This window comes from Staphylococcus pettenkoferi (assembly GCF_002902685.1).
GTDB lineage: Bacteria > Bacillota > Bacilli > Staphylococcales > Staphylococcaceae > Staphylococcus > Staphylococcus pettenkoferi.
This window is the reverse complement of sequence record NZ_PPRN01000021.1, coordinates 1-57,671: the sequence shown is the minus strand read 5'-3', so window position 1 is coordinate 57,671 and position 57,671 is coordinate 1. Positions and strand designations below refer to the sequence as shown.

The window sequence follows — 57,671 nt, the reverse complement described above, 5'->3', positions numbered from 1 at the left end:
TATATCGCAATTTAAGTTTAGTTCGTTTACTTGTTCAGTTCATGATTATGGCTAAGACGATGTAATATTAGGTCTTTTAAAAAATATTGTAGATACCGCAACTATTGAAGGACCTCTCATCGCATTTCTCATATCACATTGTCATTTACATAATAAGAAAGGGGGTGACTACTGTGTCTCACCCCCTAGCAGGCATCGATTAACGACGGATACCTAATGATTTAATTAAGTTACGGTAACGTTGGATGTCTTTTCTACGTAAGTAGTTTAATAAATGTCTACGACGACCTACCATTTTTAATAAACCACGACGTGAATGGTGGTCTTTGTGGTGTTCGCGTAAATGTTCGTTAAGTGCAGTGATTTCTGCAGTTAATACCGCTACTTGAACTTCTGGAGAACCAGTGTCTTTATCGTGTGTACGGTATTCTTGAATAATTTCGTTCTTGCGTTCTTGTGAAATTGCCATAATCAATTTCCTCCTATCAATATTATGTTATGCGCCTTAATCTGAGCAAGATGTCGGAGTATCAATCTGCCAAGAATAAGGTGCTTGATTCGCCTCTTAATTCACGATTAAAAGTCACTTAAATATTATATGATACATCATCATTAAAATCAACCGACAGTAAATATTTCGCTTGTTCGGTGTCTTTGTTCATTTGCTCAACTAATGGATCGATACCATCAAATTTAATTTCAGGTCGTAAGAAATGGTGCCAATACACTTCTACACGTTCGCCATAAATATTTTCATTAAAATCAAACAAGTTCACTTCGATGACTACTTGTGCTTGTGATGGATCATGGAAAGTCGGTTTCACGCCGACATTCGCTACACCGCGGTATAATTTATTGCTTGAACCTAAAAGCATGCTCACCGCATAGACACCTTTCTTAGGAAAGACATAGTCATCACTTGGTTGCACATTTGCAGTCGGGAATCCAATCGTACGACCACGTTTCTCACCTTGAACGACCGTACCTTTAATGCGATAGCGGTAACCGAGTTGTTCATTTGCTTTTTGTAAATCGCCATCTTTCAACGCCTGACGAATCGCAGTTGTAGAAATTTTCTCTGAGTCCATTTCTTGTTTACCAACAATCGTTGTATTAAAATCTTCCATTTCTTGTAGAATCATCATGTTGCCTTTGCCGTATTTACCGAAAGTGAAATCAAATCCGGCAACGACTTCTTTCACATGATTTTTAATAATATAATCTTGAATGAAAGTTTCAGCGCTTACACTTGCAAACTTAGATGAAAAATTAATCACGATGCAGTAATCAATATCATAGCGTTGAAGTATATCAATTTTATCACTAATTGGAGTTAAATAGTCTGTGCGCTTACGCTCAGGATTAAGTACAACAGACGGATGAGGGTCGAAGGTCATGACTGCTTTCTTCAACTGTCCAGCACGCGCTCTCTCGTCTAATGCTTGAAAGACTTGGTCATGGCCACGATGCATTCCATCGAAGAAACCGAATGCCATCGCTACGTCTTCTTGAATAAACTGATCTTCTCTAATCGGATGTGTAACTTCGATAACCTTCATAATGATACTCCTTTAATTAAATACTTTCTTCGGTTTAATTTCAGCCGGTAAATCAGGATGAGGCATATAAATCGCCAGTGCGCGGTCTGTGGAAGCATCCATCATCACTGCAAGACTGTCATTTGGAAAGTTCAACTGCTGCTTATTGAGCTTCTGTCCATTTAAGATGCGTTGTTTAAGCTGTTCATCTTGAATTTGAATTTGCGGCAAACCTTTCAATCCATATTCTATCGGATATAAGGAAGATTGTAATGAGTCTTGCTCAACTTGAGTTTGAATTTCATCTAGAGATAATGCTTCTTCCAACTTGAATCCGCCACTCATTTCTCGCGTCAGTCGAGACATATGGGCAGGAAGTTGCATAGCTCGCCCTATATCTGTTGCTAACGTGCGTATGTATGTACCCTTACCACAAGTAACCGTGATATCAAATTCACAGACACCCTCATTAAAACGAAGATCTGATGTGCGTTCTATCCGGTCAATGCGCACTTGACGTGAAGGTCGTTCAACAGTCAAACCTTCTCGAGCGTATTCGTAAAGCTTATGTCCTTTGACTTTCACAGATGAATACATGGGCGGAATTTGAGTGATTAATCCTTGAAATTGTTGTAGGGTGGCGTCCACTTCATCGGCTGTTAACTCGCCTTTCTTAATATGTTCACGTTCAAGGACGTCGCCTGTTTGATCCTCAGTGGTCGTTGAATAGCCCAAAGTTACCGTAGCGACGTAAGTTTTACCCATTTCCATAATATAATCACTTACTTTTGTTGCACTACCTAAACAAATCGGCAACACACCATCAACTTCTGGGTCCAACGTCCCTGTATGACCAATTTTTTTCATCTTTAATATCTTTCTTAATTTAAAAACAACATCGTGACTTGTCAGTCCACGGGGTTTATTGACAGGTAAGATGCCTTGATACACTCTGCTCATCTCCTTCAACTCTTAGTTACATAAAAAACTGGAACAAGACTACGTCGTGCTCCTGTTCCAGTTGGTTTGTACTTTACTCTTTATTGTGTAAATCTTGGATTAAGCGTTCAATCTTATTACCGTATTCAATAGATTCATCATACTCAAATTCAAGTTCAGGAATAGTGCGTAAACGCATTCTTGAACCTAATTCAGATTTAATAAAGCCAGTCGCTTTCTCTAACCCTTTAAACGTATTCTCGACTTCTTTCTTACTTCCTAAGACCGTCAAATATACTTTCGCTTGTGACAAATCGTTTGTCAGGTGAACATCTGTAATCGTTAGAAAACCAATACGAGGATCTTTCACTTTATTATTGACGATATCCATAATCTCTTGTTTCATTTGTTCGCCTACACGTTCTGCGCGTAAATTCATTCTTTATCACCTCGTTTGCATAACCAAATGATTGATTTAATCAAATTATAAGCGAATTGAATTTCTCTCGTCAAATACGATACGGGAGAGGGACGAGCCTCTCAATCCACTCGTCAACCTACTCCCTAGTATTTCAATTGAACTTAGCGCTCAACTTCTACCATTTCGTATGCTTCGATGATGTCGCCTTCTTTAATATCGTTATAGTTTTTAATTGTGATACCACATTCGTAACCTTGAGCGACTTCTTTCGCATCATCTTTATAACGTTTCAACGTATCTAATTCACCTTCGAATTGAACGACATTGTCACGAATCACACGTACACCTGCATGACGTTTAATTACACCGTCAGTTACGTAACTACCTGCGATTGTTCCAACTTTAGAAACTTTGAATGTTTGACGAACTTCTGCTTGACCAATAACTTTTTCTTCATATTCAGGATCAAGTAGACCTTTCATCGCTGATTCAATTTCTTCAATAACGTTATAGATGACACGGTGTAAACGCATATCTACATTCTCAGCTTCAGCAGCACGTTTCGCACCCGCATCTGGACGCACGTTAAAGCCGATGATGATACCATTTGAAGCATTCGCGAGTGTTACGTCTGATTCATTGATCGCACCTACAGCTGTGTGAATGATGCGGACGTTAACACCTTCAACATCAATCTTCATAAGTGAAGCAGCAAGCGCTTCAACTGAACCTTGAACGTCACCTTTAATAATCACGTTAAGGTCTTTCATCTCACCTTGTTTCATTTGTTCGAATAAGTTATCTAATGAGACATTCTTACTTTCTTGGCGATGTTGGATGACACTTTCTTCACGACGTGCTTCACCGATACGACGTGCTTGTTTTTCATCTTTAAAGACTACGAAACGGTCGCCAGCTTGAGGCACATCGTTAATACCTGTGATTTCAACCGGTGTTGATGGACCTGCTTCTTTGATGCGTTGACCTAAGTCGTTGACCATTGCACGAATACGGCCGTACGTATTGCCGACTACAAGTGAATCTCCGACATGGAGTGTACCATTTTGTACTAAAAGTGAAGCAGAAGGACCACGTGATTTATCAAGTTCAGCTTCAATCACTGTACCTACAGCTTGTTTATCGGCATTCGCTTTCAACTCAGAAACTTCTGCGACAAGACCGATCATTTCAAGTAAGTCTTCGATACCATCACCGCTAAGTGCTGAAAGTGGTACGAAGATAGTGTCGCCGCCCCAGTCTTCTGGGATAAGACCATATTCAGTTAACTCTTGCATCACACGGTCTGGGTTAGCTGTCGGTTTATCAATCTTGTTTACTGCCACAATTGTTGGAACATCTGCTTCTTTCGCGTGATTGATCGCTTCGATTGTTTGTGGCATCACACCATCATCTGCTGCTACAACGAGAATAGTAATGTCAGTAACTTGAGCACCACGTGCACGCATAGTTGTAAATGCTGCGTGTCCAGGTGTATCTAAGAAAGTGATGTCTTTACCGTTATTTTGAATTTGGTACGCACCAATGTGTTGTGTGATACCGCCTGCTTCACCTGCAGTTACTTTCGTATGACGGATAGAGTCAAGTAATGTTGTCTTACCATGGTCGACGTGACCCATGATTGTTACAACTGCTGGACGTTCTGAAGCATCTGGGTCTTCTGATTCGTCATCGAAGTAGATAGATAGATCTTGTTCGTCGATCACTTCTTCTTTTTCCACTTCTACTTCATAATCTTCCGCAATTAACTCTACTGTTTCGTCATCGAGCGCTTGGTTGATGTTCGCCATGATACCAAGTAAGAATAATTTTTTAACGATTTCTGATGACTCAACGTTTAGTTTAGATGCTAATTCGCCAACTGTAATGCCTTCTTCGTAAGTGATATGTGAAGGCTTTTCTTTTTTCGGTTGTTCTGGTTGTTTTTGAGATTGTTGTTGTTTGTTTTTATTATTTTTGTTGTTCTTTTGGTTCTTGTTGTTTTTGTTATTTTTGAAGTTCTTATTATTGTTTTTATTGTTTTTATTGTTTTTGTTATTGCGGTCTTGTTGTTTGCCTTTATTGTTATTGTGTTTACCTTGTTGTTGGTCTTGCTTACCTTTATTATTGTTACGGCGTTGTTGACCGTTATTGTTTTTAGATTTATCTTGGTTAGATTGTTTATTTTGACGTTGTTGACCTTTATTATTTTGTCCTTTTGATTGTTTGTTGCCTTGATTATTCTTTTGGGCGTGATTATTGTGAGCAGATTTTTTATTACCGGATTGTTGATTATACACTTTGTTCAACGCTTGGATTTGATCATCTTCAAGCGCTTGCATGTGGTTAGAAACCTCTACATTCATTTTCTTTAATTCGTCGATCACGTCTTTACTCTTAATATTTTGTTCTTTCGCATACTCGTAAATTCTTTTTTTACTCATATAATCACTCCTTACGTTATTCATCGATCATTGACAATAACTTTGACGCAAAGCCTTTATCAGTTATTCCCACATTTACTCTTTCTGCTTTTCCTAAAGCTTGACCTAGTTCAGCTCTAGTTCCAAATATACGTAATGGTATATGGTAACTGTCGCACTTATTACGCATGACCTTCGTTGTATTCGCTGAAGCATCTGTTGCGACGATGACGAGCTTGATCTTGTTCTTCTTTAAATCGTTTAATATGACTGATTCCCCAGTCTTGACCTGTCCTGCTCGCATAGCTAAACCGAGAAACTGTTGTATAGGTTCATTCATCATGTTGGTATGTCTTCACGGTAAATGAGACGGATAATTTCTTTGTAGACAGGGTCGAGTGTTTCACTATCTGTTTTGAAAAAGCCTTCAAGCACACCTTGTTTCTGTGCGTCTTCTATTAGTTGCACATCTTTAGAAACATAAGCGCCACGCCCTTGCTTCTTACCTGTCGCATCCGCGAAGATTTCTCCTTCTTTATTTCTGACTACGCGAATCATGTCTTTCTTAGGTTTCATTTCATTGGTTATCACACATTTACGCATTGGAATCTTTTTCTTCTTCGTCATTCCCGTTCACTCCAATTTATTGTTCTGTGCTTGATGATTCTTCGTCATCTGTTTGAGTTGAGTCATGTTCAACTTCATCTTCCTCAGCCATTAACGCTTCACCTGTTGAATCTTCGTCAATAGCTTCGTCCTCTTCAACCGGACCTTCTTCAATCACTTCTTCAATAGGTGCATCTTCTTCAGTTAACGGTTCAGGATCTTCAAGTAAGACATCATCTGACTCTTCTACATCCTCTTCAGGTACAGGATATATACCTTCTTCACGCGCATCAGATTCAGATTTGATATCAATCTTCCAACCTGTCAATTTAGCTGCTAAACGTGCGTTCTGACCACGTTTACCAATCGCTAATGACAATTGATAATCTGGCACGACCACAATTGTCGCTTGTTCTTCCTCGTCTACAATCACTTCGAGCACTTGGGAAGGACTCAAAGCATTTTTCACAAAGACTTTAGGATCTTCATCCCATTGAACGATATCAATTTTCTCTCCGCCAAGTTCGTCAACTACCGCTTCTACACGAGCGCCTTTAGAACCTACGCAAGAACCAACTGCATCGATATCTGGATTATCTGAATAAACGCTGATCTTAGAACGGTCACCTGCTTCACGCGCAACTGATTTCACAATAACTGTACCATCAAAGATTTCTGGTACTTCTTGTTCGAATAAGCGTTTAAGTAGACCAGGATGACTACGAGATACGTAAATTTGAGGTCCTTTCGTCGTCTGTTCTACTTTGTTGACATACACTTTAATACGTTCATTTGGAATATATTTTTCATTTGGACTGCGTTCTGCTTCAGATAATACTGCTTCAGTACGTCCAAGGTTTACGTAGACATAGCGATGATCGACACGGTCGATTAAACCTGTCATAATATCATCTTCTTTGTCGATAAATTCATCGTAAAGAATTTCTCTTTCTGCATCGCGTAAACGTTGCATTACAGCTTGTTTCGCTGCTTGTGCGCCAACACGTCCAAAGTCTTGTGGTGTCACATCTTCTTCATAAATATCTCCGACCTCATACGCAGGGTTCTTCACTAGTGCTGTGCTTAACTCCACTTCATCTCGATGATCGTTAACTTCTTCAACGACATTTTTACGAGCGATGACTTTAAAAGTCCCTTCGTCCATATTTAATTCAACGCGTACATTACGCGCACTATCGTAATTCTTCTTGTAAGCCGTAATTAATGCGGCTTCAATCGCATCGATTAATACTTCTCTTGGAATCTTCTTTTCCTTCTCTAAATATTCTGTTGCTAATAGTAATTCGTTACTTGACACGACTGTCCCTCCTATTCTCGTTATAGCATTACTGCATGACGTGCTTTAGCAATCTTATCTCTTGGAATTTCAATAGATCTTTTCTTAGATTTTTCCTTAACTTGCATAGTAATTGTATCTTTTTCTACTGCTTCTAAAATGCCCAACCATTCTTTCTCTCCTTCAATTGGAGCGTAGAGTGAGACGTAAATAGGTTGATTTACAGCATTCTGGAAATCTTGTTCTTTCTTAATTGGTCTTTCTGCACCAGGCGAAGACACATCTAAGTAATATGCTTGTGCAATTGGATCTTCTTCGTCCATCACTTCACTGATTTTCTCAGATGCTACAGTACAATCATTTAAGTCGACGCCACCTGGTTTATCAATAGACACTCTTAGGAAATGATCCTTTCCTTCTTTAGTAAATTCGATATCTACTAATTCGAAATTGAGTTCTTCAAGGACTGGCTGAATTAGCGGTTCTACTTTCTCTGCTATCTTACTCATGCGAGCCTCCTTTTTGACAAATAGAAAAGAGCGGGGAGTGCCCACTCTTTGTTCCTGAGTCTAATCTTTTAAGCATCTTTATTATATCACAACCCTATGAGCCTTACAAATTTAGAAGTATTCATAGGGTGACGCTTGAAACTTCTACATATCGAAAATAGAGAGTTGCGCTTTGTCTGGAAGTCCAGATAAAGAGCCGAGTTCATCTAAATAGTCGATAACTTTTTGTGAAACGCCGGCTTTTTTATTCAACTCTTCTTTAGATAAAAATGGACCTTCGTCACGTGCTTCAACAATACGTCGTGCAACGTTCTCTCCTAGTCCAGGTACAGCGACAAATGGTGGGATAAGTGTATCGTCTTCAATGATAAATTCGAAAGCTTGACTCTTCTCTAAACTAATCGGTTGAATGCGATAACCACGCTGCGCCATTTCATTAACGATTTCGAGTACCGTGAGCGTATCTTTTTCCTTTTTACCTAAATCCATATAACGAGAATACATATCTTTCACAGTTGTACGAATACCATCTTTATCTTTAATCATCGTGAAGAGATCAAAGTCTGAGGCACGTACTGTGAAATAGCTCGCGTAATAGTATAGAGGATAATGTACTTTGAAATAAGCAATACGCACAGCCATCAAAACGTATGCAGCCGCATGGGCTTTAGGGAACATGTATTTAATCTTACGACAAGAATCCATGTACCAATCTGGGATATCGTTCTCAACCATGGCATCTACCATGTCGTCTGTTAAGCCACGACCTTTACGAACGAACTCCATCGTCTTAAAGGCAAGTGGTGGTTCCATGCCGTTGTACATCAAGTAAACCATGATATCGTCACGACAACAAATAACGCTGGATAAATCACATGTACCAGAGCGGATTAAATCTTGCGCGTTACCTAACCACACATCGGTACCGTGTGAAAGTCCTGAAATACGTACCAGCTCTGAGAAGGAGTCAGGTTTCGTATCCTCTAACATTTGGCGAACGAAGCCTGTCCCAAATTCAGGTACACCAAAGGTTCCTGTCTTACATAGAATATCTTCTTCTGTCACGCCGAGAGGTTCTGGTGAGCTGAAAATACCCATCGTCTCTTTGTCATCCACTGGTACTTTCTTCGGATCAATACCGGACAAGTCTTGCAACATACGAATCATCGTAGGATCATCGTGTCCGAGAATATCGAGTTTCAAGACATTATCGTGTATAGAGTGGAAGTCGAAGTGCGTTGTCATCCAAGCGGCACTTTGATCGTCTGCAGGGAACTGAACCGGTGTGAAATCGTAAATATCCATATCATCTGGCACAACGATAATACCACCTGGGTGTTGACCTGTTGTTCTCTTAACGCCAGTACAACCTTTCACGAGACGATCGATTTCAGCGCCACGTTTATGGATACCTTGGTCATTCAAATAACCTTTGACGAAACCGAATGCTGTTTTTTCAGCAACTGTACCTATCGTTCCTGCACGGAATACTTTATCTTCACCGAACAAGACTTTCGTATAATTGTGTGCTTCAGGTTGATATTCCCCACTAAAGTTTAAGTCGATATCGGGAACTTTGTCCCCTTTGAAACCTAAGAATGTTTCGAATGGAATATCTTGTCCTTCTTTGATGAGGTCGCAACCGCACTTGTCACATTTTTTATCCGGTAAATCGAAACCAGAACCGACAGAGCCGTCATTAAAAAATTCACTTTCACGACATTCTGGACAAATGTAGTGAGGTGGTAAAGGATTGACCTCAGTGATTTCAGTCATCGTCGCCACGAAACTTGAACCTACGGAACCACGAGAACCTACGAGATATCCATCGTCCAATGATTTCTTTACAAGACGTTGAGAAATGAGATAAATAACAGAGAAACCATTACCTATAATACTTTCAAGTTCTTTTTCTAAACGATCGATTACGATTTGTGGTAAATCTTCTCCATATAATTTACGTGCGTTGGAATAACTCAATTCTCGAATTTCTTCATTAGCACCATCCATATTCGGTGTATAGAGTTTATCTTTAATAGGTACGACACGTTCAATACGATCTGCCATCTCATTTGTGTTAGTTACTACAATCTCGTGTGCTTTCTCTTCACCTAGGAAATGGAATGCATCGAGCATTTCGTCTGTCGTTCTAAAGTGTGCTTCTGGTAAAGTCGTACGGTTTAAAGGATTACCAGGTTGTGATGCGATAAGTATTTTACGCGCTACAGCGTCATGTTCAAATAAATAATGTGCATTACCCGTAGCAAGCACAGGAATTTGGTTCGCATCAGCAGCTTGAATCAAACGATCATAAATTTCATGCAGTGTTTCGGTATCACGCACAAGTTCGCGGTCGATTAAATCTTGATACAATGCAGGAGGTTGTACCTCAATGAAATCATAATACTTCGCAATACGTTCTACTTGAGATTGGTCCTTCTGCATTACTGCTGTGAAGACTTCACCTTCATCACATGCACTTCCGACAAGTATACCTTCGCGATATTCGTCGAGAATAGAACGTGGTATACGTGGCGTACGGTAATAGTATTTAACGAGTGATTGACTCACGATCTTAAACAGGTTCTTCAAGCCTTCCTGGTTCTGAACGATGAGTGTCACGTGACTCGGACGTGCACGTTTATACGCTTCTTCATTAGAGAGCGATTGGTTAATGTCTTGATGGTTTTTCACATCTAATTCATCGAGCTGTTTGAGCATTTTAATAAAAATGTAAGCTGTGGCTTCGGTATCGTAAATCGCTCTGTGGTGTTGCGTAAGTTCAACGCCATATTTCTTAGCTAAGAAGTTCAAACCGTGCTTACCATACTCTGTATTCACTGTACGCGAAAGTTCGAGGGTATCGATCACACCGTTTGTCGATTCACCTAGACCGGCACGCTCATAACCTGTATCGATGAATCCCATATCGAACGAAGCATTATGCGCAACAAAGATCGCGTCGCCTACCCATTCCTTGAATTCAGTTAGCACATCATCAATTTCAGGGGCATCAACGAGCATATCATCTGTGATGTGGGTCAAGTTCTTGATCGTATCTGACAATTTCTCATGGGGATTACTAAAACGTTCGAATTTGTCTATGATTTCACCGTCATGCACTTTAACCGCCGCAAGCTCAATAATCTTATCGTATTGGTTGGAGAGTCCTGTTGTCTCAACGTCAAAGACAACATATGTGGCTGATTTCAAATCACGATCTGTGGGCTTATATGCGATAGGCACGCCATCATCGACAAGCATGCCTTCCATGCCATAGATCATCTTGATATCGTTCTTCTCTGCTGCATTATGCGCATCTGGGAATGCTTGTACTACATTATGGTCAGTGACTGCGATCGCTTTGTGTCCCCATTTAGCTGCCTGTTCGACATACGCACCAATATGTGGGATACCGTCCATTTGACTCATTGAACTGTGCAGATGAAATTCAACACGTTTTTCTTCTGCCTTGTCTTGTTTCGGTGCTTTTTTAATTTCTTCGATATTGTTCATCATCATAACTAAATCGCGCACGAAGCTGTCTTCTTCAATACGACCTTGCGCACGTACCCATTTTCCTTCACTCAACGCTTTAAAATGGGCGAGGTCATCTTTGTTCTTTCTCGTGAACATTTTGAGGACGAGTGAATCAGTGTAGTCAGTCACTTTTAATTCAACGATGTGTCGTCCACTTTTAAGTTCTTTCAAGTTAATGTCGAAAATGACACCTTCAATTGCGACTTTGAATTCTTCTTCAACAATTGATTCAATTGGACGTACGCTTTCAACTGGAATTGGCTTACCAATTTGACATTTTTCAACAGTGCTTTCGTTATTATCTTGTTGTTTCGCTTTTTCAGCTTTCATCTTCTCTAACTTTTCAGTCGCTTCTCGTGCACTTTTTTCGTCTTCTTCTTGAATGTAAGCTTCGAGTGACGCTAAGTTATTATCGTTATCGGTTTCATCTGTTTCGAAGACAACGCGTGAAATATCGAAACCACATTTTTGGAAAGCACGTACGAGGCTCCCATTGCAGGATTTATCAAAGTGATTACGTTCAATATCGTTGTTACAAACAACTTTAATTGTATCTCCAGCCATGATGAGTTTTTTCTGTTTCAATTGGCGTTTTACTTGTGGAGAAAGTCCTGTTTCGTCAATACATGTTGGAAAGTATTTTAAGACATGTTCATCTTGCCCCGTAGTATCATGAATCGTAAATTTCCAATTCACATCGGCAATGGTTTTAAACTCCTCTTTCAAAGCGTTGGTAAATAAAAGATAATCCTCATTGGAGAGAAAGCGAGGTAAAGCGATTTGAAACTCCCACGTCCGAGCTTTGGTTGATACATCGACACGTGTCAGTTCGCTTTGTTCAATAATATCTTGATCAAGTTGATTTGCGATTTTAAGTTGGTCAGCCAAAATTTTAAATTTTTCTTGATTAGTCACAGGCATGACAAAACCACCTTCTGTAAAAATAAAAGGGCCATCTATAAGTATGAGGCAGCAAAATGATATTTGCTTAATACGTTCTTAGCACGAGTTACTTCCACCTATTTTAAACCTTTTAAGGAAAAATCTCGAGAGTCCCACCAAGATTTTTCAAGATTACATTTTTAACACCACATAAGTGCTATCGAGATAGAAGAGAGTGAGTGAACTCAATTGTTTATTCGTCACCCACTCTAAAGTTTCATTAATTTATTTGTTCATATAAGTCGTTAATGTATTGCAGTAAATCGTCACTGTGAACTTCTTCGCTTTCGCCATTGTCACGACGCTTCACTTCGACAATACTTTCGCTCGCACGTTTACCAACAACAATACGGATTGGAAGACCAATAAGATCTGCATCGTTAAATTTAACGCCAGCACGTTCTTTACGATCATCATATAATACATCATATTGTTCTTGAAGTTGTTCATAGAGTTGTTCTGAAAGTTCGCGCTGGTCGTCTTTCTTAGGGTTAATGGCTATCAAGTGTACATCATAAGGTGTAACTGATTTCGGCCAAATGATACCTTGTTCGTCATTGTGATGTTCAATAATTGCACTTAAAGTACGAGAAACTCCGATGCCGTAGCACCCCATAAGTAAGGATTGTGCTTTACCTTGGTCATTAAGTACAGTAGCATTCATCGCTTCAGAATATTTACGTCCTAGTTTGAAGACTTGTCCTACTTCAATTCCTTCTGCAAAATGCGCTTCGCCAGATCCATCGGCAAGTGGCTCACCCTCAAGGATGAAGCGGAAATCATCGTATGCTTCCACTTTAAAATCACGATCTGCATTCGCATTTAAATAGTGATAGCCATCTTCATTCGCACCTACAACTATATTCGTGAGATCTTGAACAGATTGATCTGCATAAACTTTGATGTCTTTATCTGTAACAGGTCCTAATGAGCCTGGATGCGCACCTAATAAATTGAAGATGTCATCTTGTGAAGCGAGTTCTATATTATCTGTTTCGAAATAGGCTTTTAACTTCACATCATTCACTTCATGGTGACCACGAATAAGTAACAAGATAAACTCACCATCGACATTGAAGACCATGGACTTTGTAATTTCATCTAATGGTTTATCAAGGTAGTCAGCGAGCTCTTGAGCTGTTTGAACATTAGGTGTCTCTACTTTTTCTAAGTCTAGTGGTGCTTCATCTTTTTTATTTGGCGTATAGACGACTTCTGCTTTTTCAATATTTGCTGCATAATCGCTTTCTTCACTATAAACGATAGTATCTTCGCCAATTTCGCTTAACGCCATAAATTCATGTGTATGATTACCACCAATTGCGCCAGAGTCGGCAAGTACAGGTCGCGCATTTAGTCCTACACGTTTAAAGATACGATCATAAGCATTGTACATTTGTTGATATGTTTCATCTAATGATGCTTCATCAATGTGGAAAGAATAGGCATCTTTCATGATGAATTCTCTACCGCGAAGTAATCCGAAACGTGGACGCTTCTCATCACGGAATTTAGATTGAATTTGGAATAATGTTAAAGGAAGTTGCTTGTAAGATTTCAGTTCATCACGAACAAGTGAAGTCACAACCTCTTCATGAGTTGGACCTAACGCAAACTCACGACCATTACGGTCTTTCAAACGCATGAGTTCTGGACCATACGCTGACCAACGCCCAGATTCTTCCCAGAGTTCTGATTGTTGTAGTGCGGGCATCAGAATTTCAACCGCATCTACGCGTTCCATTTCTTCACGAATAATCGCTTCTATATTATTTAATACTCTTGTTGCAAGAGGCAAATAACTATAAATGCCGCTCGTACTTTGTTTGATTAATCCTGCTTTAAGCAAGAGTCGATGGCTCAAAGCTTCAGCACTCGCTGGTACCTCTTTCATCGTTGGGATAAAGACTTTTGACTGTTTCATATTACAATAGTTCCTCCTCTAACTATAAGAAATAACGTTGAATATCATTCCAAGTAACTAAAATCATGATAATTAAGACGAATACTGCGCCAATAGCTAACATCACAGTTTCTGCTTTTTTGTTTAACGGTTTTCTGAAAATCGCTTCATAAATTACGAATAGAATACGTCCACCATCTAAAGCAGGAATAGGTAATAAGTTCATTAAACCTAAGTTGATGCTTAACGTTGCTGTCATATAGACAATATTTACAATTCCTGTCTTAACAACAGAGTCGACATGATGGTAAATACCCACAGGACCATTAAGCATATCGAGTGAGAACTGACCAGTGAAAATACTTGCAATCATGCCAACAATCGCAGTGAAAATTACTTTTCCAGCTTGAATTGTATTTTCAACTCCAGCTACTAACGGTTTAAATACAGTATGTTCTCTTTCTGGTGCTACACCTAATTGATAAATAGTTTGTTTAGTTAATTTTGTCTGTTGAATGGTTTGTTTTTTCGGCGTTATTTTAAACGTTTTTTCATGTCCGTCACGTTTAACAGTGACTTGAGTAGGATTGTCTTTTATCTTATCTGTTGCTGATCGTAAAGATTTTTGGTCAGTAACTTTATAATCTCCTACTTTAACAATCTTATCTCCTGAATGTAATCCTGCTTTCTCAGCTGGACTATCTTTTGCCACATCTGATATACCATTTGTCGGCGTACCTTGATAGTATGCTAAACCGATAAATAACACGAGTGTGAGTAAGAAGTTGAATAATGGACCGGCAATCAACGCTAAGAATTTCTGATATGGTTTCTTGTATGTAAATTGACGGTGCTTAGGTGCAATTTGAACTAAGCTTCCATTTTCTACGAAGAATGCTTTGTCAGCAATATTGAAATGATGACGTTCTTCATCGTAGGCTGTGATACCTTCAATAAATAAGCCTTCCTTAAAGTCACATTTCTTTACTTCAATCGCTTCAATTTGTTGGAATTTATGATGATCGTCTAGAATAATATGCGTAATTTCATCATTTTTATTCAATTTAATCTTTACATGCATACCTGGTTGAACAGGCGGTTCTTCTAAACCATCTCCTGCCATTCTGACATATCCGCCTACAGGTAACAGACGAATCGTATATAGCGTTTCATTTTTACGGAAACTAAGAATCTTGGGTCCCATACCGATCGCAAATTCTGGACACATAATGCCTGCGCGTTTAGCGAAGAACATATGGCCATATTCGTGTACGGTAACGAGGACGCCAAAGACGATAATAAAAGCAATGATTGTTACGAGATAACTCAAATCCATACACCTCATAATATATTTTATGCTATGTGAGAACGTGTATCTACTTCATCCTCTCACATAGTCGACCATTGTGAAATTACTTGAGACTCTTTAAATTATAAAAGTATTCACAGTAACTGTCTACTCGCAAATCATGAGACCTTTTAAAAATAAAAATCGAATGGGAGTAAGACGGAAATCTTTAAATTATTTCAACGTCTCACCCCCACTAAGCTGGTCTCATAACATGATTAGTTAACTTCTCTCAATTAAACTTGTATCAATAAAATATTTAATAGTGGCAAGACAAACATGAAACTGTCAAAGCGATCAAGTATGCCACCATGTCCCGGTAAGATGCGGCCTGAATCTTTCACACCAAAGTGTCGTTTGAAGCCTGATTCGACTAAGTCGCCGAGTTGACCAAACATACTCAAGATCACTGTGAAAATTAACAGCAACCAGATAGGGATGTTGAAGCCAACAAAGATGATCATGACGAGTGGTACGATTAAACTACAGATTAACCCGCCAATAAAGCCTTCAATCGTCTTATTCGGACTAATGACTGGCCACAATTTATGCTTACCTATCATTCTACCAAAGAGATAAGCGCCTGTATCAGTCAACCACACGACAAGGAAAGCAAACAATATGTAATGTAATCCTTCAGCACGTGTTGTGTAGAGATACATAAAGCCGATACCTACATAAGCAATAGACATCAGACAGAATGCTGCGTCCATAAAGCTAAAGCGGTTCTTAGATAGCACTGTATAGCTTAATAGCACAAAACTGAGTGCGATCAAAGCTTTCAATTGCACTTGATCTACCCAATGCCCCGCGTTCTGTGGCAGCATGATGATTACTAAACCTAATGCACTGATGATGCCAGGTATAGAGAGAAAGCGAATCATATTCATATTTAAGATTTCCTTTAGTGCGATAAAAGCAAGTAAATATGAAAAAAGCATTAAGATCATTCCGCCCTTAAGTAAGATTGGGAGGAAGATAATCAACGCGATAATTGCAGTTAATGTTCTTACTTTCATATTGGACTCCTAACTATCACAAACCACCAAACCGACGTTGGCGATTTTGATAAATTTTTAGACATTTAAGTAATTCTTCACTATCGAAGTCAGGCCATAGCTTTTCATTAAAAATAAATTCGCTATAAGACAGTTGCCAAATCAAGAAGTTGCTAATACGTTGTTCTCCAGAAGTTCGAATGAGTAACTCCGGATCTGGATAGGGTTGTGTCATGAAGTGAGAAGATAATACTTCTTCATCAACGTCATCTATTGACAGTTCATTTGCTTCTAGACGACGATACAGAGATTTCACACCATCAACAATTTCTGCTCGGCCACCATAGTTCATTGCAAAGATGAGTTTCAGACCCGTATTATGTTTCGTCTCCTCTTTAGCTTTGTTGATAGCTTTCACTGTCGATTGTGGCAAATCGTCAATAAAGCCTATGGTTTCAACTTTTACATTTTTCTCTATCAACTCTGGTAAAAATGTCTTAAGGAAGTTGACGGGCAAACTCATAATATACTTCACTTCATTCTCTGGACGCGTCCAATTCTCAGTTGAAAATGCATAAAGTGTTAAGTATTCAATACCTAAATTACTCGCTTCCTTTGTAATCTTCTTCACAGTTTGCATGCCTTGGTAATGCCCTTTAATTCGTGGGAGCTTACGTTGCTTCGCCCAACGCCCATTACCATCCATAATAATAGCGACATGCTGCGGTATGTTATGTAAATCTAATTCCTGTTGATCTAAATTAGATTGCGATTGTTTTTTATTTCTAGACTTTTTAAACATCGTATTTCCTCCGAGCACTCTCATCTCTGTTTAGCATAATGATTTGTGTCTACATTTAACTCTCATTTTATCATACTAACTGTTGTGATTGAATATACAAAGAAAAAAACTGTACCAAAGTATGATTTGATACAGTTCGTTAGTCTGTCATGTGTCATCACTCTACATCATTCATTAGCGAAAGCATTCTAAATGGGTGAGCGACTTATAGGACAGAAGTGTATTATACAGACATAATGTCTTCTTCTTTATCGTCTACAAGTTGGTCAATTTCTTTAATTGAGTCATCTGTAGCTTTTTGAACATTATCTGTTTGAGTTTTTAAGTCGTCTTCAGTTAATTCGCCATCTTTTTCTTGTTTTTTCAATGTATCATTGACATCACGACGAATGTTACGCACTGAAACTTTTGCATTTTCACCGATCTTCTTAACTTCTTTGAAAAGTTCTTTACGGCGTTCTTCTGTTAAAGCAGGAACTGTGATTCGAATCACTTCGCCGTCACTTGTAGGATTAACACCTAAGTTAGCAGCGTTGATTGCTTTCTCGATATCTTCTACAGAACCTTTGTCATAAGGTGAGATGACTAATAGTCTTGCTTCAGGAACGTTGATACTTGCAAGTTGTTGAATAGGTGTTGGCGCACCGTAATAATCTACAGTTACACCGTTGAGCAAGTTAGAGTTTGCTCGACCTGCACTAATGTTTGCTAATTCTCTTGAAAGGCTATCGATTGATTTCTTCATTCTCGCCTTCGTATCTTTAATTATGTCACTCATGAATATACACCTCGAATTATTTAGTAATTAATGTTCCGATTTCTTCGCCTAATACAGCACGTTTAATGTTGCCTTCTTCCATTATAGAGAATACATTTAATGGAATATTGTTGTCCATACAGAAGGATGATGCTGTAGAGTCCATAACTTGTAAACCTTCTTGCAACATTTGAATATGAGTTAAATGATCATATTTCTTCGCATTTGGATCTTGTTTAGGATCTGCTGAGTAGACACCGTCGACGTTATTTTTACCCATAAGGATAACGTCAGCTTCTACTTCAGCTGCTCTTAATGCAGCCGTTGTGTCTGTAGAGAAGTAAGGGTTACCAATGCCTGCCGCAAAGATAACGACGCGTTTCTTCTCTAAATGTCTAATCGCTCTACGACGGATGTAAGGTTCAGCGACCTGTTTCATTTCAATAGAAGTTAAGACTCTCGTATCGCAGTCTAATTGTTCAAGACTGTCTTGTAAAGCTAAGGCATTCATTACTGTAGCTAACATACCCATGTAGTCAGCTGTACCGCGATCCATACCTAAATCGCTTCCTGTCTTACCGCGCCAAATATTTCCACCACCGACGATTACGGCGATTTCACAATCCATCTTCGCAACTTCAGCTACTTGTTGAGCTACGCTTTTGATGATGATTGGATTGATTCCGAATCCGTCATCTCCAGCTAATGCTTCACCACTTAATTTAAGAACAACACGTTTGTATTTAGATGTTTGAGCCATTATATTATCCTCTCATCTCAATTTTATGTACTTTTTAGGTTGGAGGCAAGCGCTCGCACTCTGCGTCGCATCATGTTGCTGCTTGCTCATTTACGCGGAGTAAAATCTCTGCGCTTCAACACTTCTTCTCCTTGATTGACAAGCGCTTTCTCTCAACCTACTTGTCATCTCGGAGGCAAGCGCTCGCAGTCTACATTAAACGCTTTAGCACGTAACTAACAACACAAAGCAATGCTAGCGCTCCACTCACTCCAACCTATTTCCTTTATTAACTTCTGACGTTCTATTACAGAAATAAGAACAAAATATTGTCAATGATACAAGTAAAGAAGACACAGGTAGTCTTCCTATATAAAAGATGTCTTTCATACGGGAATACAAAGGTGTCTTCTTCCTTGTACAAATCTATGAAATATTATTTCATTTGCCCTTTAACTTCATCAGCAAAGTTTTCTTCACGTTTTTCCATACCTTCGCCTACTTCATAGCGTACGAAGTCAACAAGTTTTCCACCTTTAGATTTGAGGTAAGATTCAACTGTTTGATCTGGATCTTTAACGAAGTCTTGGTCAACAGCACAAATTTCTTGTAAGTATTTGCGCATACGACCTTCAACCATTTTTTCAACGATTTTTTCTGGTTTACCTTCGTTTAACGCTTGTTGTTTTAATACTTCTTTTTCATGAGATAATTCTTCTTCGCTTACTTGGTCAGAAGAAACGTATTTAGGATTGATAGCAGCGATGTGCATAGCTACGTCTTTAGCAGCTTCTTCGTCAGTTGTACCTTCAACTACTGAAAGCACACCAATACGGCCACCCATGTGAAGGTAAGCACCGAATGCATCATTGTCAGATTTAGATCTGATAGCGAAACGACGGATGCTTAATTTTTCACCGATAGTAGCGATCGCTTCTTTCATACGTCCATCTACAGTGTCGCCACTTGGTAATTTAGATTCGTTTAATTCTTCTACAGATGAAGCTTTAGTTTCTAACGCTTGGTTAGCAATTTCTTTAACTAACTCTTGGAAACCTTCGTTACGTGCAACGAAGTCAGTCTCTGAGTTAATTTCAAGGATAACAGCGTCGTTACCTTTAGTTTCAACGTGTACTAAACCTTCTGCAGCGATACGATCTGCTTTTTTAGCTGCTTTAGCGATACCATTTTCACGTAGGTAGTCAACAGCTTTGTCGATGTCGCCGTCAGTTTCAGTTAACGCTTTTTTACAGTCCATCATACCAGCGCCAGTTTTTTCGCGTAATTCTTTAACAAGTTTAGCTGAAATTGCCATTTATTATTCCTCCAATATTGTTACTTTAATATATTTTATTTTAAAAAAAGGTGATAAGCCTGATTATCTTATCACCCATTTTACATTATGCTTACTTAGATTCAACAGAAGTGCTTTCTTCAGTTGAGTCAGCATTTTGAGTATCTTCATTTGATTTAGATTCTTCTAAGTCAATGTTTTGCTCAGCTGCTACTTCATCATTAGATACACCTTGTTGACCTTCAAGTACTGCATTTGCCATCTTACCAGTTAATAATTTAACGGCACGGATAGCGTCATCGTTCGCTGGGATAACGTAATCGATTTCGTCAGGATCACAGTTAGTATCCACAATTGCAACGATAGGGATATTTAGTTTACGGGCCTCCGCGATAGCGTTGCGCTCTTTACGAGGGTCAACAACGAATAATGCATCAGGCATAGATTTCATATCGCGAATACCGCCTAAGAATTTGATTAAGCGGTTGTATTCTTTTTTAAGTTCAACAACTTCTTTTTTAGGAAGAACTTCAAATAAGCCGTCTTCTTCCATTTTTTCGATTTCAGAAATACGTTTGATACGTTTAGAAATTGTTTTATAGTTAGTTAAGATTCCACCTAACCATCTTTGGTTAACGTAGAATTGACCAGCACGTTCGGCTTCGTTCTTAACTGATTCTTGCGCTTGTTTCTTAGTACCTACGAATAGGACTTTACCGCCATCTTCAGATAATTTTTTAACGAAGTTGTATGCTTCTTCAACTTTCTTAACTGTTTTTTGTAAGTCGATAATGTAGATACCATTACGTTCAGTAAAAATGTATCGTTTCATCTTAGGGTTCCAACGGCGAGTTTGGTGACCGAAGTGAACACCTGCTTCAAGTAATTGTTTCATAGAAATTACTGCCATGATATAAATCCTCCTAATGGTTATTTACCTCCACAAATCGCTCATATAAACACGTCGAAGTTCATCGACGCACCCTTTATACTTCCGCAATTTGTGTGTGTATTGGCTTCTTAGCCGTCATTTAATATACCATAAAAGTTCTGTTAAAGCAATAGGTTGAAATCAAGTACGTAAAACACTCATAAAAAGAGCGGAACAGTAATCTAAATGATTCACTGCTCCACTTCTAAGGGGAATGATACGGCTCTGAATAACTCATAGCCTTTCAGCTCCAAACATCTATTGTATAGGCTGGAAAGAAAGATTATTGTTAACTCCTTCTATATTTCAAACGAGAGAACTTTCGCACACTCTAACCACCTATACTATTCTAGATAAGCTCATTATTTAACTATTTTAAACGTTCAAGTTCATCTAAGAATTTAGCTTTCTTAACCTTGATAAATGTACCTTTCATACCAAGTGAACGAGACTCGATTACACCGGCACTTTCAAGTTTACGTAAAGCGTTTACGATAACTGAACGTGTAATACCTACGCGATCAGCAACTTTTGAAGCGATGAGTAAACCTTCTTGACCGCCAAGTTCTTCAAAGATATGTTCAATCGCTTCACTTTCTGAGTAAGATAGTGAGTTAATAGCCATGTTGATTGCTGCTTTATCACGTGCTTCTTGTTCAACTTCGTTATGTTTCTCACGAAGAATTTCCATACCGATAACTGTTGCAGCATACTCACCTAATACAAGGTCATTTTCAGAGAAATCATCGTGTACACGGCCAAGTACGAGTGTACCTAAACGTTCACCACCGCCTAAGATTGGGAAGATTGTCGTTCTACTGTCTTCGAATAAATCTTTATTTTCAGGTGGGAATACAGATAATACATCATCAATATCAATGTTTGATCTCGTTTCTTTCACGTCCATTAATTTTTCAGTATATTCAGTTGGAATATGACGTGTTTCCAACATTTGAATGATACGATCATTTTTCAATAATTCATTGAGGTTAGATCCTAAGATTTTACCTTTACGAGATACGATAAATACGTTTGTAATCGTTACGTTACTAATCGTTTGTGCTACATCTTTAAAGTTTACGGCGATACCTTTATGTTTTTGTAGTAAAGTGTTTAACTCTCTAGTTTTTGATAATAAGCTCATATTTCTTCTCCTTTTTCCTTTATATTATAAGATAAATGCACTTAAATCTTTGTTTGTTGAAATAGACTTCAACTTATCATCAACATATTGCGGGGTAATATCGACTTCTGCATGAGGCATGCTTGGCGCCTCGAATGATAAATCTTCTAACATTTTTTCTAATATCGTGTGTAAACGACGTGCACCGATATTATCTGTGTCTTGGTTAACTTGATGAGCAATTTCAGCTAAGCGGTGTATTGCTTCATCTGAGAAGTTGACCGTTACTTCTTCAGTGTCGAGCAACGCCTCATATTGTTTAATGAGTGAAAGTCTTGGTTCTTTGAGAATACGTTCGAAATCTTCTACAGATAGACTTTCGAGTTCGACACGGATTGGGAAACGACCTTGTAACTCAGGAATGAGGTCGCTAGGTTTAGAAACGTGGAAAGCACCAGCGCCTATAAATAGCATATGTTCAGTACTTACACTACCATATTTCGTTTGAATGACGCTACCTTCAAGGATAGGCAGGATATCACGTTGCACACCTTGGCGTGAAACGTCTTGACCAGAGTTCTGATTACCCGTTGCAACCTTATCAATTTCGTCGATAAAGATAATCCCCATTTGTTCAGCAAGTTCAATGGCTTCTTGGTTGGCTGTTTCTTGGTCAATGAGTTGATCTGCGTAGTCATCCACGAGAATCTTACGCGCGGTCTTCACAGGTAATTCACGTTCAACTTTCTTCTTAGGCATGAGTTGATTCATCATATCTTGCATTTGCTGATTCTGATTAGTACCTAACATACCCATAGCTGCTGGATCTTGTTCGACTTTGATACGCACTTTCTCGTCTTCTAGTTCTCCTGCTAAAAGCTGTTTCTTAATCTCAGAACGTTTCGTCTTCACTTCTTCGTTAGGTGCTTCTTCATCTTCGTCATCGTTATTCTGACCGAAATTAGGAATCGCGCCACCAAAGAGTGATTCTAGCGGATTATTACCATTAGATTGACTCGCTTTCTTCTTCATGCTAGGAACGAGTAACTTAACTAGTTTATCGTTCGCTTTCGCTGTTGCTTCATCGTTCACGAGTGCTTTCTTCTGATCTTTAACGAGACGTACTGCAACGTCAACTAAATCTCTAACCATACTTTCAACGTCTCGGCCTACATAGCCCACTTCAGTAAATTTCGTTGCTTCTACTTTGATAAATGGCGCACCAACAATCTTGGCCATACGACGTGCGATTTCTGTCTTTCCTACACCAGTCGGACCAATCATCAAGATATTCTTTGGTGCAATTTCTTGTTTCTCTTCTTCGCTGAGCAGACTACGGCGATAACGATTGCGAAGCGCTATGGCTACTTTTCTCTTGGCATCATCTTGGCCTACGATATATTCATTTAGCTTTGAGACAATATCTTTAGGCGTTAATTTAATGCTATTCGCTTCCATCTAAGCTTCCTCCATATTCATATTAAATCATTGAGTTACAGTAGCTAATATAGATAATTTTGTTATCAAAACTGCCTAGCATAATTACTATAACTTATTTTTATTATCAATGTATATACTTTTTAAAAAATTCTTCCTTTTCAACTAAAGTTCTTCGACGACAATTTGATCATTCGTAAATACGCAAATATCTGAGGCCACGCGTAAACTTTCATAAGCCATATCTTTTGCTGACATATCTTGCGCGTGACGTTTTAATGCACGACCTGCACTTAAAGCGTAGTTACCGCCAGAACCTATAGCGATGAGATCATCGTCAGGCGCAATCACTTCGCCAGTACCGCTCACGACAAGAATATTCTCTTTGTCCATTACGATGAGCATCGCTTCGAGCTGACGTAACTGTTTGTCGCCTCGCCATTCTTGTGCAAGTTCTACAGCAGCACGCTCAAGGTTACCACTAAATTGTTGCAGTTTCGTTTCAAACTTTTCAAATAGAGTAAATGCGTCAGCCACACTTCCAGCAAAGCCCGCCAAGACTTTACCATCGTACAAAGTGCGCACTTTACGCGCAGTCTGTTTCATAATGACTTGATTGCCTAATGTTACCTGTCCATCACCAGCCATTGCAGAATGACCGTTATGTTGGATAGCAAATATCGTCGTCGCATGAATTGATGTACTCATATCATCTCTTCTCCTTCTTTGCACGTGGATGTGCGTTTAAATAAACTTTTCTCAATTGATCATTGGATACGTGGGTATACCTACCAGTCGTCGATAAGTTAACATGACCGAGCAACGCTTGTACAGTACGCAAGTCCGCACCCTCATTAAGCATGTGTGTAGCGAAAGTATGTCTTAATTTGTGAGGATGAATGTCCGTTACACCAGAGGTACGTTTTACGACATCATTGAGTACGTATCGAACGCCGCGCTCGGTAATTGGATCACCTTGCATATTCACGATGAGAAATTCGTGACTCGCATGTTGTAGAGGCTGGAACTCCTCAAGATATTGTTGAATGCGTTGCTTACAGAACTCACCAAATGGAATAAAGCGTTCTTTATTACCTTTACCTAATACTTTCACACCTGGTAGATTAAGATCTAAATCTGTACGCTTAATATGCACAAGTTCAGATACCCTCATCCCCGTCGCATAAAGCAACTCTAGTATGACACTATCTCTGAGACCTTTCTTCTTATCTTGGCTCACAGTTTGGAACATCGCTTCCATCTCTTCGTTATAGAAGAACTGTGGTAAATACTGTTCTTTCTTAGGGTGGACGAGTTGTATAAAAGGATTGACTACACTTTCATCTTGAGTCATCCAATATTCATAAAAGCTTCGTAAAGTGGAAATTTTTCGTGATACTGTCGTTCTTTTTAATCCTTGTTCATAGAGATAACTTAAGTAATTGCGAGCATCTTTGTATTGAAAGGTAGCGAGATTCAACAACTCTTGTTCTAAAAAGCCATTAAACTGTTCTAAATCTTCTTTGTAAGATAACACTGTATATTCAGAGTATTGTCGTTCGACCTTTAACATATACAAATAATCTCGTTGGATTTTCTCCAAATAAAATCCCTCCATCAATATGAATTGTAGCATATTGATAGAAGGAACTGCGATCAATAACCATCAAAAATGGTCATATTTTCGAAATTTTCTAAAGAGTATAGCTTACTTTCCTAAACTAACGTTTTTTTAAAGTTCTCCAAGTAATCTAAAGCTCTTTCAGCATAAGTCATATTACGTTCTTTTTTATTTTTAATCTTTTTATCTAAGGAAGGTAAGACACCAAAGTTAGCATTCATAGGTTGGAAGTTCTTATCATTCTTCGCATGTGAAATGTAGTATGCCATGCTACCAATCATTGTTTCACGTGGGAAGATGACTTCACCTTTGCCGTTGATCTTATGTGCAAGATTGATACCTGAAACAAGTCCACTTGCAGCACTTTCGACATAACCTTCCACACCTGTCATTTGACCAGCAAAGTAAACGTTAGGATGAGTAATCAATTCATATTTCTGATTAAGCACATCAGGTGAATTGATAAAAGTATTACGGTGCATCACGCCATAACGAACGATGTCTACATTCTCTAATCCTGGAATCAAGCGCACGATTTCTTTCTGAGCGCCCCATTTAAGATGTGTTTGGAAGCCAACGATATTATAAAGCGTGCCTGCTGCATCATCTTGTCTCAATTGCACAACTGCATAGGGTGTTTCGCCTGTCTTAGGATCTTCTAAGCCCACAGGTTTCATCGGACCGAAGAGTAACGTTTTGCGACCTCTACCAGCCATAACTTCAAATGGCATGCAACCTTCGAAATACTTTTCTTTTTCAAACTCATTAACCGGTGCAACTTCCGCTTCTAACAACGCATCGTAGAAACGATTGAACTCTTCTTCAGTCATCGGGCAGTTTAAATATGCTGCTTCACCTTTATCGTAACGAGACTTGAGATAAACTTTATCCATGTCAATACTGTCTTTCTCAACAATAGGCGCAGCTGCATCATAGAAATAGAGTTGATCTCGACCTGTAATGTCTACGATTTCTTGAGCAAGATGATCAGTAGTTAAAGGCCCAGTTGCGATAATCGTATAGCCTTCTGGAATTGAATTCACTTCTTCATTAAGAACAGTGATGTTCGGATGATTCTTCAACGTATCTGTAATATAACCTGAGAAATCGTGACGATCGACAGCAAGCGCACCTCCTGCTGGTACACGCGCATGATCTGCAGCTTGAATAATAAGTGAATCCAAACGGCGCATTTCTTCTTTCAACACACCCACTGCATTCGTGAGATCGTTACCGCGCAATGAGTTGGAACATACGAGTTCAGCAAACTTATCAGTATGGTGAGCAGGCGTTTGTTTCACTGGTCGCATCTCAATCAAGTTAACCTTCACACCACGTTCCGCTAACTGATAAGCAGCTTCAGATCCAGCCAAGCCAGCTCCCACGACATTAACCGTTTCAGTCATTTAATTACCTCCCTTAGTCGTTCATTATGTATTAAAATGTATATTACAATGCTCAAATTTAAGGTTTATCTCTCCACTTGACATGAGCTTCAAAAGGATAAAAAGAGCAACTGAAGACTATTAAGAGCGTATAGTTACAACTAATAATAGTAATCAGTCGCTGATAGTGACTCACGCCACAAAGTATAACAAGAAATAAGCTAGAAAATATACACTTGTAACAAATTCGTCATTATTTATCGTAATAAAGTGAGCCGATCGTTATTTTTGAACTTCTTCTTTATAATCACAGTTTGAACAAATAACTTGGCTAGATTGACCTTTCTTATGATTGACAAGATAATGGTCACACTTAGGACAGTTACGTCCAACCGGTTTATCCCATGTTACGAAGTCACAGTCTGGATAATTTGAACAGCCATAGAAAATACGGTTCTTCTTAGATTTACGTTCGATGACTTCGCCGTCTTTACATTTCGGACAATCGACACCAATCTTCTTAACAATCGCTTTCGTATTACGGCAATCTGGGAAATTAGAGCAAGCCATAAACTTACCATAGCGTCCCATCTTAATAACCATTGGTGCGCCACAAACTTCACAATCTTCACCAGCTGGCTCATCTTTGATTTCTATCTTTTCCATTTCTTCTTCAGCACGTTGAACATCTTGTTCAAAGCTAGAATAGAAATCATCGATAACTTTGTGCCAATCGATTTCACCTTCCGCAATTTTATCGAGTAATGTTTCCATATTAGCTGTGAAGTCAACATCGATAATTTCAGGGAAGTAATCTTTTACCTGTTCGTAAACAATTTCACCTAACTCCGTTGGTACGAAACGCTTGCTTTCATTCTTCACATAATTCCGCTTTTGAATTGTATCAATTGTTGGCGCGTATGTTGACGGGCGTCCAATCTTCAATTCTTCTAACGTTTTAACTAAACGCGCTTCTGTATAACGCGGAGGTGGTTGCGTAAAGTGTTGAGATGGATCAATCTTTGTTGCTGTCACCATCTCTCCTTCTTTAATAACAGGTAATTTGTTATTTTTATTCTCGTCTTTATCATCTTTCGCTTCGACGTATACAGACATAAAGCCTTTGAATTTAACTGTTTGACCGTTAGCACGGAACTTCACATCGTTCTGAGTTAAATCCATAGCCACTGTGTCTAAGATGGCAGCAGCCATTTGACTCGCTACAAAACGTTCCCATACTAATTTATAGAGTCTGTATTGATCTCTAGAAAGATAAGGTTTCATGTCAGATGGCGTACGATATACACTCGTCGGTCTTACCGCTTCGTGCGCATCTTGATCCCCTTGACCTTTAGATTGACGGTACGCAGTATAATCCTTACCGTATTCAGACTCAATATAAGATTTCGCTTCTGCTTGTGCTTGATTTGAAATACGTGTAGAGTCTGTACGCATATAAGTAATCAAACCAACCGTACCTTGTTTCTTCAGGTCGATACCTTCGTATAGTTGTTGCGCTACCATCATCGTCTTACGCGCTTTAAAGTTAAGTTTACGCGCAGCTTCTTGTTGCAGCGTAGATGTAGTAAAAGGTTTCGCAGGATGACGTTTCTTTTCTTTCTTTGTAACTTTAGTCACTTCAAATTGGTCACTGTCTAGTTGTTTCGTGATATATTCGACGTCGTCTTTCTTCTCCAATTTGTATGGTTTATCCTTCAAATGTAAGAAACGTGCAGTAAACTTAGAACGTTTGTAACGGAATTCGCCTTCAATCTTCCAGTACTCTTCTGGTTTAAAGTTTCTGATTTCATTCTCTCTGTCTATCACTAAACGTAAAGCTACCGTTTGAACGCGTCCTGCTGATAAGCCTTTCTTAACTTTCTTCCACAATACTGGAGAAATATTGTAACCCACTAAACGGTCGAGTATACGGCGTGCTTGTTGTGCATCCACGAGATTCATCTCTATGCCACGTGGATGTTTAAAGCTGTCTTTGACCGCCTCTTTTGTAATTTCATTAAATACGACTCTTGTCTTCCCATCATCTTCAATTTCTAATATATGATCTAAATGCCACGCAATAGCCTCTCCTTCACGGTCAGGGTCACTTGCTAAATAAACGTGTTTCGCTTTTTTAGCATGACGCTTCAAGTCTTTGACTACAGGGCCTTTACCGCGAATCGTAATATATTTCGGTTCATAATTATTTTCATAATCGACACCCATTTGACTACGAGGCAAGTCACGTACGTGCCCCATTGATGCGATTACTTTATACTTTTTACCTAAATATTTTTCTATTGTTTTAGCTTTTGCGGGCGATTCAACTATGACTAGATTTTCTGCCAAAGTGATACCCCCTTGAATTAACTAATTCAAAGGTAAATGATAAACGGTTTATTTTGTTTTTGTCAATGTTTTTAAATTATTTGTTCCGACTTTCTACCATTATAAGTGTGGTTTTTAACTAAACGATACTTAGTATTCTTAAATGAAGTAACCTAATATATTTCGAAATCTGAAATAATGTCGCTCGGTTCTAAAACAATTTTTGCACCATCTTGTGCACTCAGCATATTTCCTCTTGTCATAGGATTAAAGATAGACCCAGGCAGAATATATACCTCACGATTCTGTTCAAGCGCAGCAGTAGTAGTGATATGCGTACCACTATTCTGCTCAGCTTCAGTGACAAATATGCCTTGAGATAAGCCACTAATCAAGCGATTACGTTGTGGAAAGTAATAACGCTGTGGTCGTGTATCTGGAACATATTCGCTTATTGTCAGGCCTTGATGTTCAAGTAAATCACGCGTATTCTGCGTCTCATATGGATAATGCGCAAGATGTCCAAATCCAAGCACACCTATCGAAGACATATTGTATCTTAGAGATAATCGATGAGCGACGTGGTCAGCTCCTTTAGCTAACCCGGAAACAATCGTTAAATCTGCTCTATCAAAGTGAGGAAAGAATGACTCTAGTGTTTGTGTAGTATAATATGTAGCTGAGCGTGAACCGATAATCGCTAATTTACGAGGACGATTTAGCATATGCAAGTTACCTCGGTAAAAAAGGACATATGGAGGATCATAAATTTCCTTTAGTAATTGAGGATATTCATCATCTTCAATTGATAATACATTAACTTGCCATTCAGCTAATTTACTAAACATATAATCTTCTGTGAGCCTTATATAGTTCGCTTTATACTCTTCTTTATAGGAACGTTTCGAAAGGACCTGTTCTTCATTTAATAGAGTGAGCTGCTCCTGGAAGGAAAGTTGGGGGAAATCAGGATATGCTGCTAATAGTTGTTTAATCATGGATGTAGTGAATCCCGCGAAGCGGAGTTGTAAATAAGTGTGTTCTATGGTCGTAACCTCCTCTTTCTTAACATTATAACTTATTTCCCAAGAGAATAGTGTGTCAATTTGATTTCAAATTTAATCTCAAACTTAACCTAATTGTTAAAAGTAAAGTTCAACTTTTAATATACCAAGGAACTGTCAAAAAATTTATTAAAAAACTGAAGAACGTCCACATGCAATGTAAACGACCTTTCTATTATTAATTCGTGCCTCGAACATAAAGTTAATTCTATTCTTCGCTAAAATTTAAGTTAACATAATAATTCTAACGTCATTCATAACTGATAATCATTATTTTCTTTTTAAACGTTAAAAAGCTCGACTTCTCTCGAAAGAGTAAGCCGAGCTTGAAACCTAACTATCATATTATTTGTTGATAGTTAATAACTCTTCATAAATACCTGCTTCTTTAGCAGCATCGATAAGTGTAGTACCGATTTCTGAAGGAGTGTCTGCAGTTTTAACACCACAAGAGTTAAGTGTTTTGATTTTTTCAGAAGCAGTACCTTTACCGCCTGAAATAATCGCACCTGCGTGACCCATACGTTTTCCTGGAGGTGCAGTTTGACCACCAACGAAGCCTACAACTGGTTTGTTCATGTTCTCTTTAATCCATTGTGCAGCTTCTTCTTCAGCAGTACCACCGATTTCACCAATCATAACGACTGCTTTAGTTTCATCGTCTTCATTAAATGCTTTTAACACGTCGATAAAGTTTGTACCGTTAACTGGGTCGCCACCGATACCTACTGCAGTTGTTTGACCAATACCTTCTTCAGTTAATTGGTGTACAGCTTCGTAAGTTAAAGTACCTGAACGAGATACAACACCTACGTGACCTTTTTTATGGATGTAACCAGGCATGATACCGATCTTACATTCGCCAGCAGTAATAACACCTGGACAGTTTGGTCCTACGATACGTGTTTTCTTACCTTGTGCATAGCGTTTAACTTTAACCATGTCGATAACTGGAATGTGCTCAGTGATACAGATAGCTAAGTCTAACTCAGCATCGATTGCTTCAAGAATAGAGTCAGCTGCGAAAGGTGCTGGTACATAGATAACTGATACAGTTGCACCAGTTTCTTCTTTCGCTTCTTCTACTGTATTGTATACAGGTACACCTTCAACGACTTGACCGCCTTTACCTGGCGTTACACCAGCGACGATTTGTGTACCATAGTCAAGCATTTGTTTAGTATGGAAAAGGGCAGTTGACCCTGTAATACCTTGAACCATTACTTTTGTGTTCTTATCAATAAATACGCTCATCTTAGCGCTCCCATCCTTTCCTTACGCTTCTTTTACATTATTAACGATTTTTTGTGCGCCTTCTGCCATAGTTGTTGCTGGTTCGATAGCTAAGCCAGAATTGTCTAAGATTTCTTTACCACGTTCAACGTTAGTACCTTCTAAACGTACAACTAATGGTAATGTTAATTCGACTTCTTTAACAGCTGCAACGATACCTTCAGCAATAACGTCACATTTCATGATTCCACCAAAGATGTTAACGAAGATACCTTTAACATTCTCGTCACCTAAGATGATCTTGAATGCTTCAGTAACTTTTTCTTTAGTAGCACCGCCACCAACGTCTAAGAAGTTAGCTGGACGTCCACCGAAGTGGTTGATTGTATCCATAGTTGCCATCGCTAAGCCGGCACCGTTAACCATACAACCAATGTCGCCATCTAAAGCGATGTAAGATAAATCGTATTTAGATGCTTCGATTTCTTTAGGATCTTCTTCTTCTAAGTCGCGTAATTCCATGATGTCTTTATGTCTAAATAATGCGTTATCGTCGAAGTTAAGTTTAGCATCAAGTGCTAATACGTCGCCGTCACCAGTAGTTACAAGTGGGTTAATTTCAACGATAGAGCAGTCTTTTTCGATAAATACATTGTAAAGTGCCATTAAGAATTTAGCAGCTTTACCGATTGATTCTTTAGGAATATTGATGTTGAAAGCAATTCTTCTTGCTTGGTAAGGCGCTAAGCCTACAACTGGATCGATTGTTTCTTTAAAGATCTTCTCTGGCGTTTCTGCTGCTACTTCTTCGATTTCAGTTCCGCCTTCTTCAGAAGCCATTAAAGTTACACGGTCAGTTGCGCGGTCGATTACGAAACCAACATAATATTCTTTCTGAATATCGCAACCTTCTTCAATGTAAAGACGTTTAACTTCTTTACCTTCAGGACCAGTTTGGTGCGTTACTAATTGCTTACCTAATAATTCTTTAGCGTAAGTTTCAACTTCGTCTAAAGATTTAGCAATCTTAACACCGCCTGCTTTACCTCTTCCCCCAGCGTGGATTTGAGCTTTAACTACATACACGTCTGAGTTAAGTTCCTTTGCTTTGTCAACTGCTTCTTCAGCAGTAAATGCTACGCGTCCTTCTGGGACAGCAACGCCCATAGAACGAAAAATTTCTTTACCTTGATACTCGTGGATATTCATTCTCCATCCTCCTGTTTCTTAGGTTAAGTTCATAGTCAATTATAAAAAATGTAAGCGCTATTGTAAACTGATTGAACACAGTATTTTAGAATTATTTTAATTTTATAAACTTGCGATCATGGATTTTATCGGTTCAAAAGACTTTCGATGCTCCGGCGTGACGCCTAATTGTTTCAACCCTTCTAAATGCGCTTTCGTACCATATCCGACGTTCTTACTAAACTCATATCCTGGATATTGTTCGTCTAACTCACGCATATAACGATCACGATATTCTTTAGCAAGAATACTTGCTGCAGCAATCGATACACTCTTCGCATCACCTTTAACTAACGATTGTTGTGGGATATCTAAAGGCAGTTTCATCGCATCAACTAGCATGTGGGTCGGACGAGTCTTTAACTGCTCTACAGCGCGCACCATCGCCATTTGCGTCGCCTGGTAGATGTTATACTTATCAATCTCATCCACCGTTGCTATTCCAAAGGCATAATCGGCAACGCCCTCTTTCAAGGCCGTTTCAAATGCTGCACGTTTCTTAGCGCTTAACTGCTTCGAATCGTTAATACCTACATAGTGATGTTGATCATTCAGTACCACCGCACATGTCACAACCGGACCTGCTAAAGGACCACGACCTACTTCATCTACACCGCAGATCACAGCCTGTGGCGCCTTTTCAAGAATATTACTCTCATAGAACGTCATATACTGATAACGTTCAACTTCTTCTAGAGCTTTAACGATTTGTTTATGTTGCTGCTTCAAAGCTTGTTGTACGCCTTTGCGCTCATCTGCATGCCATTCAGAGCGTTCTAACTCCTCGAGCGAGGTGATTTGAGCAATCTCTTCCTTCACTTCTTTAATTGTTCGCGTCATCTTTCATTCCTTCTATCTCTTTAACGATATCGAAAGTGTACGTGCCAATCTTGGCATTTCTGACATCGTTAATAATTAGTTCAATAACCGCTTCATAATCGACCTCATTCCCTTTTTGTAAAAGGCCTCGACGTCTTCCTATCGCATCAAACCATTCAAGCAGCTCAGCATCCGGATCAACTTCTACATTGTAATGATTACAAAGTCCTTCATAGTCGTGTTCGATCAAGAAATTCAATCCAAAGATCGCCACTTCATCTAAGTGAACGATACTGTCTTTAATCGCTCCAGTAATACTGAGTTTCTTACCCACTGTCTCATCCTCGAACTTCGGCCACAGAATCCCAGGGGTGTCGAGTAATTGCAACGCTTTACCAACTTTAATCCATTGCTGTTGTTTCGTTACTCCTGGCGTGTTTCCTGTCTTCGCTATCGACTTCTTCGCTAACTTGTTGATTAACGTGGACTTACCAACGTTAGGGATACCGACGATCATCGCTCGAATCGCACGTGGTTTCAACCCTTTTTCTTTCTCACGTTCGAACTTCTCTTTCGTAGCTTCAGTGGCGGCTTGTTCCACTTTTTTCAAACTTCGACCATGCTTGGCGTCTACCGCTACAGGATAGTAGCCTTGTGCTTTGAAATGTTCCTGCCATTTATCTAGCTCATTCAAGTTAGCCATATCTTTTTTGTTTAAAATGACTACACGCGGCTTATGTTGTACGACTTCATCAATCATAGGGTTACGAGAACTATATGGAATACGCGCGTCTACAAGTTCGAAGACGACATCCACCTTTTTCAACTGCTCAGAGACTTCGCGTTTCGCTTTCGCCATATGACCAGGATACCATTGTATGACCATGCTGCATTCACCTCTTTTAATAATTTAATTACTAGTTAAGACTTTATTATCATAACATGTTCAACGCAAAAAGAGGGAGTAAGACTTAACTCATCGCAATGATTCAAGTGTGTCTTACTCCCTAATAAAGGTTAGAATTTAAATGGATATTTCAACGCTCATCTTCCGTAGCGTGAAACTAGATTTAATCATTAAGTGAGTTGTGAGTATCTCAAATAATTACTCGTTAAGCTCACTGATTTCTTTAGCAATGTCTTCAGAAGCGACTAAACCACGGAATTTAGCCCATGTCTCACGATTAACAAAGTGCGCACGTGCTTTCTCAACTGCGTCTACATGAGACCATGCTTCACTATTTTGAAGTGCTTTCACTTCATCGCTATTTTCATCTTCAACCATGATGAATAAACGTTCAGGATTTACTTCTGATAATTGTTTATAATCTAATTCTAAGTAATCTGCACCCATGTACTCTGAAGAATTTTCTACAACATCTTTAGTTAGTGCAGGTTTAAAGCCAAGACTTTCTAAGAAACTGCCGACATACGTTTTAACTGAATGCGCTACAACACCGTCATTTGTTACGACGATTGGTAAAGTAGTTTGATCAGTATCTAAACTAATTTGATTTTTGTAGTCATTAATTTTTTCTTCATGTTGTTTCATAACTTCTTGCGCTTTGTCTTCTTTAGATACAGCTTTGCCGATAATCCGGAATGCATCTAAGTTTTCGTTGTAATTTGCGTCGAAACTTTTAACTAAGATGGTAGGTGCAATTTGAGTTAAATCATCATACATGTCTTTGTGTCTATCTTGATCAGCAATGATGAGTTGAGGTTCTGCTTTCTTAATGGCGTCGAAATCAGGGTTGAGTCTTTCACCTGCTGATACATAATCGCCGACTTGATTGCGAATTGGGTCGATGAGGTTTGCGCTATCACCATCATCAGCTACGCCTGTAACGTTAACGTCTAAAGCTACGAGTGCATCAACAAATGAATATTCTAGAGCTACTGCAGACTCAATTACTTCTGGAATTTGTGTCGTACCAGCTGCATGTTTAATTTCTGTAGTCATCATACATACCTCCTAAATAACTGCTTTCACTACTTATTTTGACGTTTTTTAAGTATTTAAACTTTCTTTTGCATAAAGAGTTGAAGATAAAATGAACGACTTTATGACTGAGACTTCAATTGCTTAACGCAAAATCGAATTTCAACCAAATATCTACCACACTTATAATGATATGAACTGACAATATACCTCTTGTTGCCTCCATTGTTATTTTCAAAAACACTTTTAGGTAGTTATGTTTACCTAAATGAGTCGTGGAATCAGCCATAAGATGCTAAAATGACAGTGCTATGTAAAAATTAAATTTGACGTTAGAGTGAGTTGAAGAACTTAACGTCAACGTTAAGAGGAATATTATGAAAGATAAATTAACACAACATCCTTTAATAAAATTATTATTCGTCATTGTGCTCAGCAGTATAGCAAGCTTAATCACTTTTAGTGGCTATATTTATCGCTACTTGGCGCAAGGTCTCGTGTTTAGTGGCAACGGAGATGGTTTTCGACAAATGATGCCTTTCCAAATGTACCTTTATGAACATTTCTCGAAAGGACACATGATGTACGATCACTCCTTTGGTTTAGGTGGCAATTATATTCAAGATTTATCCTATTACTATGCTTTGTCACCATTTACTTATTTACACTTTTTCGGAGTCTGGGTGGCAGAACATGTCTTTCACGCTAACCCGAGTGATATTGCATTCTGGCCCACGGATCAACTCGTCGTTGCTATTGTAAAGACTTCATTCATCTTTGTAGTGAGCTACTATACGTTCAGATATTTTAACATGAAACGCGTGCCCACAATGATTGCGACATTATTATATGGCGCATCAACGGTGACAATCGATTTTAACTTTACGTGGTCGTTCTATAGTGATTTATTAATTTTTCTACCATTATCTGTACTCGGCATTGAGCGTTTGTTCCAAGAACGCAAAGCAGGCTTATTTATTTTTGCGATCGCACTCACCTTATTTTCTAATTTTTACTTCAGTTACTATGAAATAATTATTATGTTGTGTTATTTTATCTATCGCACAATTTGGCCTTATCATGCTGATGTACTTTCAAGAATTCAGAAACTATGGATCATCGTCGGCAGTGTCCTGCTAGCAGCTATCAGTAGTTTATGGGGTTGGTATACAGGGGTAACGTCATTTCTCAATAACGATCGACAATCCAATCCACATTTCCATTTCGGCCCAATCATCGAGCCGATACGTCATTATCACATGTTCTCAAATGGGTTCTATATCACGCTCATATTGATTGTGGTTATGGCGTTGTTCTCATTTAAACTCTATCGCCATTATTTCTATCGTTTGACGGCGATTGCGACGTGGTTAATGTTACTCGGTTCACTCTCGCCTTATTTCGATAGTGCTTTCAATGGCTTTTCAACACCGGAACGTCGCTGGGTCTACATCTTGGCCTTTATATCTGCCCTACTCGTCGCACAATATATTCATTACTTTAGCGAGATTTCAATGACTAGCTTTCTGCTGAGTAGTATACCTGTGCTCATTCTCATGCTGCTAAAATGGATCGGGTATTTCGAGCTTGAAACGGGTTGGATGTATGTAAGCCTGTGTATCATTATCTTCTTAGGTTTAACGATACGCTTTACATCCCGGCGTCACACTGTGGCTTTTAAAATTATCTTAATGATTCTCATCATTTTGCAACAATGGATGATGATTCAAAACGCGTATACCAATAATATTAAAAAATACACAACAGATCGCTCTGAACTAAAATCTGATCATTATCGCAGTCCGAAAATGCAAGATAAAATTAATGATATTAATCATAAGCGGCAAAATGACATCTTTCATCGCATCGATTATATGTCTCAATACAACCTTAACTCAGCGATGGTTTATCACTATAATGGCATCGCGCTATATTCTAGCATCTTTGATGGACGTATTCTGGACTATTACGATCGTCAACTACAGATTAATATGCCGACTGACAAGAATAGTACGTATCGCTTACTCAACAATCGTACCAATTTAATGGCGTTATGGGACGTGCGTGATCGTATACGCACTTCTGAAGATCAACTCATGCCTTACGGTTTCAAACATTATCAGGACTTCGAAACCGAATCGCGTACGTTTGAACATTCAACTGCTGACTTTAACTATCCTGCTGCTCATTTAACGAAGAAAGTGTTTAAGCCAAGTCAATTGAAATCACCTTTAGATCGTGAACAAGCGTATTTAACTGGTGTTGTATTCTTAGATCACGATCAGAAGCCGACGAGTCATTTTACACCTAATCAGAATCTACTGAACTATGCTAAACCTGAGCTGAATCATGCGCGTCAAGGTAAAGAACATCAACTTAAAGTAGATAAAAATAGAGGCGGTATCACTTATCATCTACCCAAACACATAGCTGATCGCTATCAAGATTTATATGTCGAAATGGATGTTGAACTCCTGTCGCCGGACAAAGCACATCGCGTAGGTATAAACGAGTACAGTCAGAACCGTAATCCACTCACGTATAAATATCGCCGGTTTGTGACACCTGTGACGATGAAAGTGAAATCAGCGCAAGATTTACATTTACATCTCGCTAAAGGTACGTATCGTTATCGACTCAAGGGGATTTATGGAGAGGATTATCGTACATTGCAAGAAGCACATAAAGATGTGAAGCCTGTGAAAGTCAAGCAACATCATAATGGGTACACCATTACCAAGAATCGCGATGATGCGGGTTACATCGTCTTACCTATGGCTTACCGAGATGGCTTGCAAGCACATTCAAATGGTAAAAAAGTAGACGTCAAGCAAGGAAATGGAATAATGACTGTCTTGCCTACGTCAAAAGGACAACGTGAGATTACAGTAACTTACCACTACCCTCATCACTGGCTGCTTCTCAGTTTGAGTAGTATTGGAGTTGTACTGAGTGTCTTGTGGTGTTGGTGGTTGCGTAAGAAAAAGAAGAAGCTTTATGAGCAAGAGACTAAATACGTTGAGAAGGAGCTTTAGTTGAAGAAGACTTAAAGCGCTTTGAGTAGAAATACCGATCAACGTATTCTCAAATAAATGTCTGGGATTCGAGAGTTAAGCGATTTTTCGAGTCCCAGACTTTTTAAACACAAACAAGCTCGATTATCACAAAAGAAAATCGAGTAAATTAAAAAGCTGGAACCCACGATTAAGTGAATTCCAGCTTTCTTCATTATATACTGATTAGCGAATTTCTTGGATACGAGCAGCTTTACCACGTAAGTGACGTAAGTAGTATAATTTAGCACGACGTACTTTACCACGACGTTTCACTTCAATCTTCTCGATCTTAGGAGTGTAAAGTGGGAATGTACGTTCAACACCTACACCTGAAGAAATCTTACGTACTGTGAATGTTTCAGAAATGCCTCCGCCACGGCGTTTGATTACAACACCTTCGAAGACTTGGACACGTTCACGTGAACCTTCGATGATACGAACGTGTACACGTAAAGTATCTCCAGCACGGAATGTAGGAATATCGTCACGTAATTGTGATTTCGTAACTGCTTCAATAAGTTTGTGATTACTCATAGTAAATTCTCTCCTTCAACCTATGTTCATGCCTAGACAATAATATAGCAGCGGATCATAGTGATTTTTCGTGCATTGCACACTTACATTATGCTAGCACAAACACTTTTACTTTTCAATTCCTTTTCGATATCTTTTTAGAATATCTTGATCCTGCTTTGTTAATTCAGCTTTGTCCAATAAATCCGGTCTATTGCGATACGTGCGCAGCAGCTTCTGCTCACGTCGCCACGCATCGATTCGTGCATGATTTCCTGACAACAATACTTCTGGTACGTTCATACCTCGATATTCTCGCGGACGCGTATACTGAGGAAATTCTAACAAGCCGTCTTGGAACGAGTCATCTTCATGAGATTGTTGATTCCCGAGTACACCTGGAATAAGCCGCACAATCGCATCAGTCATCGTCATCGCAGGTAGTTCGCCGCCAGTCAACACGTAGTCGCCAATAGAAATTTCATCTGTCACAAGATGTTCTCGAATTCGCTCATCATATCCTTCATAGTGACCACAAATAAAGACGAGATGTTCCGCTTTACTCAACTCTTGCGCTTTCTCTTGGGTAAAAGGTTCACCTTGCGGACACATTAAGACGACACGTGTCTTAGGTGTGTGTTGGAGACTTTCTAACGCGTTAAATATCGGTTCCGGCTTCAACACCATCCCTTGTCCGCCACCAAAAGGATAGTCGTCTACTTGATTATGCTTATTCTCCGTATAATCTCGAAAGTTAACAGTATTCACGTTAAGCATGCCTTTGTCTTGCGCTCTTTTCAAAATAGAGTGATTAAGCACACCCTCAAACATTTCAGGAAATAACGTTAAATAGTCAATTCTCATCAATCTAACAATCCTTCCATTGGCGTGATATGTATTTGACGCCCTTCTACATCAACCTCTTTTACAACATCAGCGATATAAGGAATTAAATACTCTTTGTCACCTTGAACGACCCATACATCATTTGCACCTGTTTCAAAGATTTCAGTCACTCGACCAAGCGGTTCGCCCTCATTAAAGACTGTGCAACCGATAATATCAGAATAATAATATTCATTCTCCGCCAGTTCAATATCCTCATGATCACGCTCTTGATATAACGTTTCACCTATCAAATGTTCTACATCGTTGATATTGTCTCTACCTTCAAACTTCAACATATGTAGCCCTTTATGGACACGATGAGATGTGACAACTAGCTCTATCGTTTCTCCGTCTTGCGGATGAATTTCAAGCACTTCACCCTGTTGAAAACGCACATCTGTAAAGTCTGAGTTTGATTTCACTTTCACTTCACCTTTAATTCCGTGCGTATTCACAATTTCGCCTACTTCAACCTGCATAACGCAACCTCCAATACTTTGACTTAATGATTTATTATAACATGGAAATGATGCTCGCTTCTTTATTCACTCATTAGCACATGCTAACTCAAGTCATAAAAAAAGAGCAACACTCAGGTTACTCTTTTTCTAACTCATTTATTTTTCATCATCAAATTTTTTCAAGATACCTTCTCTTGATAAGATGTTGTGTACTGTGTCAGTTGGTTTAGCACCATTCTTCAACCATTTAAGTGCTAATTCTTCATCAATGATAACTTCTGGTGCATTCACGTGTTTAGGGTTGTAAGTACCGATTTGTTCGATGCTACGACCATCACGTGGCGCACGAGAATCAGCTGCTACGATACGGTAGAATGGGTTTCTTTTAGAACCTAAACGTTTTAAACGTAATTTAACTGCCATTAGTATACGCTCCTTTATATTAATAATTTCTTTTCTACAAGAATTAATAATAACAGTTGTCCAGATGTTTGTAAAGAGCTTTTTCTTTACCAAATTATTTTTCTTTAATGTGTCTGGAACATAAATAAAAGTTATTTATTTTCAATGTAATGACTCTCGCTTGCATGGGAGAAGTACAGAAATCTATGATTTCGTAGTATTTCCCCCGTAAAGCTGAGTAGAGTTCGAGAGAGCATTAGCCATCTCGAATTCAGTCAGCAACTGCGTAGGACCACACTCAACTAATTCCTCTCGCTCTTAGAGCTCTAGGAATGGATTTTCGTTGTGGTCTAGCTCCATCATGCGTCTCGAGTCGACATTGAAAATATAATAAAGATTCATTTTAAACTTGATTTTCATTTGTTTCAAACACTATTTTCTGTGAGTGTCCCAGGAGTGTTATTCAATTGAAAGTGTTTCACCTCGATGAAATCGTCATGAAGAATTTCATCAATACTCATCTCTTTATAATGTTGTTTTATTTTTTGAAGAAATAAAGGTTTGTTCATCTTCTTCTCACTAAAAAGAATACGATACATAATTGGAGCCATATAATCATCGGGTATACTAAATTGTTCGTTATCATGATGAATCGTTCTACTCGGTAAATCTTCGAGTGAAATAAATTGTGTTGAGAGTCCTGTGATAGGATACTCGTAATAGAAAAGCGCTTCATCTTCTTCAAATTGATATCGGTGGTAAGCAATGTTAAGAAGCAAGTTTAATTTCTTAAGTGTCATAGGTGCAATGAGTAGGAAGTAGCGTGCGATATCTAGAGGAACGAGTGGATAGGGTTCAGTGGCAACTTGAAGAAATTCTTCGAAATCATGATAATATTTGATATCTCGATAATAAGGATCTTCCTTAGCAATCCCTTCAGTTGATGGATCTTTACTTGGTATACTATGAATATATGTCATTACATCGTGCTCGCTTAATTTATCGAGTTCATATTGACAATCATCATTTTCTTTTATTAATAACTTATGGTAAGCGACACGTGTTCCTGTTTGATCGGCAAGTTTATCATTCTGTAGAAATATAAGTAAATGTCTATAATGCATAGGTGCTCCTTTCATCCATATTGATGGATTAATTCTGTTTCTCTCACATGCCATTTCATGTAATCTTGCTTATATGCAAGATGACTATCTCGATTTTGTTCTCTATCCTTTGCTCTCCAAATTTGGAGTTCAATAGGATAAGTGCGATTACTAAGTTTAAAATAGACATGAACTGCTTTGTATTGATTTTTAGACGAGTTTAATACAGTTATTTTATTTTTCATCTAAGTAGGAAGTGTTTCTACAGTTTCTTGTATATTTAACTTTACTTCTTTAATCGGAAGGGTTGATGTAATTATTAATCGATAGCCTAAAATATCATTTAATACCTTATTTAATGGAAAAGTTCCAAGTTTATTGTTGCGATTAAAGCGAGTGACTTTATTAATAACGCATTTAAAATTTTTTACTCTGTATTTTACGTTGTGATTGTCATTAATTGCTAATTCCTTTTCATGACTTATAAGAATATCGATATACTCTTGTAATATCATAACTATAGATGGATTAATAATATCACCTTTATGATTCATTACCTTATACACACATGTTTTCTTTAAATTGGTATTCATGTCAAGGTGTGCTGTTAATTCTGATACATACTTAGTACGGTTATAAACATTGAGCATCGTTGATTCAATTGCTGCGATTTCTTGCTGTATTATGGTGTCACCTAATCTCTTTTAAATTTCCTTTATTTGTTTATTGGATAAATAAATTATACTAACAAACACAATCCATTTCAAATATTAAGCGACCACGTGTTGATAATTTTATTAGTATAAGGTATTTAAATACCTACTCTCAATATCACTTACATTTTCTCTAAAATAAAAAACAGGACAACGATCATCAGTGAATCGCTGTCCTGCACTCGTTATGAGGTTAGAACGGTAAATTCATGCCTTTTAACATGTTCTGCATTTGTGCTTTTTTACCTTTCTTACCTTTACCGCCACCGGTAAATTGTTTCATCATTTTCTTCATCTCATTGAATTGTTTCATCAAACGATTAACTTCTTGAAGTGTGCGGCCTGACCCTTTTGCGATACGTTTCTTACGTGACACATTGAGTACTGCTGGGTTCTCACGTTCAGTCGGCGTCATAGATTGGATAATCGCTTTAATATGATCGATTTGTTTCTCGCTCATATTCAGCTTGTCCAAGCCTTTCATCTTATTCATACCTGGAATCATCTTCATAATATCATCCAGTGGGCCTAAGTTCTTCACTTGGTCAAGTTGTTCTAAGAAATCGTCCAACGTGAATGAGGAAGTTCGCATTTTCTTCTCAAGATCTTTCGCTTTTTCCTCATCCACATCTTGTTGTGCTTTCTCGATTAAACTTAGCACATCGCCCATACCTAAGATACGGGAAGCCATACGCTCGGGATGGAATGGCTCTAGACCGTCGAGTTTCTCACTCATACCGACGAATTTAATTGGTTTTTGTGTTACTGAACGGATAGATAACGCTGCACCACCACGTGTATCGCCGTCGAGTTTCGTTAACGTTACTGAAGATACGTCGAGTTGGTTATCGAATGATTCAGCAACATTAACCGCATCTTGACCGGTCATCGCATCAACCACGAGCATGATTTCGTTCGGTTTAGAGACTTCCTTAACCTCTTGTAATTCGTTCATCAATGCTTCGTCGACATGTAAACGGCCGGCTGTATCGATGATGACGAAATCGAGATGTTCTTCTTTCGCATGTTGAATCGCGTGATCCACGATATCTTGCGGCTGTACTTGGTCGCCTTCACTATATACAGGGATATCAAGTTGTTTCCCTACTGTTTGAAGTTGATCGATCGCAGCTGGACGATAGATATCGGCAGCTACTAAGAGTGGTTTTTTATTATATTTCTTACGCATCAAGAGTGCTAGCTTACCTGCTGTAGTCGTCTTACCTGCACCTTGAAGCCCTACCATCATGACTACAGTTGGCGGTTTATTCGCCATTTGAATCGTTGCATTCTCGCCACCCATGAGTTGGGTCAATTCATCCTGTACAATCTTGATTACTTGTTGCCCTGGGGTTAAGGATTTCATCACATCTGAACCTAGGGCACGATCTGATACGGTCTTAACGAAGTTCTTAACAACTTTAAAGTTAACGTCGGCTTCGAGCAATGCGAGACGGACTTCACGCATCATCGTCTTGATATCCGCTTCCGTGACTTTCCCTTTACCACGGATCTTCTGCATCGTCTGTTGTAAACGATCCGACAAGCCTTCAAATGCCATATCAAATCCCCTCCTTTGTAAAAGTGTTATTCGAGTTCTTCTAATTGTTGAATGAGTTCAGCAATTTTATCTTTATCATCTATATGCGCCTTCATCTCGTTATAAAGCTCTTGGCGCTTTTCAAAATTACGATATAAATTTAATTTATCCTCATAATCTTCAACTAAATCGCCAGTTCTTCTAATATTATCATATACTGCTTGGCGACTCACATCAAAAGTTTCTGCAATCTCACTCAATGAATAATCTTGAAGATAGAACAGTTCAAGATAGTTGCGCTGTTTCTCAGTGAGTAATGATTGATAGAAATCAAAGAGATAATTCATTCTCAACGTCTTAACTAAATCACCATTACTCATGTGGACGACCTTCTGTTTCTGAAGCTGCGTCATCACCTTCTTGATCAGTTTCCTCTGCTTCAGCGTCTACATTTTGTTCAATCATATCAGCGAAGAGACCATAAACGTAGCTTTCTGGGTTAAATGGTTGAAGGTCATCTAAGCGTTCACCTAAACCAACGTATTTCACTGGGATGTGAAGTTCGTTACGGATGGCAAGAACGATACCACCTTTAGCTGTACCATCAAGTTTCGTTAAGACGATACCTGAAACGTCTGTCACTTCTTTAAAGGCACGAGCTTGAGAAAGTGCGTTCTGACCCGTCGTCGCATCTAAGCAAAGTAAGCTTTCATGAGGCGCGTCCGGAATCGCGCGACCAATGACACGTTTCATCTTCTCAAGTTCGTTCATTAAGTTTGCTTTGTTCTGTAAACGACCTGCTGTATCGACGATTAAGATGTCGACACCTTTATGTTTCGCTGCATTCATCGCATCATATACAACAGCAGCTGGATCTGAACCTTCACTTTGGCTAATCACATCGACACTGACGCGTTCACCCCATACTTGAAGTTGACGTATCGCACCTGCTCTGAATGTATCACCAGCAGCAAGCATGACTTTCTTGCCTTCTGCTTGATAGCGGTGCGCAAGTTTACCGATTGTTGTCGTCTTACCTACACCATTAACGCCGACCATGAGCACGACATTTAAGCGGCCGTCTTCAAGGTTCATGACCTCAGAATGTTCATCATCTTGATGGTAGATTTCAACAATCTTCTCAACGATGACTTCACGTAAATCTTCAGTTTCTTGGATATTGCGACGTTTCGCTTCGTCACGAAGTTCATCTACGAGTTCCATCACTGTATTAAAGCCAACGTCTGCTGTGATTAACATCTCTTCTAATGCTTCGAAGAAATCTTCGTCTACTTTACGATAACGCGCGATGAGATTATTGAGTTGTTCTTGGAAGTTCTGACGTGATTTCTCTAAACCAGCTTTGAATTTGGCACCTAATTTTTGGGCTTCAATTTCTTCAAAGTCTTCGATGGAGATCAGTCCATCTTCATCGAAATCCGCTTCACTTAATTTCTTCGGTTTCTTCTTAGGTGGTTCGGGTTGTTCTGCAGGTTGATCGAATTGTTGCTGACTCTCATCAGACTCTGCCGAATCTAAATCTTCGAGTTGCGTTGATTCCTGGGGTTCTTCGTGTTTCTTCTCTTCTTTCGCTTGGCCTGTAAACTTGTCCTTTAAGCGTTTAAAAAAGCTCATGTTTGTTCCTCCTCCATTACCTCATCTATCGTATTTAAGTTCACACTGACTAATTTCGATACACCAGATTCTTGCATCGTCACACCGTAGAGTCGATCTGCATATTCCATCGTACCTTTTCGGTGCGTGATGACAATAAATTGCGTTTGTTCAGATAGCTGGCGTAAATATTGTGCATACCGAATTACATTCGCCTCATCTAATGCCGCTTCGACCTCATCAAGAATGACAAATGGGGCGGATCTAACTTTTAATATCGCAAAGAGTAAAGCAATGGCACTCAGTGCACGTTCCCCACCGCTTAGTAAGGATAAATGTTGCAGTTTCTTACCAGGGGGTTGCACGACAATTTCTACGCCTGCTGAGAGGTAGTCGTCGTCCGTTAAGCGTAACTCTGCTTCACCGCCGTCAAACAGAGATTTAAAGACTTCTGTAAAGTGACCCTGTACAGCGTGGAAAGTCGCTTTGAAACGATCTTTCACTTCTTGATCCATCTCTTGAATAATTTGTTCTAAAGTTGCTTTCGCTTCTCTTAAATCTGTACGTTGTTCATCTAAGAATGTATAGCGCGTGTTCAACTCCTCAAACTGTTCAATCGCATTTAAGTTAACAGGTCCGAGCTCTTCAATCGACATCTTCGTCAATTTCACCTTTTTACGCAAGCTTTCAATATCCGTATCAAGCTCATACAACGTCTTCGCATGTTCAAATGTCACATGATAGTCTTCACTGAGATGGTCAATTGCATGACTAATCAAGACGTCTAAACGTGATTGTTCTGCTTTAATATCTTGATAGCGATTCTCGATGGACAGAATGTCGCGATGTGTCTCTTGCAATAGCGCATCTGTTTCTTCTATCGTTTCATTGAGCTCTGAACGTTGTGCTTTCAATTCTTCAAGCTGTTGATTAAAACGAGACTTGTCTTCTTGCTTCTCATCAATCTGCGACTGTATTTGATCAAAGGCCTGTTGACCTGTGATTTCATCTGAATTAAAGAATTCTATCTTCTCTAATAGTTGTTCAAGTGCTTGATCGGTTTGATCGAGTTGTTCATTCAATCGCTCTTTCATTTGACGTTGTGTCTTGAGACGTTCTTTCGTTACAGCTAAATCTGATTTCTTCTGATTAAGTTGTTGTTGAAGTTGAGTCGTACTTGCTTTGCCTTCTTTATTTAATTCAGTGAGTCGCTCAATATCTTTCTCTAGCTGTGCTAAGCGTTCTTTAATCTCGGAAAGCTGTTGTTGTTTCTCATTCAACGTCGCTTTACTTTTCGCACTTTCGTAACCGTCATTTTTCTCAAATTGGAATTCTTCGTGATCATCCTTGATTTGTGCTTCATTCGTATGCAGACGATCGAGTTCGAGAGATAGCTCATGCTTGTGCTGTTTGATTTCATTATAACGTTGACTGCTGCTTAAATAATCTTCGCTAAGCTGATTTGCTTGATCATTCATCTCTTGGAATTGTTGTTCAAAATCAACCGTCTGACGATGATAGGATTCCAATTGCGCTTTCATCTTCGCTAGTTCGTCTTTCTGAGCTAAGACACTCTTCGTCTTGCGCTCACCGCCGCCGGACATCGAGCCACCAGGGTTCACGATATCGCCTTCAAGCGTCACTATCCGAGTACGGTAGCGTATCGCTCTCGCTAACTCATTCGCCTGTTTCAAATCATTAACGATAATCGTATTGCCTAGCAGGTTTCGAACGATGTGTTGATATTGTGGATCTACTGAAATCGCTTCAGAGGCAATATTTATAAATCCTTCCGCTCGTTCTGCGATAGATTGAATTTCTGCAGATAACTGGCGTGGTTTAATAACATTTAAAGGTAAAAATGTAGCACGTCCTAGGCTATGTTGTTTCAGATACTGAATCGCTTGGCGACCGGCTTGCTCCGTTTCAACAATGACATGTTGCATTGAAGCACCTAAGGCGATTTCGATTGCTTTCGTGAGTTCTGACGGTACATCGATAATTTCTGCGACTGCCCCATGTATACCGGATAACTGTGTATCCTTTGCTTTTAATACATGTTTAACGCCATTGAAGAAGTAGTTATAGCCTTCCTGTTGCGCTGACATACTATCGATGCGTGATTTTAGCTTTTCATTATAACGATACGCTTGATGAAGCTGATGTTCATATTCTGACTGTTTCTTCTTCACACGCGTCAATTCTTGTTCGCGTTGATTTAATTCTTGTTCAATCGCTTTCAACTCTTTGTCGGCTTGTGCATGTGATTGTTCCGTTGTCACGATTTCTTGTTGTACTTTCTGTAATGCTTCGTAAGCTTCTCCAAGACGAGAGTCTAGCCGAGATTGCTTAGACTCATTTTCTTGAATCGTATGTTCAAGGAAGCGAATATCGTTGTTCACATCGGATTGTTCAGACATGAGTGAGTAATACTGGTCTTTCAAATCTTCTAATTGTGTTTCAGTATCATCATCAGAATGTCCTAGTTGATTCTCATACGACTGAATTTGTTGATTTAACTCTTTTTGTTGTTGCTGTAACGTCGTAATTTCTGCTTTAGCCTGCGCTAACTCTTGTTGCAAACGTTCTTTTTGTTCTTCGAGATTCTCTTGTTCCTCTTCGAAACGCGCATTCGTTTCAGATTGGTTCTTCTGACGTTCTTTTAACACATTCAGCTGACCATTGTATTTTTCAAGGTCTTCCGTCGCTTTCATGAGCTGATAGTTTAATTTTTCGATTTCATTATCATATTGTTGGCGTTCAGATTTGTATTTATTTAATGCCTTCGTATGTTGAACTTTATTGGCTTCTTTTGTTTCTTGCTGGCTTTTTAACGAATTTAATTGCTCATCTAACTCATGGACATTGTCGTTGTACGTTTCAATATCATGAACCGTAACGAGTATGTCACTTTTCTCCATCTCAGCAGCGAGATGTTGATACTCTTTCGCAATAGAAGCTTCTTCACGTAGAGGCTCCACACGACCTTCAAGATCGTACAGGATATCTTCTACACGTGTTAAGTTGTCCTCAGTTTGATCTAGTTTCTGAACAGAGGACGCCTTTCTCTTCTTGTATTTCAACACACCTGCTGATTCTTCGATAATCTGACGTCTGTCTATCGGCTTGGCATTTAGAATTTCGTCGACTCTGCCTTGTGAAATAATACTAAACGCTTCTTTACCTAACCCTGAATCTAGGAAAAGGTCTACGATATCTTTCAAACGTGCACGTTCATTGTTCAAGTAGTATTCACTTTCGCCACTGCGATATAAACGACGTGTGACAGTGACGAGTTCGGCGTCATATTGTAACTTCCCAGAGCTGTTATCTAGTTTCAGTTGCACCTCTGCGTAGTTCTGCGCTTTACGATGTTCGGCACCCGAGAAGATAATATCTTCCATCTTTGAACCACGTAAAGACTTTGCGGATTGTTCGCCTAGCACCCATTTAATCGCATCGGTAATATTACTTTTACCACTGCCATTGGGACCTACGATAGCAGTGACGCCATTATCAAATTGAACGTCTGTATGATCAGCAAACGATTTAAAGCCGTATGCATCTATAGATTTTAAATATACCATGCTTTACTCCTTATCCTTACTCGCTCAAAGGTCTTAAGACTTTGGATTCATTACTTTAAAAGCACTTTCGGCTGCTTTCTGTTCAGATTCTTTCTTCGTCTTACCTTTACCTGTCGCAATCGCTTCACCTTTCAACATCACTTGGGACGTAAATAATCGGTGATGCGCTGGACCTTCTTCTTTAACGAGACGATATGTCACGTCGCCACGATTATGTTGATGTACAAATTCCTGGAATTGCGTCTTGAAGTCCACTACACCTTGGAGTTCATCATCTTCAACATAAGGAAAGATCACTTGTTGCGCAAATTGATTCACAACAGTTAATCCTTGATCTAAGTAGAGCGCACCTACGAAGGCTTCAAAGGCATCTGAAACGAGTGAAGGACGCGTTCTGCCTCCAGTCTTCTCTTCACCTTTACCTAACAGTATAAGCTCATTTAAGTTAATCTTATTCGCAAATATTACAAGTGATGGCTCACACACGATCGTCGCTCTCATCTTAGTCAAATTCCCTTCCGGCAGATCGGGATATTTGTCGAAAAGATAGCGTGATACCGTCAATTCTAATACTGCGTCACCTAGAAATTCTAAACGCTCATTGTGTTCTAAACGATTCATGTTGAAGTCGTTGATAAAGCTGGAATGAGAGAAAGCCTGTTGATACAGCGCGATGTTCTCGTAAGGTAGTTTAAGTTCTTTCATCTTTGTAGCGAATTGAGTCCGAAATGATTGCTCGATTTGTTCTTTATAATTTGTCGACAATAGTTTGACGCCTCCTTCTCTTTCTTTACGCACACTGTTAATTCTACGTGAATTAATAGTAAAACTAAAGTGGAGAGATAAAGATTTACTAAATATTTAACATGCGCACGAGTGCTTTTCTTGCGCATAAAAAATCTGAGTCGATGTATTCAACGACTCAGATTCACATATATTATTTTTCAAGGCTGTTAATATATTTAACAGCATCACCAACAGTGTTGATTTTTTCTGCTTCTTCGTCTGGAATTTCAGTACCAAATTCGTCTTCTAATTCCATTACTAATTCAGCAATGTCAAGTGAGTCAGCGCCTAAATCATCTTTGAAAGATGCATCTTCAGTTACTTTATCAGCATCAACACCTAAACGGTCAACGATGATGTCTTTTACTTTATCGAAGTTTTCCACGTCGAGTCACCTCCTTTTAAAGTCAACATATAGACCTTATTATTTTCCCATTTTATGAAGTGAAATACAAGTGAAATTTCATGGTGTTAATGAAACGCAAGTCTTATAAGCTAGAATATGCGTTTCATACTCTCGTGGATTTCAAACTGTTTCATCTCACTTCGTAACTACCCTTGAACGGGGAAATTACATGTACATACCGCCGTTAACATGAATTGTTTGACCAGTGATATATTTCGCTTTATCAGAAGCTAAGAATGTGACAGTATCCGCGATATCTTGGTCTTTACCAAAGCGTTTAAGCGGAATTTGATCTAACATTTGTTCTTTCAAATCATCACTTAATGCGTCAGTCATGTCTGACACGATGAAACCAGGTGCGACAGCGTTGACTGTGATATTACGTGAAGCTAATTCACGTGCAGTTGATTTCGTTAAACCAAGGACACCTGCTTTCGTAGCAACGTAATTAGCTTGTCCTGGGTTACCCACAGAACCTACGACACTTGATAAGTTGATGATAGAACCGCTTTTTTGTCTCAACATTTGTGGTGTAACCTTTTGAATACAATTGAAGACACCTTTGAGGTTCGTATCAATGACATCGTCCCACTCTTGTTCTTTCATACGCATGAGTAGGTTATCACGTGTGATCCCTGCATTGTTCACGAGCACATCAATTGAACCGAACGTACTTACGACTTCTTTAATCATCGCTTTGACTTCATCGCCATTGGCTACGTTAGCTTGAATCGCGAAGCTTTCTACGCCTTTACCTTTAATTTCTTCAACCACAGCTTCTGCTTTATCTTTGTTACCTGCGTAATTGACTGCTACGTTATAGCCTTCTTCAGCAAATTGTAAAGCAATGCTACGTCCGATACCGCGTGAAGCACCTGTAACTAATACGTTCTTACTCATCTTCATTCCATCCTTTCACATCTTCTAAAGTTTGAATAGAAGTTAATTTCACATCACGATTAATCTTTTTAATCAAACCTGAAAGTACTCTACCTGGACCAATTTCGATAAAATGATCTACGCCGTCTTCAATCAATTGTTCTGTAGATTTAATAAATTGAACCGGTGAATACAATTGTTTAATCATATTCTGCTTAATCGTTTCAGCATCTGTTTCTCCTTGTGCGTTCACGTTCTGAACGACAGGGAATTGAGCATCATGCCATTCAAATTGATCGATATAATCAGCGAAATCTTGTTCGATGACTTGCATCATAGATGAATGGAACGGACCTGAAACAGGTAGAGGCATAACACGTTTCGCACCGAGTGATTTGCCCTCTTTCGCAAGTTGATCGATCAATGACTTGTATCCAGATACGACGATTTGCCCTGGAGAATTAATGTTTGCGGGTTCAATAATTTCATCATCTGTAGACAATGAACGACAAATTTCGTCAACTTTGTCATAGTCTAAACCGAGCACAGCAGCCATGCCACCCACACCATTTGGGAAGGCGTCTGCCATGAGTTGACCACGCTTGCGCACAATCTTCACTGCATCTTCAAATGAGAGCACACCACTTGCGACAAGGCTGGCATATTCACCTAAACTATGCCCCATCGTATAATCAGCGTCGATGTTGTTAAGTGCGCGATATAACGCCATACTATGTGTCACTAATGCGGGTTGTGTGTTCTCAGTTTGATTCAACTTACCATCATTATCAGTGAACATCGTTTCTAACAAATCAAAGTCTAACGCTTCTTGCGCAGTATTGAGCACTTCTGTTGCTTGTGCGTCGTGTTCATAAAGATCTTGAGCCATTCCGACTTTCTGAGACCCTTGACCAGGGAAGATAATTGCTGTCTTACCCATGATTATTCACCCACCGTTTCTCTCATAGTTTCTACGATCTTCTCTTCTGCTGCAATCTTAGCTTGTCTGATTGCTGAATAGAACGCTTTCGCACTTGAACTTCCGTGTGCTTTAACTACGATGCCATCTAGCCCAAGTAGTACTGAACCACCGTATTCAGCATAGTCCATTTTCGTTTGCACTTCCTTCAAATCTTTCTTGATCAGCAGACCTGCGATTTTGTTTTTAAAATTACTGAGCAGCGTCTCTTTGAACATTTTACCAATAGACTTCGCAGTACCTTCTAAGTTCTTCAAAATCATATTACCTGTGTAACCATCTGTGACTACGACATCCGCTACATCTTCCATTAAACCTTTGGCCTCAACGTTACCTTTGAAATTAATGTCGTCTTGTTCTTTCATTAAATTATAAGCATTCTTCGTTAATGAATTCCCTTTGGCCGCTTCTGTACCGATGTTTAACAATCCAATAGATGGATTGTGAACGCCTCTAAATTTCTGAGCGTAAATATGGCCAAGTTGGGCATATTGTAATAAATGTTCCGCTTTCGCATCCGCGTTCGCACCCACGTCCATAAATACGAAACCTTTACCTGAAATTGTAGGTAGCGTAACTACCAACGCGGGTCTTGCCACACCTTTAATACGGCCAACAATGAATAATCCTGATGACATGAGCGCGCCGGTATTACCTGCAGAGACGCAACCTGCTGCTTCGCCGTGTTTCACTGCTTCAGCCATGCGAACCATTGAACTGTCTTTCTTACGTTTAATCGCACGGACTGGCTCGTCATCCATAGCGATTTCTTCAGTACAATGACGAAATTCAATGCGTTCATGATTGAGTGTGTATTGTTTCTCGTCACCAAATAGAATAATTTCAAGATCTTGAAAATCTTTGATTGCTTGTTGTACTGCATCTAGCACAATTTGGGGTGCATCGTCGCCACCCATCATATCAATTGCTATCTTAACCATTTCGTTCATCCTCACTTGTGTAATACATTTTGAAAGTACCTGTAAATACGAGGTCTTCACGGACGTATGATTTCACCTTTATTATATAATAATTGTCTTTAATCTCTATCATTTGAGCTTCTGCTTTAACTGTATCATGTAGTTTGACCGGCTTGATAAATTGCACTTCACTTGATTGGGTCAATACTACGGGTTTATGTATCAATGCTACGCAAAGCGAATTGGCTTGTGCAAAGACCACGTGTCCTCGAGCAATTTGATTGCGTGAGAAGACAGATTCTTCGTTGATGTGTATAACAGATGTTGCTCGTTCGTCAGGTGTCACATCGATTACATTCCCGATGATCTCATTGCCTTCAATCGAACGGATACGTGCGTGGTTCTTCTCTGCCACTTGTTGAATTCGTTTACGCAATTCTGGGATATTCAAATGCGTACGGTCTAACCGCACTGTTTGAATACTCACGTTAAACTGGGTACTAAGTTCGTGGTCGGTAATAAAAGGGTTCTTATCAATTGCTTCACGAATCGCTTGACGTCGTATTTCTTTTTTCAACTTAGCCATTCTACGTCACCCTTCAAAGATTTTTAGTACCTAGTCATAACATTCCTCACATATCATAACACTTTCTAAATAGTTTACTCAACAAATAAAGTAATAAAATAAAGGAATGAGTCATGGACCTCATAATCGTCACACATTGCTCATCCCTTCCTTGTTTGTATATTAATCAAAGCTCGTATAAAGTAGATTATCCTCAATAAAAGAACGTAAAGTGGCGTATTCCTCAGTAAAGAATTGGCCCGATTGTATCAATTCACCTGCTTCATCACGCGCCACTTCTAACATTTTATAATCTTCGACAACATTGGCCACTAAGAAGTCAGGCAAACCACTTTGTTTCACCCCAAAGAAGTCACCTGGTCCCCGCATTTCAAGGTCACGTTCACTCAACTCAAAGCCGTCGTTGGTCTCAGTCATAATATTCATACGCTCAATGCCTGTCTCCGTCTTCGGTGAAGCAATGAGCACACAGTAACTTTGATGCTCACTGCGACCTACACGCCCCCGTAACTGATGGAGCGTTGATAAGCCAAAGCGGTCAGCATCATAAATCATCATAAATGTGGCATTGGGTACGTTGACCCCGACTTCGATAACAGTAGTGGACACGAGAATATCAATCTCATGATCACTAAAACGTTGCATCACGTCATCTTTCTCTTCTGAGGTCATCTTGCCATGTAATAGACCCACACGCGATTCGCCGTAATAGACCTGCATGGCTTCGTATAGTTCAACAACATTCTGCACATCTTCAAGGTGCTCAGAACTTTCAATTAACGGACAAATCACGTAGGCTTGCCGCCCTTTGCGTAACTCGCTCGTCATTTGAGTTAAGACCTCTTCGTAGGCTTCATGTTTCGCCCATGAGGTGATGATTGGCTTGCGACCTTTCGGCAGTTGCTTAATTGAAGAAACATCCATTTCTCCAAACACAGAAATGGCTAAGGTACGTGGAATTGGCGTTGCCGTCATAAATAGGACATTGGTCATTGCCCCTTTCTCACGAAGAAGCTGTCGTTGATTCACGCCGAAACGATGTTGCTCATCGGTAATGACTAAACCGACATCTTTGAAAATGACATCATCTTGAATTAAAGCGTGCGTACCGATCACACAATCAATTTCGCCTGCTTCCAATTGTTCAAGCAACAATGCCCGTTTCTTCCCTTTAACAGAACCTGTCAGCAAAGCTATATTCATCGTATCTCCAAATAACTCACTTAAACTTTCAGCATGTTGCTCGGCGAGTATTTCTGTCGGTACCATTAACGCAGATTGATACCCTGCTGTTTTCAGCGCGTACATACATATCGCAGCGACGACCGTTTTACCAGAACCGACATCACCTTGAAGTAAACGATGCATGCGAATGGGCGCTTTCAAATCCCTAAATATTTCGTTCACACTTTGTTTCTGTGCATCAGTGAGTTCAAACGGCAAACTTGCGATAAATGCTTTAACTTGCTCAATGTCATAATTGATTTCGATGGCCTCGTCTGAAGTCTTCTCTAAACGATTTAACCACTGCATACGAAGTTCGAACATAAAGAGTTCAGTGAAAGCGTAGGTACGACGTGCACGTAGGAGTTCCGTCTTATCTGGCGCGTAATGCAGCGTACGTATCGTATCTGCCAGTGGTTCAAGTTTATATTTGTTGCGCAAACCTTCCGAGAGCCACTCTTCAATCGTCACCTCATTAAGCACTTGACGTATCATATCTCTTAGCGGTTTCTGTTTAATCCCTTCTTTAATGCGATAAACCGGTTCAAGATGCGTTTCACCTTGTTCCTCGGCACTGAAATACATTCGATTACCATTGATTTCTTGTTTCCGACGATTCCATTTACCTTTAATGGTCACAAGTTCATTGAGTTGAATTTTCTTTTTCAAATAAGGTTGGTTAAAAAAGATCGCCTTCACTGCGATATTATTGACGAGTAAGTGGACGGTCAGCTTAGATTTATTTCGTCCAAAAAAAGCGACAGTAGGCGTCGAATACACTTCTCCCACTACTGTCACGACGGTTTGATCTTCAGCTTGATTTAAATCTACTACAGTATTATCTTCATATCTGACTGGAAAATATAAGACTAAATCTTCGATCGTTTGAATGTTTAACTCATTGAGCACTGCTAAACGCTTTGGCCCCAAACCTTTTACTGATGATAAGGGAAAAGGGCTCTCAATTAAATGGACTTTCGACATATTAATCACCAAATATTTGTTGTTTTAAGCGCTGACCTGTCGGCGTACCTGCTAAGCCACCTCTTCCTGTTTCACGCAAAGCGGATGGCATTGTTTGTCCAATACGAAACATCGCTTCAATAACCTCGTCTGTCGGAATGCGCGATTGAATTCCTGCTAATGCCATATCTGCCGAAACTACTGCATTCGAAGACCCTGCTGCATTACGTTTCACACAAGGCACTTCTACTAAGCCAGCGACTGGATCACACACTAAACCTAGCATATTTTTCAAACAAATTGCAAAGGCTTCAGCTGATTGCTGTGGCGATCCACCCGCAAGTTCTACGGTTGCTGCAGCTGCCATCGCTGCCGCAGAACCGACCTCAGCTTGACATCCACCCGCTGCTCCGGAAATTGACGCATTATTAGCAACTACAAATCCAAAGGCACCAGCAGTTAACAGGAAGTTAAGCATATCTCTTCGTGAAGGATGCAGCTTGGAACGTAAGCCAAATAAGACGCCTGGTACCACGCCTGCCGAACCTGCAGTGGGTGTCGCACAAATTTTACCCATAGCGGCATTGACCTCGTTGGTCGCCATAGCTCGACTCACTACATCGAGCATCGTCTCGCCTGCTAAAGAGGCGCCCGATGCGATGTAACGTTGTAGTAATAGCGCATCTCCGCCAGTAAGCCCCGTCGTCGAAACAACTCCCTCACCAGTAAGGCCTTGCTCTAAAGCATGCTCCATCGTCTGTAAATTCTTGTCCATTCGTGCGTAAACTTCTTCCTCAGTAAGCCCTGTCACTGACATCTCTTGACGCATCATCACTTCATGAATCGTCAGTGATTCAGCGTCACAAATTGCTAGTAATTCTTTGATACTCTTAAACATCATTCTCCCCCTGTTAATCATTCCCCATCAGCGACACTGTAACGACGCCTTCAACTTGTCGTATCTGCGTAAGAATCTCATCGTCGATTGCATCATCCAGCTCAAACGTCATCAATGCTTGATCACCTTTCTCCTTACGAGATACTTGCATGGTTCCAACATTAATACTGTGCTCACCAAGTATATTTGCAACTTTACCAATCGTTCCAAAGGTATCTTGGTGAAAGACGAGCAGAGCAGGATAATTTCCACTCAACGTAATCTTAAAGCCATTAATTGCTACAATTTCAATATTGCCGCCACCGATTGAAATGCCTTCTACAGAAATATCTTTATCTCCTTTACGCATGTGTAGAATCGTTGTATTTGGGTGAGAACGTTCTTCTTTCATTTCGATAAAGTTAATACGTATCCCCATTGCTTCGGCTGTTTGGATGCTTGTTGGCAAACGGTCATCATCTGTATCGTAACCTAACAACCCTCCAACTAAAGCGACATCCGTCCCATGACCTTTGTAAGTTTCCATAAATGACCCATAGAGGTAAATATCCACTTGGTCAGGCAACTCAGCGAACAAGCCTCTAGCCACCAAACCGATACGTACAGCCCCAGCTGTATGCGAAGAAGAAGGGCCTACCATAGTGGGTCCTATAATATCAAATACACTTTTAAACTTCATTGTTGTCTCCTATCGTTGTCTATATTTATCGAGTCCTATTTCAGTTTTGAAAAAATGAGTTAGCCATAAAATGTTGTCAGTTTATTGTAGAAATCAAATGTATGCTTACATCGACTTTCTCATGATTTATAAAAGCGTTTTCACAGTTTGTTATGCTCGTTTATTATAGCAGGAGTTCTAGCAATAAGAAAGTTATTGAAACGCTATAAATACTGTCATATCAGTATTTTAGAGTATATGTATTTAATGTGATTGGACAATGAATATTTAGGTATTTAGTTCATTATTAT

The 57,671-nt window shown here is 39.3% G+C and carries 50 protein-coding genes; 1 reads left to right on the top strand and 49 read right to left on the bottom strand.

Going from position 1 to position 57,671, the window contains the following annotated elements; all coding sequences use genetic code 11:
- Positions 1 to 199: 199 nt before the first annotated feature.
- The 30 genes from rpsO to CD126_RS04745 all read right to left on the bottom strand — a co-directional run bounded on the left by rpsO (position 200) and on the right by CD126_RS04745 (position 35,205).
- Positions 200 to 469, bottom strand: a complete 270-nt coding sequence (gene rpsO, locus CD126_RS04890; protein ID WP_002472445.1) for a 30S ribosomal protein S15 — start codon at positions 467 to 469, stop codon at positions 200 to 202.
- Positions 470 to 587: 118 nt separating this feature from the next.
- Positions 588 to 1,559: a bifunctional riboflavin kinase/FAD synthetase gene (locus tag CD126_RS04885; protein WP_049405464.1), complete on the bottom strand. Its 972-nt coding sequence runs from the start codon at positions 1,557 to 1,559 to the stop codon at positions 588 to 590.
- Positions 1,560 to 1,571: 12 nt separating this feature from the next.
- Positions 1,572 to 2,489 (bottom strand): tRNA pseudouridine(55) synthase TruB, encoded by a 918-nt coding sequence (gene truB / locus CD126_RS04880; protein WP_103370119.1) that lies wholly within the window; start codon positions 2,487 to 2,489, stop codon positions 1,572 to 1,574.
- Between the two features lie 82 nt (positions 2,490 to 2,571).
- Complete coding sequence (gene rbfA / locus CD126_RS04875; RefSeq protein ID WP_002472432.1) at positions 2,572 to 2,916, bottom strand: 30S ribosome-binding factor RbfA; 345 nt, start codon at positions 2,914 to 2,916, stop codon at positions 2,572 to 2,574.
- A 143-nt stretch (positions 2,917 to 3,059) separates the two neighbouring features.
- A complete protein-coding gene (gene infB, locus CD126_RS04870; protein ID WP_103370118.1) occupies positions 3,060 to 5,339 on the bottom strand; it encodes a translation initiation factor IF-2 in 2,280 nt (759 codons plus the stop codon).
- A gap of 16 nt (positions 5,340 to 5,355) precedes the next feature.
- Positions 5,356 to 5,661 carry a L7Ae/L30e/S12e/Gadd45 family ribosomal protein gene (locus tag CD126_RS04865; protein ID WP_049405467.1) on the bottom strand — a complete coding sequence of 102 codons (306 nt, stop codon included), beginning with the start codon at positions 5,659 to 5,661 and terminating at the stop codon, positions 5,356 to 5,358.
- Positions 5,658 to 5,945 carry an RNase P modulator RnpM gene (gene rnpM / locus CD126_RS04860; protein ID WP_049405469.1) on the bottom strand — a complete coding sequence of 96 codons (288 nt, stop codon included), beginning with the start codon at positions 5,943 to 5,945 and terminating at the stop codon, positions 5,658 to 5,660. Before rnpM ends, CD126_RS04865 begins: the two co-directional genes overlap by 4 nt.
- Before the next feature lie 16 nt (positions 5,946 to 5,961).
- A complete protein-coding gene (gene nusA / locus CD126_RS04855) occupies positions 5,962 to 7,242 on the bottom strand; it encodes a transcription termination factor NusA (protein ID WP_103370117.1) in 1,281 nt (426 codons plus the stop codon).
- A 20-nt stretch (positions 7,243 to 7,262) separates the two neighbouring features.
- The gene (gene rimP, locus CD126_RS04850) at positions 7,263 to 7,730 is read right to left on the bottom strand and encodes a ribosome maturation factor RimP (RefSeq protein ID WP_049410638.1); all 468 of its coding nucleotides are present in this window, start codon (positions 7,728 to 7,730) and stop codon (positions 7,263 to 7,265) included.
- A gap of 144 nt (positions 7,731 to 7,874) precedes the next feature.
- Positions 7,875 to 12,191 (bottom strand): PolC-type DNA polymerase III, encoded by a 4,317-nt coding sequence (locus tag CD126_RS04845; RefSeq protein WP_103370116.1) that lies wholly within the window; start codon positions 12,189 to 12,191, stop codon positions 7,875 to 7,877.
- A 241-nt stretch (positions 12,192 to 12,432) separates the two neighbouring features.
- On the bottom strand, positions 12,433 to 14,136 hold the full coding sequence (locus CD126_RS04840) for a proline--tRNA ligase (RefSeq protein WP_049405476.1): 1,704 nt from the start codon (positions 14,134 to 14,136) through the stop codon (positions 12,433 to 12,435).
- A 22-nt stretch (positions 14,137 to 14,158) separates the two neighbouring features.
- Complete coding sequence (gene rseP, locus CD126_RS04835) at positions 14,159 to 15,445, bottom strand: RIP metalloprotease RseP (protein WP_049405497.1); 1,287 nt, start codon at positions 15,443 to 15,445, stop codon at positions 14,159 to 14,161.
- 254 nt (positions 15,446 to 15,699) lie between these two features.
- A complete protein-coding gene (locus CD126_RS04830) occupies positions 15,700 to 16,482 on the bottom strand; it encodes a phosphatidate cytidylyltransferase (RefSeq protein ID WP_002472459.1) in 783 nt (260 codons plus the stop codon).
- 16 nt (positions 16,483 to 16,498) lie between these two features.
- Positions 16,499 to 17,263 carry an isoprenyl transferase gene (locus CD126_RS04825; protein ID WP_049405478.1) on the bottom strand — a complete coding sequence of 255 codons (765 nt, stop codon included), beginning with the start codon at positions 17,261 to 17,263 and terminating at the stop codon, positions 16,499 to 16,501.
- 223 nt (positions 17,264 to 17,486) lie between these two features.
- Positions 17,487 to 18,041 (bottom strand): ribosome recycling factor, encoded by a 555-nt coding sequence (gene frr / locus CD126_RS04820; RefSeq protein ID WP_002472430.1) that lies wholly within the window; start codon positions 18,039 to 18,041, stop codon positions 17,487 to 17,489.
- A gap of 16 nt (positions 18,042 to 18,057) precedes the next feature.
- On the bottom strand, positions 18,058 to 18,780 hold the full coding sequence (gene pyrH / locus CD126_RS04815; protein ID WP_002472442.1) for a UMP kinase: 723 nt from the start codon (positions 18,778 to 18,780) through the stop codon (positions 18,058 to 18,060).
- A 415-nt stretch (positions 18,781 to 19,195) separates the two neighbouring features.
- Entirely contained in the window at positions 19,196 to 20,074 is an 879-nt protein-coding gene (tsf, locus tag CD126_RS04810; RefSeq protein ID WP_002472415.1) for a translation elongation factor Ts, read from the bottom strand.
- Positions 20,075 to 20,165: 91 nt separating this feature from the next.
- Positions 20,166 to 20,963 (bottom strand): 30S ribosomal protein S2, encoded by a 798-nt coding sequence (gene rpsB / locus CD126_RS04805; protein WP_103370115.1) that lies wholly within the window; start codon positions 20,961 to 20,963, stop codon positions 20,166 to 20,168.
- 391 nt (positions 20,964 to 21,354) lie between these two features.
- A complete protein-coding gene (gene codY, locus CD126_RS04800) occupies positions 21,355 to 22,128 on the bottom strand; it encodes a GTP-sensing pleiotropic transcriptional regulator CodY (protein WP_002472443.1) in 774 nt (257 codons plus the stop codon).
- Between the two features lie 24 nt (positions 22,129 to 22,152).
- Entirely contained in the window at positions 22,153 to 23,565 is a 1,413-nt protein-coding gene (hslU, locus tag CD126_RS04795) for an ATP-dependent protease ATPase subunit HslU (RefSeq protein ID WP_002472435.1), read from the bottom strand.
- A 144-nt stretch (positions 23,566 to 23,709) separates the two neighbouring features.
- Positions 23,710 to 24,252, bottom strand: a complete 543-nt coding sequence (hslV, locus tag CD126_RS04790) for an ATP-dependent protease subunit HslV (RefSeq protein ID WP_002472456.1) — start codon at positions 24,250 to 24,252, stop codon at positions 23,710 to 23,712.
- Position 24,253: 1 nt separating this feature from the next.
- On the bottom strand, positions 24,254 to 25,147 hold the full coding sequence (gene xerC / locus CD126_RS04785; protein WP_049405480.1) for a tyrosine recombinase XerC: 894 nt from the start codon (positions 25,145 to 25,147) through the stop codon (positions 24,254 to 24,256).
- Positions 25,148 to 25,260: 113 nt separating this feature from the next.
- Positions 25,261 to 26,571 (bottom strand): FADH(2)-oxidizing methylenetetrahydrofolate--tRNA-(uracil(54)-C(5))-methyltransferase TrmFO, encoded by a 1,311-nt coding sequence (trmFO, locus tag CD126_RS04780; protein WP_049405482.1) that lies wholly within the window; start codon positions 26,569 to 26,571, stop codon positions 25,261 to 25,263.
- 261 nt (positions 26,572 to 26,832) lie between these two features.
- The gene (gene topA / locus CD126_RS04775; protein ID WP_198465123.1) at positions 26,833 to 28,905 is read right to left on the bottom strand and encodes a type I DNA topoisomerase; all 2,073 of its coding nucleotides are present in this window, start codon (positions 28,903 to 28,905) and stop codon (positions 26,833 to 26,835) included.
- Between the two features lie 146 nt (positions 28,906 to 29,051).
- Positions 29,052 to 29,876, bottom strand: coding sequence for a DNA-processing protein DprA (dprA, locus tag CD126_RS04770; protein ID WP_049405486.1), 825 nt, complete (start codon positions 29,874 to 29,876; stop codon positions 29,052 to 29,054).
- Positions 29,877 to 30,287: 411 nt separating this feature from the next.
- A complete protein-coding gene (gene sucD / locus CD126_RS04765) occupies positions 30,288 to 31,196 on the bottom strand; it encodes a succinate--CoA ligase subunit alpha (RefSeq protein ID WP_103370113.1) in 909 nt (302 codons plus the stop codon).
- Between the two features lie 21 nt (positions 31,197 to 31,217).
- On the bottom strand, positions 31,218 to 32,384 hold the full coding sequence (gene sucC, locus CD126_RS04760; RefSeq protein WP_002472450.1) for an ADP-forming succinate--CoA ligase subunit beta: 1,167 nt from the start codon (positions 32,382 to 32,384) through the stop codon (positions 31,218 to 31,220).
- Between the two features lie 102 nt (positions 32,385 to 32,486).
- Entirely contained in the window at positions 32,487 to 33,263 is a 777-nt protein-coding gene (locus CD126_RS04755; protein ID WP_103370112.1) for a ribonuclease HII, read from the bottom strand.
- Positions 33,247 to 34,128 carry a ribosome biogenesis GTPase YlqF gene (ylqF, locus tag CD126_RS04750; RefSeq protein ID WP_049405488.1) on the bottom strand — a complete coding sequence of 294 codons (882 nt, stop codon included), beginning with the start codon at positions 34,126 to 34,128 and terminating at the stop codon, positions 33,247 to 33,249. The genes CD126_RS04755 and ylqF overlap by 17 nt, the downstream gene beginning before the upstream one ends.
- Positions 34,129 to 34,347: 219 nt before the next feature.
- Positions 34,348 to 35,205 (bottom strand): ABC transporter substrate-binding protein, encoded by an 858-nt coding sequence (locus tag CD126_RS04745; protein WP_065428813.1) that lies wholly within the window; start codon positions 35,203 to 35,205, stop codon positions 34,348 to 34,350.
- A gap of 356 nt (positions 35,206 to 35,561) precedes the next feature.
- Between CD126_RS04745 and CD126_RS04740 the strand changes: the two genes are divergently transcribed.
- Positions 35,562 to 38,219 carry a YfhO family protein gene (locus CD126_RS04740; RefSeq protein WP_049405491.1) on the top strand — a complete coding sequence of 886 codons (2,658 nt, stop codon included), beginning with the start codon at positions 35,562 to 35,564 and terminating at the stop codon, positions 38,217 to 38,219.
- Between the two features lie 204 nt (positions 38,220 to 38,423).
- Here the strand turns inward: CD126_RS04740 and rplS are convergent, their stop codons facing one another.
- The 19 genes from rplS to sdaAB form a co-directional block, all read right to left on the bottom strand.
- Complete coding sequence (gene rplS / locus CD126_RS04735) at positions 38,424 to 38,774, bottom strand: 50S ribosomal protein L19 (protein ID WP_103370111.1); 351 nt, start codon at positions 38,772 to 38,774, stop codon at positions 38,424 to 38,426.
- A gap of 108 nt (positions 38,775 to 38,882) precedes the next feature.
- Positions 38,883 to 39,617 carry a tRNA (guanosine(37)-N1)-methyltransferase TrmD gene (gene trmD, locus CD126_RS04730; protein ID WP_103370110.1) on the bottom strand — a complete coding sequence of 245 codons (735 nt, stop codon included), beginning with the start codon at positions 39,615 to 39,617 and terminating at the stop codon, positions 38,883 to 38,885.
- The gene (rimM, locus tag CD126_RS04725; protein ID WP_049408370.1) at positions 39,617 to 40,120 is read right to left on the bottom strand and encodes a ribosome maturation factor RimM; all 504 of its coding nucleotides are present in this window, start codon (positions 40,118 to 40,120) and stop codon (positions 39,617 to 39,619) included. The genes trmD and rimM overlap by 1 nt, the downstream gene beginning before the upstream one ends.
- A gap of 138 nt (positions 40,121 to 40,258) precedes the next feature.
- Complete coding sequence (gene rpsP, locus CD126_RS04720; protein WP_002472408.1) at positions 40,259 to 40,525, bottom strand: 30S ribosomal protein S16; 267 nt, start codon at positions 40,523 to 40,525, stop codon at positions 40,259 to 40,261.
- A gap of 404 nt (positions 40,526 to 40,929) precedes the next feature.
- The gene (locus CD126_RS04715; RefSeq protein WP_049407141.1) at positions 40,930 to 41,628 is read right to left on the bottom strand and encodes a hypothetical protein; all 699 of its coding nucleotides are present in this window, start codon (positions 41,626 to 41,628) and stop codon (positions 40,930 to 40,932) included.
- Positions 41,629 to 41,852: 224 nt separating this feature from the next.
- Positions 41,853 to 42,161: a nucleotidyltransferase family protein gene (locus tag CD126_RS04705; RefSeq protein WP_103370109.1), complete on the bottom strand. Its 309-nt coding sequence runs from the start codon at positions 42,159 to 42,161 to the stop codon at positions 41,853 to 41,855.
- Positions 42,162 to 42,513: 352 nt separating this feature from the next.
- Complete coding sequence (gene ffh / locus CD126_RS04700; RefSeq protein ID WP_002472109.1) at positions 42,514 to 43,881, bottom strand: signal recognition particle protein; 1,368 nt, start codon at positions 43,879 to 43,881, stop codon at positions 42,514 to 42,516.
- A gap of 26 nt (positions 43,882 to 43,907) precedes the next feature.
- The gene (locus CD126_RS04695; RefSeq protein ID WP_002472124.1) at positions 43,908 to 44,240 is read right to left on the bottom strand and encodes a putative DNA-binding protein; all 333 of its coding nucleotides are present in this window, start codon (positions 44,238 to 44,240) and stop codon (positions 43,908 to 43,910) included.
- The gene (gene ftsY, locus CD126_RS04690) at positions 44,233 to 45,495 is read right to left on the bottom strand and encodes a signal recognition particle-docking protein FtsY (protein WP_103370108.1); all 1,263 of its coding nucleotides are present in this window, start codon (positions 45,493 to 45,495) and stop codon (positions 44,233 to 44,235) included. Before ftsY ends, CD126_RS04695 begins: the two co-directional genes overlap by 8 nt.
- A complete protein-coding gene (smc, locus tag CD126_RS04685) occupies positions 45,492 to 49,061 on the bottom strand; it encodes a chromosome segregation protein SMC (protein ID WP_103370107.1) in 3,570 nt (1,189 codons plus the stop codon). The genes ftsY and smc overlap by 4 nt, the downstream gene beginning before the upstream one ends.
- Positions 49,062 to 49,094: 33 nt before the next feature.
- Complete coding sequence (gene rnc, locus CD126_RS04680) at positions 49,095 to 49,766, bottom strand: ribonuclease III (RefSeq protein WP_070503412.1); 672 nt, start codon at positions 49,764 to 49,766, stop codon at positions 49,095 to 49,097.
- A gap of 232 nt (positions 49,767 to 49,998) precedes the next feature.
- The gene (locus tag CD126_RS04675) at positions 49,999 to 50,232 is read right to left on the bottom strand and encodes an acyl carrier protein (protein ID WP_001830184.1); all 234 of its coding nucleotides are present in this window, start codon (positions 50,230 to 50,232) and stop codon (positions 49,999 to 50,001) included.
- A gap of 186 nt (positions 50,233 to 50,418) precedes the next feature.
- Complete coding sequence (fabG, locus tag CD126_RS04670; RefSeq protein ID WP_103370106.1) at positions 50,419 to 51,153, bottom strand: 3-oxoacyl-[acyl-carrier-protein] reductase; 735 nt, start codon at positions 51,151 to 51,153, stop codon at positions 50,419 to 50,421.
- A complete protein-coding gene (gene fabD, locus CD126_RS04665) occupies positions 51,146 to 52,072 on the bottom strand; it encodes an ACP S-malonyltransferase (RefSeq protein ID WP_049407128.1) in 927 nt (308 codons plus the stop codon). The genes fabG and fabD overlap by 8 nt, the downstream gene beginning before the upstream one ends.
- 2 nt (positions 52,073 to 52,074) lie before the next feature.
- Complete coding sequence (plsX, locus tag CD126_RS04660) at positions 52,075 to 53,052, bottom strand: phosphate acyltransferase PlsX (RefSeq protein ID WP_049407126.1); 978 nt, start codon at positions 53,050 to 53,052, stop codon at positions 52,075 to 52,077.
- Entirely contained in the window at positions 53,045 to 53,617 is a 573-nt protein-coding gene (gene fapR / locus CD126_RS04655; RefSeq protein WP_002472118.1) for a transcription factor FapR, read from the bottom strand. Before fapR ends, plsX begins: the two co-directional genes overlap by 8 nt.
- Before the next feature lie 162 nt (positions 53,618 to 53,779).
- The gene (recG, locus tag CD126_RS04650; RefSeq protein ID WP_049407123.1) at positions 53,780 to 55,825 is read right to left on the bottom strand and encodes an ATP-dependent DNA helicase RecG; all 2,046 of its coding nucleotides are present in this window, start codon (positions 55,823 to 55,825) and stop codon (positions 53,780 to 53,782) included.
- A gap of 1 nt (position 55,826) precedes the next feature.
- Complete coding sequence (sdaAA, locus tag CD126_RS04645; protein ID WP_103370105.1) at positions 55,827 to 56,702, bottom strand: L-serine ammonia-lyase, iron-sulfur-dependent, subunit alpha; 876 nt, start codon at positions 56,700 to 56,702, stop codon at positions 55,827 to 55,829.
- A 13-nt stretch (positions 56,703 to 56,715) separates the two neighbouring features.
- On the bottom strand, positions 56,716 to 57,381 hold the full coding sequence (gene sdaAB, locus CD126_RS04640) for an L-serine ammonia-lyase, iron-sulfur-dependent subunit beta (RefSeq protein ID WP_103370104.1): 666 nt from the start codon (positions 57,379 to 57,381) through the stop codon (positions 56,716 to 56,718).
- Positions 57,382 to 57,671: the final 290 nt, after the last annotated feature.

Bases quoted from the DNA above. Each gene is read 5' to 3' on its own strand.
- rpsO (WP_002472445.1), bottom strand. From the start codon at position 469: ATGGCAATTTCACAAGAACGCAAGAACGAAATTATTCAAGAATACCGT.
- CD126_RS04885 (WP_049405464.1), bottom strand. From the start codon at position 1,559: ATGAAGGTTATCGAAGTTACACATCCGATTAGAGAAGATCAGTTTATT.
- rbfA (WP_002472432.1), bottom strand. From the start codon at position 2,916: ATGAATTTACGCGCAGAACGTGTAGGCGAACAAATGAAACAAGAGATT.
- infB (WP_103370118.1), bottom strand. From the start codon at position 5,339: ATGAGTAAAAAAAGAATTTACGAGTATGCGAAAGAACAAAATATTAAG.
- CD126_RS04865 (WP_049405467.1), bottom strand. From the start codon at position 5,661: ATGATGAATGAACCTATACAACAGTTTCTCGGTTTAGCTATGCGAGCA.
- rnpM (WP_049405469.1), bottom strand. From the start codon at position 5,945: ATGACGAAGAAGAAAAAGATTCCAATGCGTAAATGTGTGATAACCAAT.
- rimP (WP_049410638.1), bottom strand. From the start codon at position 7,730: ATGAGTAAGATAGCAGAGAAAGTAGAACCGCTAATTCAGCCAGTCCTT.
- CD126_RS04845 (WP_103370116.1), bottom strand. From the start codon at position 12,191: ATGCCTGTGACTAATCAAGAAAAATTTAAAATTTTGGCTGACCAACTT.
- CD126_RS04840 (WP_049405476.1), bottom strand. From the start codon at position 14,136: ATGAAACAGTCAAAAGTCTTTATCCCAACGATGAAAGAGGTACCAGCG.
- CD126_RS04830 (WP_002472459.1), bottom strand. From the start codon at position 16,482: ATGAAAGTAAGAACATTAACTGCAATTATCGCGTTGATTATCTTCCTC.
- CD126_RS04825 (WP_049405478.1), bottom strand. From the start codon at position 17,263: ATGTTTAAAAAGTCTAGAAATAAAAAACAATCGCAATCTAATTTAGAT.
- frr (WP_002472430.1), bottom strand. From the start codon at position 18,041: ATGAGTGACATAATTAAAGATACGAAGGCGAGAATGAAGAAATCAATC.
- pyrH (WP_002472442.1), bottom strand. From the start codon at position 18,780: ATGGCTCAAACATCTAAATACAAACGTGTTGTTCTTAAATTAAGTGGT.
- tsf (WP_002472415.1), bottom strand. From the start codon at position 20,074: ATGGCAATTTCAGCTAAACTTGTTAAAGAATTACGCGAAAAAACTGGC.
- rpsB (WP_103370115.1), bottom strand. From the start codon at position 20,963: ATGGCAGTAATTTCTATGAAACAATTACTTGAAGCAGGTGTTCACTTC.
- codY (WP_002472443.1), bottom strand. From the start codon at position 22,128: ATGAGCTTATTATCAAAAACTAGAGAGTTAAACACTTTACTACAAAAA.
- hslU (WP_002472435.1), bottom strand. From the start codon at position 23,565: ATGGAAGCGAATAGCATTAAATTAACGCCTAAAGATATTGTCTCAAAG.
- hslV (WP_002472456.1), bottom strand. From the start codon at position 24,252: ATGAGTACATCAATTCATGCGACGACGATATTTGCTATCCAACATAAC.
- trmFO (WP_049405482.1), bottom strand. From the start codon at position 26,571: ATGACTGAAACGGTTAATGTCGTGGGAGCTGGCTTGGCTGGATCTGAA.
- dprA (WP_049405486.1), bottom strand. From the start codon at position 29,876: ATGATTAAACAACTATTAGCAGCATATCCTGATTTCCCCCAACTTTCC.
- sucD (WP_103370113.1), bottom strand. From the start codon at position 31,196: ATGAGCGTATTTATTGATAAGAACACAAAAGTAATGGTTCAAGGTATT.
- sucC (WP_002472450.1), bottom strand. From the start codon at position 32,384: ATGAATATCCACGAGTATCAAGGTAAAGAAATTTTTCGTTCTATGGGC.
- CD126_RS04755 (WP_103370112.1), bottom strand. From the start codon at position 33,263: ATGACGCGAACAATTAAAGAAGTGAAGGAAGAGATTGCTCAAATCACC.
- ylqF (WP_049405488.1), bottom strand. From the start codon at position 34,128: ATGGTCATACAATGGTATCCTGGTCATATGGCGAAAGCGAAACGCGAA.
- CD126_RS04745 (WP_065428813.1), bottom strand. From the start codon at position 35,205: ATGACTACAGAAATTAAACATGCAGCTGGTACGACACAAATTCCAGAA.
- CD126_RS04740 (WP_049405491.1), top strand. From the start codon at position 35,562: ATGAAAGATAAATTAACACAACATCCTTTAATAAAATTATTATTCGTC.
- rplS (WP_103370111.1), bottom strand. From the start codon at position 38,774: ATGAGTAATCACAAACTTATTGAAGCAGTTACGAAATCACAATTACGT.
- trmD (WP_103370110.1), bottom strand. From the start codon at position 39,617: ATGAGAATTGACTATTTAACGTTATTTCCTGAAATGTTTGAGGGTGTG.
- rimM (WP_049408370.1), bottom strand. From the start codon at position 40,120: ATGCAGGTTGAAGTAGGCGAAATTGTGAATACGCACGGAATTAAAGGT.
- rpsP (WP_002472408.1), bottom strand. From the start codon at position 40,525: ATGGCAGTTAAATTACGTTTAAAACGTTTAGGTTCTAAAAGAAACCCA.
- CD126_RS04715 (WP_049407141.1), bottom strand. From the start codon at position 41,628: ATGCATTATAGACATTTACTTATATTTCTACAGAATGATAAACTTGCC.
- CD126_RS04705 (WP_103370109.1), bottom strand. From the start codon at position 42,161: ATGAATCATAAAGGTGATATTATTAATCCATCTATAGTTATGATATTA.
- ffh (WP_002472109.1), bottom strand. From the start codon at position 43,881: ATGGCATTTGAAGGCTTGTCGGATCGTTTACAACAGACGATGCAGAAG.
- CD126_RS04695 (WP_002472124.1), bottom strand. From the start codon at position 44,240: ATGAGTAATGGTGATTTAGTTAAGACGTTGAGAATGAATTATCTCTTT.
- ftsY (WP_103370108.1), bottom strand. From the start codon at position 45,495: ATGAGCTTTTTTAAACGCTTAAAGGACAAGTTTACAGGCCAAGCGAAA.
- smc (WP_103370107.1), bottom strand. From the start codon at position 49,061: ATGGTATATTTAAAATCTATAGATGCATACGGCTTTAAATCGTTTGCT.
- rnc (WP_070503412.1), bottom strand. From the start codon at position 49,766: ATGAAAGAACTTAAACTACCTTACGAGAACATCGCGCTGTATCAACAG.
- fabG (WP_103370106.1), bottom strand. From the start codon at position 51,153: ATGAGTAAGAACGTATTAGTTACAGGTGCTTCACGCGGTATCGGACGT.
- fabD (WP_049407128.1), bottom strand. From the start codon at position 52,072: ATGGGTAAGACAGCAATTATCTTCCCTGGTCAAGGGTCTCAGAAAGTC.
- plsX (WP_049407126.1), bottom strand. From the start codon at position 53,052: ATGGTTAAGATAGCAATTGATATGATGGGTGGCGACGATGCACCCCAA.
- fapR (WP_002472118.1), bottom strand. From the start codon at position 53,617: ATGGCTAAGTTGAAAAAAGAAATACGACGTCAAGCGATTCGTGAAGCA.
- recG (WP_049407123.1), bottom strand. From the start codon at position 55,825: ATGTCGAAAGTCCATTTAATTGAGAGCCCTTTTCCCTTATCATCAGTA.
- sdaAA (WP_103370105.1), bottom strand. From the start codon at position 56,702: ATGTTTAAGAGTATCAAAGAATTACTAGCAATTTGTGACGCTGAATCA.
- sdaAB (WP_103370104.1), bottom strand. From the start codon at position 57,381: ATGAAGTTTAAAAGTGTATTTGATATTATAGGACCCACTATGGTAGGC.